Genomic DNA, 55,476 nt, shown 5'->3' on the forward strand with positions numbered 1-55,476 from the left:
CTCGACAACGCTCAATTTAAAAGCCAGGCTGTAATCTCGCTGACTGCGTCGAAACCCTTGTTCCATCGGACACTCCTTCTCTGTAACGAAAAAGTGTCAACTTATTCCAGGACGGGTCAGCGCGCACAAAAAAGCCCGCACGATCGCTCGTGCGGGCTTTAGCGCAAGGATTCCTGGCGCCCGGTTGATCTAGATCAACCGACTACGCCTGCGCATGTAGCTGCGGCTTAACGCACCTTCCAGTTCCTGCTCCGTTTTATGCTGGTTCACCGTGTACAGGGCCCACAGGGCCGCCGGCGCCCAGCCGATCACAGTGCACTGCATGATCAAGGCGGCGGCACCGGCCAGCGGGCGCCCCAGCATGAAAAACGTGAGACACGGAAGTAGCAAGGCTATCAGCAATCGCATCACGACATACTCTCCTTCAAAATAGAGCAGCGGACAAGGGCCGGTATCCGGTCCGTCCCCCGCCCGCTGCGTACTGCTCCTTAATAAAGTCTGGCAAAATCGTCGCGAGCGAATGCGAGTTGCGGCCGAGAAGCGCAGCTGTGCGAATGCACAGTGAGCATCACAGGCCACAAATCGCGGCGCGCAGCAGATTTGGCCAGACCTTTATAGATGCACGGCAATTTGGGGCATTAAGTCGTCAAACGTGCGACCGTTGCCGTTTTCTCCGATGGCGTGCATCTTCCATTCGCCGTTATGGCGGTACAGCTTGGCCATGATCTGTGCCGTGTGGCTACCTTGCACAGACAGGTTGAAACGCGCGACTTCCTGGTTATTGCTGGCATTCAAGATGCGGCAATAGGCGTTTTCCACCTGCGAGAAGTTCTGGCCAGTAAAGCTGTTGACGGTGAAGACCAGGCTTTTCACGTGCGCCGGCACTGTCGACAGATCGACATTGATCTGTTCGTCGTCGCCATCGCCCGCGCCCGTACGGTTGTCGCCCGTGTGAACGATGCTGCCGTCCTTGCTTTTCAGCTGGCGGAACCAGACGATGTCGGACGTGCTCTTGTTTTCATCGAACATGACGCACGAGGCGTCCAGGTCGACGGCTTCCGTCTTCGAACCGAAACCGAGGAAACCCTTGGTCTTGGCCGCATCCCAGCCCAGGCCCATGGTGATACGGGTCAGGGTGGTACCAGCTTCTTTGTCCAGAGAAATCTTCTGGCCTTTGCTCAAATTGACAGACATACGCATAGCTCCTGTTAGGTTGGTTACTGCTTGATTACGCCGGCTTGCTTTGGGTCCAGGCGAGGAAGGCCGCGCGGTTGCGCGAGCACACGAGGATTTTTCCCGTGCCTGAAAATTTCAGTACTACGCCCTCGCCGCTGGTCTGGCTATTGATCAGGTTACCCAGAAAGCCGCCGCTGCTGCCGGTCGTCATGGAAATTTCGTATTGCAGGCGGTTATCCCAGCACACGACGTGCGAGTTATCGATCACCACGTCCTTGCCAGGCGTCACTTCCAGTATCGACATCGCGCCAAAACCGGACACCGCCAACTGGCCGCTGCCTGCCGTCTCGGTGATGAAAAAACCACCGCTCTGGGCAAACAGCGCATTGCCAAGGCTTTGCGTGCGCACCTTCAATTCCACACCAGCACTGGCCGCCACGAAGGCGCCGTCGCTGATCATGTATTGCTGGGCGCCAACCTCGAGCACCCGCATCGCGCCGGGCAAGGTGGGTGACAGCAGACAATCGCCGTCGCCCCGCATGGCCTCGATATGCTGCTGAAAGAACGATTCCCCGTTGGCAAAGGTGCGCATCAGCGCGGCGCCTATGCCGCCAGTCATCTTGCCTTTCAGCTCAAGATTGGTTTCCATCATCACCATCGCGTTGGATTCGCAATAAATCTTCTCGCCCTTGGCAAGCGACACATGCAGGAACGGATCGACATCCCCGGTAATAGTAAACACTGGCATTCAACTGTTCCTTCCTTGACGATGATGGTGATGTCGGGCTAAACCGCCCTTACTACAGAATAACGGTGCCGCACAAAACCGTAGCGAGCGGATGTGATTTGTGACCGAGAAGCGCAACCGTACTTTAGTACGGTGAGCATCGCCGGCCGCAAAGCGCACCGCGCAGTAGGTTTGGTGTGGCTACCTTAGACGCCGACGCCGAACGATGCGGCGAGGGGACCTAAACCGCCCTTGTAGCCCTGGCCGATGGCCTTGAATTTCCAATCGGCGCCATTGCGGTAGATTTCACCGAAGACCATGGCCGTTTCCGCCGAACCGTCTTCCGACAGGTCGAAGCGGGCGATTTCCGTGTTGCCGTTGGCGTTGACGCAACGCACGTACGCCTTCGACACCATACCAAAGTTTTGCTTGCGCGCTTCGGCATCGTGAATCGTGACGCAGACGGCGATCTTGTCGATCTCGGCTGGCACCGTGGCCAGATCGACGATGACGGTTTCATCATCGCCATCGCCAGCGCCGGTGGTGTTGTCGCCCGAGTGGGTGACGGAACCGTCGCTCGACTTCAGATTGTTGTAAAAAATCATGTCGACGTCGGCGCGAACCTTGCCGTCGGCCTTCAGCAGGAAGATCGAACCGTCGATGTCGAATGCGGCGCCGTCGGTGGCGCGGGCATCCCAGCCCAGGCCGATGATCATCTTCGAAATGCCGGGGGCTTCTTTGCTCAGGTTGACGTTGCCGCCTTTTTGCAGACTGATTGCCATGATGTATTTCTCCTATGTGGGTTGTGTATGACCAAACACCTGGCGCCCTCCACCGGTCTGACTCCCCAGGCCGGCGGCGGCGCTTGCTACAACTTGCCGACAAACGGGTGTAGTCGTTTGCCGCGCATTCTTTACACTGCCTTGACCGCTTCCAGCGCTTGCGTCTGGCCTTCTTCGAGGGCCATCCTGCGCTTGTAGCGGATCGACGACCACAGCGAGGCGAGAATGAAGGCCACCCCAATCAGACCCGTGAAGATCTCGGGAATGTGGAACTTCATGCTGACCAACATGATCACGGCCAGGATACCGATCGCATAGTGCGCGCCGTGCTCCAGATAAACGAACTCGTCGAGCGTGCCCTTGCGCACCAGGAACACCGTCATCGAACGCACGAACATCGCGCCGATCGCCAGGCCCAGCATGATGATCACGACATCCTTGGTGATGGCAAACGCGCCGATCACGCCGTCAAAGCTGAACGAAGCGTCGAGCACTTCCAGGTACAGGAAGCCGCCGATACCGCCGCGCTTGATGATGTCGCCCATGTTGCCGTCGCCGTTATCGCCTTCCAGCAAGCCGCTGATCACATCGACGCCCACGTAGGTCAAGATGCCCCACAGGCCGGCCGTCAGGACCACCAGTTTCTGGCCTTCTTCGATCATCGACAGGCTGGCCATCAGGGTGCCCAGCGCGATCATCACGGAAATCGACGAGATCTTGCCCAGCGCGCCCAGTTTTTCTTCAATACGGCCCAGCCAGTGCGTTTCTTTCTCCGAGTCCAGCAGGAAGTTCAGGAACACCAGCAGCAGAAAAATGCCGCCGAAAGCCGCCACTTCCGCGTGGTGATTCGTCAGGTGCATCGAATACTGTTCCGGATTGCTCAGGGCCAGATTCCATACTTCCAGCAAGCCCAGGTCCGCCGCTTGCGCCACGATGACCAGCGGGAACAGCAGACGCATGCCGAAGACGGCGATGATGATGCCCACGCCCAGGAACAGGTTCTGCCAGAACTTGTCCCAGTTCTTCAGCACCGAGGCGTTGACCACCGCGTTGTCAAACGACAGCGAGACTTCCATCACGCCCAGGATCACCGCAATGCCCAATGCCGACAGCATGGTCGACACGCCACCATGCGTGTAACCCCACCAGGCGGAAATGCCCAGGCAGATAAATGTCACTAGAAATGACACTCTGAAATGTTTCATCGATAGTTCCCCTTTATCCAAATTCAATGGAACGTAGTATAAGGACATGTGACACATTTAAAAATGGAAGATAATGGAAGCATTACTTCGCAAAAACAGAAGATAGGCCCACACGATGAAAACCACCGGTTTCAATTACCGCCATTTGTACTTCTTTTGGGTGGTCGCCAAGGAAGGCGGCGTGACGCGCGCGGCAGAGCGCCTGGGACTGGCCGTGCAAACCATCAGCACCCAGCTGGCCCTGCTGGAAAAGGAACTGGGCAGATCCCTGCTGCAGCCGCAGGGGCGGCGTTTGGTGCCGACGGAAGCGGGCCGGCTGGCGCTCGGCTATGCCGACCAGATTTTTTTGCTGGGCGAACAGATGCAGGAAGCGCTGGCCGACACGGATGCGGAAAAGATGCGCCTGACGGTGGGCATTTCCGATTCCTTGCCAAAACTGATGGCGTACCGCATGCTCGACGCCACGCGCAGCCTGGACAAGCCCGTCAAGCTCGTGTGCCTGGAAGATGAATTCGAGTCCTTGCTGGCCGACCTGGCCCTGCACAAGCTGGACCTGGTGTTGACGGACCGCGCCGTGCCGGCCGGCGCCAGCCTGCGCGTCTCCAGCCACCTGTGGGGAGAGAGCGCCATGAAGCTGTTCGCCATCCCCGCGCTGGCCGAGCAATACCGCAACAATTTCCCGCACAGCCTGCACGGCGCGCCCTTTTTACTACCCGCGCGCAATAACGCCCTGCGCGGGCGCATCGACGAATGGATGGTGCAGCAGGGCGTGCGCCCCGACGTGGTCGGCGAATTCGAAGACAACGCCATGCTCAACGCATTCGGCCGCAAGGGCCTGGGCCTGTTCTTCGCCCCGGCCAGCCTGGCCGGCGAAATCGAGGAGCAATTCGGCGCCGTGCTGGTGGGCGACGCCTCATCCCTGCGCGAACAGTTCTATGTGATTTCGAACGAGCGCAAGATCATGCACCCGGCGCTGGACGTGATCCTGGCCGCCATCCAGAGTCACCCGAAGATTCACAAGGAAACCTGATAAATCCATTCGAAAATAACGTTTGAATAATCAATCAAAAGCGATTGTAATGAAGCCTGAGACAAACACGCGCCCCTCCCTCGCCGGAAGGGCGCGACCACCATAAAAAAACAGGAGCGGCACCATGTCCACGGCAGGCAAGACGATCGATATTCCCGATCTCATCAATAACAACAAGATCGGCTCCTTCCAGATCGGCATGCTGATCCTGTGCGGGCTGTGCGTCATCATGGATGGCTTCGATGTACAGGCGATGGGCTATGTGGCGCCCGCCATCATTGCCGACTGGCATGTCAGCAAGGCCAACCTGGGCCCCGTGTTTGGCGCGGGCTTGCTGGGCATGCTGGTCGGCTCGCTCGTCTTCAGCATCACGGCCGACAAGTTCGGCCGCCGCCCCGTGCTGATCGGCTCGACCATCTTCTTTTCGCTGTGCATGCTGGTCACGCCGCTGGCGACGAACATCGAGCAATTGCAGCTGATCCGCTTCATCACGGGCCTGGGCCTGGGCGCCGTGATGCCGAACGCCATGGCGCTGGCCGGCGAATACAGCCCGCTGCGCAAGAAAGTCACCCTGATGATGCTGGTCTCGTGCGGCTTTACCCTGGGCGCCGTGCTGGGCGGATTATTGTCCGCCGCGCTGATTCCCGCCTTCGGCTGGCAATCCGTGTTTTACGTGGGCGGCGTGGTGCCGCTGGTGATCGGCGTGCTGATGTTCTTCCTGCTGCCGGAATCGATGCAATTCCTGGTGCTCAAGCAACGCAAGCTGGACAAGGTGGCGCAGTGGTTGAAACGCATCGATCCCACCGTCAACATCACGGCCGACACGCAATACGTCGTGCATGAGAAGGCCCACAAGGGTGCGCCCGTGCTGCAATTGTTTACGGGCGGCCGCGCGAAGATGACGATTTTGCTGTGGGTCATCAACTTCATGAACTTGCTGAACTTGTATTTCCTGTCGAACTGGCTGCCGACCATTGCCAAGGAAGCGGGCCTGTCCACGGCCAACGCCGTGCTGGCAGGCACAGCCCTGCAAGTGGGCGGCACCATCGGCACCCTCGTCATGGGCCAGCTGATCGACCGCTCCAGCTTCCGCCGCATCCTGCTGCCGTGCTTCCTCGTTGCCGCCGTGGCCATTGCCCTGATCGGCCGTCCCGACGTGTCACTGGCCTTCCTCTTCATCACGATCTTCATCGCGGGCTTTTGCGTGGTGGGCGGCCAACCGGCCGTCAATGCCCTGGCGGCCAGCTACTACCCGACCACCTTGCGCTCGACGGGCATCGGCTGGAGCCTGGGCATCGGACGCATCGGCTCCATCATCGGCCCCGTGCTCGGTGGCGAGCTGATCCGCCTGAACTGGCCCAACAGCACGATTTTCCTCGTCGTTGCCATTCCCGCCATCGTTTCGGCCGTCATGGTGTTTGCCATGCGCGGCGGACCGCAAACGGCGGCCAAGGGCTGAAAATAGCTGAAAAAACGTGAAAAACCTGCCGCGCGCGCCCGCCTGCACGGGCGGCGTGCGCGGCTAAATTAGGCTATGGCGCCCTTCGTCGTTTAAGATGACGTTTTACCAGCCCATCTTTTGCGCCCCCATGCACAATGTCTTGCTAGTCCTGCTCGCCCTCTTCCTGGTCGCGCTGAACGGTTTTTTTGTTGCCGCCGAATTTGGCATCGTCACATTAAGGCGCACGCGCATCCGCGCCATCGCCAGGACACAGGGACTACGGGGCCGCATCCTGGCCAAGGTGCATGGCCAGCTGGACGCTTACCTGTCCGCCTGCCAGCTGGGCATCACGCTGGCGTCGCTGGGCCTGGGCTGGGTCGGCGAACCGGCGTTTGCCGGCTTGCTCGAACCCGTGTTCGGCGCCATCGGCGTCACCTCGCAAGAACTGATCCACGGCGTCTCGTTCGTCGTTGCCTTCAGCGTCATTTCCTTCCTGCACATTGTGGTGGGCGAACTGGCCCCAAAATCGATGGCCATCCGCAACCCGGAAGCCGTCGGCCTGTGGAGCGCCATTCCCCTGTATGGTTTCTATTGGGCCATGTACCCGGCCATCTACCTGCTCAACGCCAGCGCCAACTGGGTGCTGCGCATGGCGGGCCTGTCCGGCAAGGGTGGCCACGATGCCCATTACTCGTCCGAAGAATTGAAACTGATCTTGCGCACCAGCCAGCCCGGCGAAAAATTTACGCGCGACGAGCGCAACATCCTGGCCCAGTCGCTCGATTTCGAACAAATGACGGTGTCGGATCTGATGCGCCCGATCAATGAAGTGATCGCCCTGTACGCGTCAAACACCCTGGAAGAAAACCTCGACACGGTGCTGCGCAACCGCTTCAGCCGCTACCCGTATTTCGACATGAATGAAGACGACGTGCTGGGCGTGGTGCACTTGAAAGACCTGTTCTTTGCCCAGCAGGCGGGCAAGCCGATCACCTCGCTCACGCCGTTTTTGCGTCCGGTGGACATCATTTCCGCGCGCACGCCGGCGCTGGAACTGTTCCGCCGCTTCCGCGACGGCGCGCCCCACTTCGCCCTGATCGGCGAGAAGGGCAAGCGCCCGCTGGGTTTCATCACCTTGGATAACTTGCTCGGCGCCATGGTCGGCGAAATCCGCGACGAATTCCGCCGCAATGAAAACGACTGGCTCAAGCAAAGCGACGGCACCCTGATCGGCAAAGCCAGCCTGCCCATCTTTTCGCTCGAACGCATCCTCGGCATCGATATCGAAAACGAGGAACTGGGGCTCGATGACGTGGAATCGGTGGGCGGCTTGATCATGGTCAAGCTGGGGGATATTCCGAAGCAGGGCCAGCGCATCACCTTTGTCGACTTCGACATCGTCGTCAAGAAGATGAACGGGCCCCGCATCGTGCTGATTAAAGTGATCCCGAAGCAGGAACGCGACCTCGACGCGGACTTGCGCGATTAATCTTTTTTCAAGGTAATCGTATCTTTACCCTGCGGCACGGTGGTCTCGCCCACCGTCCACGTCTGGAGCAGGCTGTATAGCACAGCCAGCAGGGTCGGGCCAATAAAAATGCCGACGAAGCCGAAGGCCAGCACGCCACCCAGCACGCCCAGCAGCACCAGCAAAAACGGCAAGCTGCTGCCGCGGCTGATCAGCATGGGCTTGACCACGTTATCCACGCCGCTGATCAACAGCGCGCCCCACACCAGCATGAAAATGCCCCAGCCCGTCCGCCCTTCCGTAAACAGCCAGATGGCGGCGCCGCCCCAGATCAGGGGCGGCCCGACGGGGATCAGCGAAAAGATGAAAGTGGCCACGCCCAGCAGCGCCACGGCGGGCACGCCAGCGATCAGAAAGCCGATCACCGCCACCAGCGCCTGCGCCAGCGCTGTGCCCAGCAAGCCATACATGACGCCGCGCACGGTGCGGCTGATGGTCAGGCCCACGCCCGGCGCGCTGTCGCCGATGATGCGGCCGGCGCCCGTCATCAGGGCACGGCTCAGTTGCTGGCCGTCGCGGTAGAGGAAGAAGCTGACGAACACGGCCAGGCTGGTCTGCGCCAGGCCCGTGCCCAGCAAGATGCCGCCGGAGGCGAGAAAATGGCGCGCCGGCTCCAGCATGGTCTTACCCAAATTCAATAATTCCTCGCGGTCTTCCAGCAACCGGCGCACATAGCCATCGATGGTTTCGCCCACCACGGGGATGCTGGCCAGCCAGGCGGGAGGATGCAGGCCGCCCGATTCCAGCGCGACACGGATCTGCTCGTACACGCGCGAGACATTGTCGGCCAGGTTGTAGGTGACGAGGGCCAGCGGCAGCACGATAACGAGAATGAGCGACACGGTCATGATAGACGCCGCCCAGTTGCGCCGGCCTTTCAGGCGCTCGAGCAGCAGCAGATACAGGGGCCAGCTGGAAATGCCCACGCAGGCGGCAAACAGCATGGCGGCCAGGAAGGGCCGCAAGACGAAAAAGCAGCCGATCAGCAAGAAGATGATGGCTGCCAGGCGGGCGTGGGGCTCGAAACGTTTGTCCATGTACTGCAAATCCTGAAGATGGCGCCCGGGGGCGCGACCGGGTCAGGATAGCAGAAGTTTAAGATCGTGCGCGATGGCGGCAGGTTTTTCGCCGTGGCGCACGAACAGGCGGATCTTGCCTTCGCGGTCGAACACATAGGTGCCGGCCGTGTGGTCGACCGTATAGCTGCTATCCGTTTCGCCCTCGACCTTGGCGTAATACACCTTGAATTCCTTGGCTACCCTGGCCGTCGCGGCCGCATCGCCATACAGGCCGACGAAGCGCTTGTCGAAGGCGGGCACGTACTGCGCCAGCAAGGCTTGCGTGTCGCGCTCGGGGTCGACGGTGACGAACAGCACTTGCACCTGCTCCGCTTGCGGGCCCATTGCCTGCATCACCTGCGCCATGTCGGCCATGGTCGTGGGACAGACGTCCGGGCATTGCGTGTAGCCGAAGAACATCAGCACCAGCTTGCCCTTGTAATCGGCCAGGGTGCGCGGGTGGCCCGTGTGGTCCGTCAGCGCGAACTCGCGCGCGTAGCCGAGGCCCGTCACGTCCGTATTCTTGAATTCCATCTTGGTCGCGGCAGGCTTGCCGCAGCCGGCGAGGACGGCGACCAGGGCGGCCGCCAACAACAGGGTCAGATATTTTTTCATATGCCGAGGGGAATATAGTGGTCGACCAGCAGGGCCGCGAACAGCAATGCCAGGTAAATGATGGAATACGTAAACGCTTTGCGCGCGATCAAGTCCGTGTAGTGGCGGTACATCTTCCACGCGTAATACAGGAAGCCGGCGTTCAGCAGCACGGCCGAGGCCAGGTAGATCAGGCCGCTCATGCGCACGGCAAACGGCAGCAAGGTGGTGGCGGCCAGCGCGATCGAGTACAGCCAGACGTGAAATTGCGTGAATTGCATGCCGTGCGTGACGGGCAGCATGGGCAAGCCCGAGCGCGCGTAGTCGTCGCGGCGATACATGGCCAGCGCCCAGAAGTGCGGCGGCGTCCAGACAAAAATAATCAGAACCAGCAGCCACGCCTGCATTGGCACGTCGTTGGCCACGGCGGCCCAGCCCAGTGCGGGCGGCATGGCACCGGACAGGCCGCCGATGACGATGTTTTGCGGCGTGGCGGGTTTGAGCACCATGGTGTAGATCAAGGCATAGCCGACAAAGGTGACAAAGGTCAGCCACATGGTCAGCGGATTGACGAGGTTGTACAAGATCGCCATGCCCAGGCCGCCGATCACCAGCGCGAACACCACCGTCTGTTTCACCGTGATGTCGCCCATGGCCATGGGGCGGCGTGCCGTGCGGGCCATGCGCGCATCGATTTCGCGCTCGGCCAGGCAGTTGACGGCAAACGCGGCGCCAGCCAGCAGCCAGATGCCGATGGTGCCGAACACCACCGCGCGCCAGTCGGGCAACTCCTCGCTGGCCAGGAACATGCCGATGACGGCGCAAAATACGGCCAGTTGCGTCACGCGCGGCTTGGTCAGCGCCCAGTACTGGGCGATGCGGGGGGAAGGTTTACGGCTGATGGTCTGAGTAGTCATTTATGCGGTACGGGAAGGACTGGCTGGTGCCGAGGGCACTGGCGCGGAGGCGCAAGCGCGCTGAACAGTGCGCGCAACATCGAGTTGGAATTTAGCCTTGTAGTTTAACATGGTCAGCAACAACACGAGCAGCGCCGCGCCGCCGTTATGCAGGACGGCAATCGACAATGGCCAGCTCAGGTAAATCGTCGCCAGGCCCGTGGCAGCCTGCAGGGCCAGCACCAGCGCGACCCAGCGGGCCGTGCCGCGCAGGGATGGCAGTTTCCATGCGCGAAACACGGTGTAGCCGATGCCAGCTGCCACGATGAAGGCGAAATTGCGGTGCACCCAGTGGATGGCCGTCAGCGCGGAAAATGGCAAATAGTGGCCGGCGGCCGTCTTGCCCAGCTCGCGCCACAAATGGAAACCGTGTTCAAAATCCATCTCCGGAATGACTTTGCCGCCGCACAGGGGAAAATCCGTGCAGGCCAGGGTGGCGTAGTTGGTGCTCACCCAGCCGCCCAGCGCGATCTGCACGGTGAGCAGCATCAGCGACATGACGGCCAGCGCGCGTACGGGGCGCAGCACGGCAGCGTCCGCATCGGCGCGCAGCAAGGGTTGGACGGCATGGTCCTGGCGCCCGCCCAGCCACGTCAGCATGGCCAGCAAGCCCATGCCCAGCAGCAAGTGGATGGTGACGATCACCGGCTGCAGTTTCAGGGTCACCGTCCAGGCACCGAACGCGCCCTGCAGGCAGACGAACAAAAACAGCGCCGTCGGCAGCGCCGGGGCGAATTCCTCGCGTTTGCTTTTGCGCCACTGGCGCCACGCCTGCACCATCATCGCCACGATCAGCACGCCAATGGCCATGGCCAGGTAGCGGTGCGTCATCTCGATCCACGCTTTTACTACCGTGACGGGACCCGTCGGCATCAGGGTTTCCGCCGCCACGATGTGCTCGTGCGCGAGGAATGGATTGGCCGAGCCATAACAGCCTGGCCAGTCAGGACAACCGAGGCCGGAATCGGACAGCCGCGTAAAACCGCCAAACATGATCAGGTCGACCGTTAAAAAGACGGCGATCCACACCAGCTTGCGGTATTTATTGGCGTCCGCGGACACCCACACCATGGTCAACGGCAGCAGCGCCACCAGCAGACCCGTCAAGCCCAGCTGGGCCAGCGCGGAGAGATGCATCGTCGGCATGCAGACTCCTCAACCGATCGCCGAAGCTTTGAGCAGCTTGGCGATGTCTTTCTTGATCTTGTTCGGGTCCGCGTCTTTCGGGAAGCGCATCATCAAATTGCCCAGCGGATCGATCAAATACAGGTGGTCGCTGGTCTTGCCCCCCGCCTCCACGGGCAGCCACGCTGTCAAGGCGTCGTTATTCACGCGCAGCATGCTGGTGCCGTCGAATTCGCGCATCACGAGCGTGTCGAGCGGCTGAGCGTCCGTCACCAGCCAGACCCGTTCCAGGCGCTCGCGTTCCTTGCCTTGCATGAGGCGCAGTTGTTGCATGTCAAACAATTGCTTCTTGCACGCTTCCTGGCAATCGGACGGCCCCGTTTGCAGCAGCACCCACTTGCCCTTGAATTGCGCCAATGGCGCCGCCTTGCCGTCCAGTTCCGTCACCTGCAACTGGGCTTCGGGTATCGGGTGCAAACGGGGGTCGATCAGGGCGCCGTAATTGTTGCGGCCCGTGGGCTTGATGATGTAATACGTGAAATACGAAGCGATGATGGGAAAGGCGCACACGGCCACCACGGCCAGCAGTTTCCAGCGTCCGCTGTTCTGCATCTGTTTCTCGGGGCTGTCTTGCGTTGCTTCAGGGCTGTTTGTTTGCACGTCGAAATCCTGTAAAGACAAAAAATAGAAAAGCCATCAGTGCCAGTGCGACCCACTGGAATGCATAGCCGCGGTGCTTGTCGGCGCCCAAGTCGGGCGCTGGCCAGTCGCGCACGGGAAGCGCGCTGGCCGCTGGCGCCGCTGCCGATGTCGGGTCGGCTGTTTGTTCGAGAAGGAAGGGCTGCAAGGCCAGGCCGCTGGCCCGGGCCAGCTGGCCGATATCGGCATTTTGCACGATGGCGTGCGGCGCCAGGGCCGGCGCCGTGCCCAGTTCCATCACGTGACCCGCGTTCAGGCGCGCGATGCCGGCAATCGTCACCGTGCCCGTGGGCGTGGCGTAGTCGGGAATGCGCGTACGCTCGGCATTGTTGCGCGGCAACCAGCCCTGCGCCACCAGCACGTGCATGGCGGAACCGTCAATCTGGAATGGCGTGAGTACATGGAAGCCGGCCTGGCCCTTGTAAGGGCGGTTGTCCAGGTACACCGTCCAGGCGGGCACGAAGCGGCCCGTGACGGTGACACGGCGGTATTCGATCGCTTGCGCATCGGCCGGCAGCAGGGGCGCGGCCGTCAATGCCAGCGGCGCGGCCTGGTTGCCCGCTTCGAGTTTGGCGGCGCGGGCGAGCTTCTCGTCGCCACGGCGCTGCTGCCATTGCGCCAGAGAGACCCCCAGGGCCACCAGTAGCAGCATTACAACAAATGGAATCCATCTAAAATGGAAGCGGATACGCATTACAATGAAACCTCCTCAAGCCGGGCGCTACCATCCATGAAAATCCTCGTTGCCATTGCCTTCATCCTGATCCTGGGCAGCCTGGGCTCGGCCCTGTTCTTCCTCATGCGCGACAAGGGCAAGAGCAACCGCACCGTGCAGGCACTGGCCCTGCGCGTGGGGCTGTCGATCACTCTGTTTTTGCTGATCCTGCTGGCGCACAAGCTCGGCTATATCCAGCCGACGGGAATACATTAAATGCTGGGGTCAGACCCGCGGGGGAATGCGCCTCAATGGGGCGGATTCCGATCCCGCAGGGACTGACCCCGGTGCTAACGACGTTGCTTGGTTAGCAAAATTCTTAAACTAAGAAAAAAGCCGTACCCAGGATCTCCCGGTACGGCTTTTTTTTATGGTGCAGGCGCACCCTTCAACGGCGCGCGCCCTGCCCCGCCATTATAACCAATACACGACCACGTACAGGCCCAGCCAGACGACATCGACAAAGTGCCAGTACCAGGCGGCGCCTTCGAAGCCGAAGTGGTGGTCGGGCGTGAAGTGGCCTTTCAGCACGCGGTACAGGATGACGGACAACATGATGGCGCCCAAAGTCACGTGGAAGCCGTGGAAGCCCGTCAGCATGAAGAAGGTGGCGCCGTAGATGCCCGACGTCAATTTCAAATTCAGTTCGCTGTAGGCGTGCATGTATTCGTAGACCTGGAAGCCCATGAAGATGGCGCCCAGCACGATGGTAGCGAACAGGAACAGGGCCGTCATGGCGCGGTGGCCGGCGCGCAGCGCGTGGTGCGAAATGGTCAGGGTGACGCCGGACGTCAGCAGCAAAGCCGTATTGATGGTCGGAATCCAGAACGGCGTCATGGTGGTAAATTCCTGCACCGTGCCGGCCGGGCCCGTATTGCCCCAGTGGGCGGCGAAGTCGGGCCAGATCACCTTGTGGTCGAGGTCAGCCAGCCACGGCATGGAAATGCTGCGCGCATAGAACAGGGCGCCGAAGAAGGCGGCGAAGAACATGACTTCCGAAAAGATGAACCAGCTCATGCTCCAGCGGAAGGAGTGGTCGATGCGCTCGCTGTACAGGCCCTGCTCCGATTCGCTGATGGCGTCGCCGAACCAGAAGTACAGCACCAGCAGGATACCGGCGATGCCCAGGTAATTCACGTACGGCCCCCAGGAGACGTCGTTGACCCAGGCCGAGGCGCCGATCATGGTCAGCAGCAGGCTGGCGCCGCCCAGCATGGGCCAGCGCGACGGGCCGGGCACGAAATAATAAGGTACGGCGGCGTGGTTGGAACTCATCATCATCTCCTCAAAAACTTATAGGGTGGTTTTTTTATAATTTATAAAACGACGAATTTAACAATCGAAATCAGGATGCCGATCAGGCAAGCCACTACCAGGAAGCCGGCGATGACGATGTGCACGGGATTGAGCTTGGCCGAATCCGTGTCGAAATCGCTCTTGCGGCGCAGTCCCGTGAACGACCACACGACGGCGCGCAACGAATACAGGAACGACGCTTTTTCAGGTTGCTTGGATTCGCCCATGGCACTCTCCTATTGGACGGCCGGCGTCTGAGCCTGGCTCAGACCGGCAATCTCGAAAAACGTGTACGACAGGGTGATGGTCTTCACCTCTTTCGGCAGGGCCGGGTCGAGGAAGAACACCACCGGCATCTGCCGCGCTTCGTGCGGTTTCAAGGTCTGCTGCTTGAAGCAGAAGCACTCGACCTTCTTGAAATGCGGCGTGGCGCTCTGCGGCGCGTAGCTGGGAATGGCTTGCGCGTTGACGACGCGGTTTTGCGTGTTGACCACTTCATACATGACGGTCACCAGTTCGCCCGGATGCACTTGCATGCTCGACACGGTCGGGCGGAAGCGCCATGGCCCCTGCGCATTGCCGTCGAACTCGACGGTGATGCTGCGCGTCGTGTCGACCTGCGTATTGTTGTCGTAGGCCACGGTGCCATCTTTTTGCGTCAGCACGTTGATGCCCATCACTTCGCAAATCTGCTTGTAGACGGGAATCAGGGCATAGCCAAAGCCAAACATCAGCACGGCAATGACGATCAGCTTGCCCAGCATCTTGCGGTTCAGGCCGCGTGTTTCCTGTTGGTGGGGTGTCGTCACGTCAGAGCCACATGCGCTTGACGAATACGGACAGGAAGAAGAAGGCCGCCAGGGCGGCCAGGATCAGCCCGGTACGCAGGTTGTTCGGTTTTTTACGCTCAGTTTTCACTTCGGTCATGACAGGCACTTTATTCAAGACGGGCCGCGCAACACGCCGGCCCGGGATACCTCACTTCACTGTCGGCGGCGTTTCAAACGTGTGGAAAGGCGCCGGGCTCGGCACGGTCCATTCCAGGCCTTCCGCGCCTTCCCATGGTTTCGCTGGCGCAGCCTTGCCGCCGCGGATGGTCGGCAAGACCACGAAGAACAGGAAGTACACCTGCATCAGGCCAAAGCCGAAGCCGCCGATCGAGGCGATCATATTAAAGTCCGTGAACTGCGCCGGATAGTCGGCGTAGCGGCGCGGCATGCCGGCCAGGCCCAGGAAGTGCATCGGGAAGAAGGTCACGTTGAACGTGATCAGCGACAGCCAGAAGTGGATCTTGCCGCGCGTCTCGTTGTACATATGGCCCGTCCATTTCGGCGACCAGTAGTAGAAGCCGGCGAACAGGGCAAACAGCGAACCGGCCACCAGCACGTAGTGGAAATGCGCCACCACATAATAGGTATCCTGCAGCTGGATGTCGATCGGCGTCACCGCCAGGATCAGGCCCGTGAAGCCGCCCATGGTGAAGACGAAGATGAAGCCGACCGAGAACAGCATCGGCGTCTCGAACGTCATGGACCCCTTCCACATGGTGGCGATCCAGTTGAACACTTTCACGCCTGTGGGCACGGCGATCAGCATGGTCGCGTACATGAAGAACAGCTGGCTGGTCACCGGCATGCCGGTGGTAAACATATGGTGCGCCCAGACGATGAAGGACAGAATCGCGATGGAAGCGGTAGCGTAGACCATCGAGGCATAGCCGAACAATGGCTTGCGGGCAAACGCGGGCAGGATCTGCGAGACGATGCCGAAGGCCGGCAAGATCATGATGTAGACCTCGGGATGGCCGAAGAACCAGAAGATGTGCTGGTACATGACGGGGTCGCCGCCGCCAGCCGCATTAAAGAAGGACGTGCCGAAATGGCGGTCCGTCAGGGTCATGGTGATGGCGCCGGCCAGCACGGGCATGACGGCGATCAACAGATACGCGGTAATCAGCCAGGTCCAGCAGAACATCGGCATTTTCATCAGGGTCATGCCAGGGGCGCGCATGTTCAGGATGGTGACGATGATGTTGATCGAGCCCATGATGGACGAGGCGCCCATCAGGTGCATGGCAAAAATCGCCATGTCCATGCCAGGGCCCATCTGCGTCGACAGCGGTGCATACAGGGTCCAGCCGGCGGCGGTGGCGCCGCCCGGCACGAGGAAGGACGTGGCCAGCAGCAGCGCGGCCGGCGGCAGCAGCCAGAACGAGAAGTTGTTCATGCGGGCAAAGGCCATGTCGGATGCGCCCACTTGCAGCGGGATCATCCAGTTGGCGTAGCCGACGAAGGCCGGCATGATGGCGCCGAACACCATCACCAGGCCATGCATGGTGGTCAGTTGATTGAAGAATTCAGGGTGGAAAAATTGCAAGCCTGGATGAAACAGTTCCGTGCGTATCATCAGGGCCAGCACGCCGCCCGACAGCAGCATGATGAACGAGAACCACAGGTACAGGGTACCGATATCCTTGTGGTTGGTGGCAAACAGCCAGCGGCGGTAGCCGGTCGGGTGGTCGTGGGCATGGTCGTGATCGTGACCGGCGTGATCCAAGGTGCTAGTGCTCGTGCTAGTACTCATATACGGCTCCTAATTACTTGCGTGCAGCCACGACTTCGGCTGGTTGAACGATGTTCTCTGCGGCCTTGTTCGACCAGGAATTGCGCGTGTAAGTGATCACTGCGGCAATTTCCGTGTCGGACAGCTGTTTCCAGGCTGGCATCTCGGCGGGATACTTGCCGCTCTTTTGCCCGTTCAGCAAGACATGGATCTGATCCGCTTTCGGACCGTTCACGACGGCCGAGCCGTCCAGCGGCGCAAATGCCCCTGGCACGCCCTTGCCGGTTGCCTGGTGGCAGACCACGCAGTTGGCCGTATACACTTTCTCGCCCTTGACCTTCAACTCGTCGATGGTCCACACCTTGCTCGGATCATCCGCCAGTGCCGCCATTTCCTTTTGTTTTACATCAACCCAGGCCTTGTAGTCATCTGCCGAGACGACCTTGACGACGATGGGCATGAAGGCGTGCTCCTTGCCGCACAGCTCGGCGCAATTGCCGCGGAAGGTGCCGATATGGTCGGCCTTGAACCAGGTGTCGCGCACGAAACCGGGAATCGCATCTTGCTTGACGCCGAAGGCGGGCACGGACCAGGCGTGGATGACGTCGTTGGCCGTCAGTACCACGCGGATCTTCTTGTTGACCGGCACGACGACTTCGTTATCGACTTCGATCAGGTAGTTTTCGCCCCGTTTTTCCGTCGGCGGCACGCCAGGTGCGCCCACTTGCGAGCGCGGCGTGGCCAGGTTGGAGAGGAAGGAAATGCCTTCGCCCTCGCCTTTCAGGTAGTCATAGCCCCATTTCCATTGCATGCCGGTGGCCTTGATGGTGATGTCGGCGTTCGAGGTGTCCTTCATGCCCACCACGGTGCGCGTGGCAGGCAGGGCCATGCCGATGACGATCAGGAAAGGCACGACGGTCCAGGCGATCTCGACGGTGGTGCTTTCGTGGAAAGTGGCCGGCTTGTGGCCCAGGGACTTGCGGTGCTTGAAGATGGAATAGAACATGACGCCGAACACGGCCACGAAAATCACCAGGCAGATGATCATCATCAGGGTGTGCAAATCGTAGATTTCATGGGCGATCTGTGTCGCCGGCGGTTGCAGATTCATTTCGAACGGCACGGGACCGCCGGTGCCGGGATAGGTGCTGGCAGCCGGTGCCGCCGTGGCCCATCGCCCGATGCCAAACGCTGTCAAAGACAGCCCGAGCAGCAACGATTGAAGTCGCTTTGCATGTGTCATGTTTTCCCCAACCACCCAAAAATAATGATATTTTAAACGGCTGCGGATTTCTCCGTACTGGACCGCTGCCGCTCCTCCATGAAAGCAACACGGCCGGAATACGGCCATGTGCGTCAAGCACCAGCGAATTCCATGCTGGCTGCGGCAGCCAAAACGCTGACGGACAACCATGCTGGAACCCTGTTTTTCTTCCCCACCTTGAAATGGCCTCGTGTGGAAGATGGTTACTATACTAATGCAGTAACTTCGAATAAGTCTTGCTTTGTTTTTTTTATTTTGTATGCAGCCCTTGTTTTTTCTACTTAGCAAGCTGACAAACAGTCAACGATTATAGTCAAGTAAACTTGAATCCATCAAGCAATAATCGGCTTTGTGCGTGCCCTTCTCCCAGCCGCCGCGCGCTTTGCAACGGTTGCTGCAACATCCATGCGCGGATGGCGACCAAGTGTCGGTTTCTTTGTCCTTTTATTTGGGTTTTCTCGGTAAATCAAAACGGATGATCGCCTCGCCATTGCGCGTCACGCGCGGCGCGGGACGGAAGGCGTGGCCATAGATGACCTCGAAACTCAGGCCCAGCTTGCCGTCGGGACGGCGCATCTTTTCCAGCGCGGCCAGCATGCGCTGCCAGGCCGCCTTGCCCATCAGGCCGCGCCGGCGCGTGGTGAGCGGGTTGCCGCCGAAGGCGCGCACGTCCGCCAGCAGTTTTTCCGCCGTATCGTAGGTCACCGTAATGATTTCCATGTCCAGCACGGGCGTGGAAAAACCCGTCTCGACCAGCATGTCGCCAAAGTCGTGCATATCGACAAAAGGCAAGGCGTGCGGATATAAATCCGCCTCGGCAAACGCGTCGCGCACTTCGCGGAAGGTGTCGGGACCGAAACAGGAAAACATCAGCAAGCCATCGAGGCGCAGCGCGCGCCGCCATTCGGCAAACACACGGTCGGGCTGGGCATGCCAGTGCAGCGCCAGGTTGGACCACACGAGGTCGATACTGCCCTGCGCCAGCGGCAAGTCGCCGAGGTCGCCGCACAGCAAATCCACGCCCGCTTTGGCCGGCAAGAGTTTGCTGAGAAACTGGTTCAGGCTGGCCAGTTTCGACGCGGGCGCGCGCGCCGCCTGCATCATCGCTTGCGCTGCATCGAGACCGATAATCTGCGCGGCGGGATAATCCTTGTGCAACTGCGCCAGGTCCGCGCCCGGGCCGCAGCCGGCGTCGAGCACGCGCAAGGGCGTGATTTTCACCAGCTCCAGGCGCTCGTGCATGCGTGCCGACACTTCGCGGCGCAGGAAATCCGACGGCGCGACGCGCGCGGGACGGGAAAAGAAATCGCGTACTTGCACCGCATCGATGGGCGCACTCATTTTGGGTGGATTGGCGGGAACTGGCATGTTGAAACCGGTGAGGTGAGATAATGTCGGCAGTGTACATGGAACGACGCCATCGCGATGCGGACCGCCACCCAGCCCCGCCTTGATGCCGCCTGGCAGGCGCTGCGCCAGTGGCTGGGTGCCACGGTGCTGCCAGCGCCATGCGCGCTGTGCGGCATCGGCTGCCCGCAAGTGCTGTGTTCGCCCTGCCGCGCGCAGTATCTGGGGCAAGGACGCGGGCAACTGCGCCACCGCTGCCGCCAGTGCGCCAATCCGCTCGTGGACATCGAGGTGGCGCTGCTGTGCGGACGCTGCCTGCACCAAAGGCCCGCGTATGACGCTACCGTCACGGCGTTTGATTATGCGGCACCCGTCGACCAGTTGCTGCTGCAGCTGAAATTCGGCGCGCGCCTGGCGCTGGCGCCCCTGTTGGCGGAATTGCTGCATGTTGCCATTCAGCAACAACAAGCATGGGAAGCGCCGCAACTGCTGTGCCCAGTCCCGCTGGGCCCGGCCCGGCTGGCCCAGCGGGGCTTTAACCAGGCACTGGAAATCGCGCGCCCGCTGGCGCGCCTGCTGGACGTCCCTTTGCAGTCCCGCCTGGCGCTGCGCGTGCGCGAGACGCGGGCGCAAAGCGGCGTGGCACCGCAGGAACGACGAGCCAACCTGGCGCACGCGTTCGCCATCGCGCCCGAACATGGGGCGTTGTTGCAAGGATGCCATGTGGGCATCGTCGACGACGTGATGAGCAGCGGCCATACCGTCAACCCGCTGGCGGCCGCCTGCAAGCGCGCAGGAGCGGTGAAGGTCAGCATATTGGTGGTGGCGCGCACGCCGCCGCATTAATTTAGCTATATATTAGATACAGATAGACCCAAGGAGAGCATTTTGTTTCACGTTGTTTTGGTAGAACCTGAAATCCCGCCCAACACGGGCAACGTCATCCGCCTGTGCGCCAACACGGGCGCGCAACTGCACCTGGTCGAACCTCTGGGCTTTCCGCTCGACGATGCCAAGATGAAGCGCGCCGGCCTCGATTACCACGATTACGCCAAGATGAAGGTGCACAAGAATTGGGCAGCGTTCCTGGCCGACACCCAGCCTGATCCGGCCCGCATGTTCGCCATGACCACGCGCGGCTCGCGCCCGTTCGGCGACGTGGCCTTCTTGCCGGGCGACGTGTTCGTGTTCGGCTCGGAAACGAAAGGCCTCGATCCCGCCCTGCGCGACGGCTTTCCGGAAGAGCAACGCATCCGCCTGCCGATGCGCCCGGATAACCGCAGTTTGAATTTATCGAATACGGTGGCCGTCGTCGTCTACGAGGCCTGGCGCCAGCACGGGTACCAGGGCGGCGCTTAACTAACGTAACGCCAGCTGCGCCGCGCCGCTATGCTCGTCCAGCATCACCAGCTGCGTATGCAGGTCGCGCGTGGCGGCCAGTTTGCCGTTGACATATAAATTCGTCTTGACGCCATACACACCCTGCGACACGCCGGCCGGCAAGGTCAGTTCGAACGAGTTTTCAAAGCGCCCGCCCGACTTGTTGCTGCTGGCCAAAGCCTTCGAGCCGGACTTGAATGGCTGGCCTTGCGGATCGAGCACCACCAGTTCTTCGCGCACGTCGTTGACGCTTTGCGCGCTACCATTGACCAGCTCCACCACCGAATGAACCTTGAACGGCTGGCCGCGCTTGACGGTCGACGCGCTCAACTGCGGCGTGTACGACACCACTTGCGGCTCGCGCGGCAGCGCGCCGCGTGCGCGGATGTAGTCGCGGTCCGCCTGCGCCGCCGTCTTGGTCTGGCGCGAATTGACATTGATGGCCAGGCAGCCGGCCGCCGCCAGGCCGCCGCCGATGGCCGCGCCCTTCAGCGCGCCATTCTTGCCACCCGCCAGCGCGCCCAGCAGCGCCCCCACGGCCGCGCCGGCCGCCGCCGACGTGCCCACGCTGCACGGATCTTCATCGGTGGCCGCCTGGGTACCGCCTTGCGGATAGGAATTGTCCTGGCGCACGCCGTTCGGATTCATCGGTGCCGTGGCGCAGCCGGCCAGCATGGCGGCGATGGTCAGTGCGGCGGTGGCGCGCAAGGTGGTGTGATTCAGCATGGTGCCCCCGATGACTAATTGATCGTTGTTTCCGTCTGCAGCACTTGCCGCTCGCGTTCGCGGATGCGGCGCGACAGGTTGTCGATGCGCGCATTGCCCGGATCGACGCGGCGCGCGCTTTCCAGATACGTCTTGGCCGCATCGAACTTGCCTTCCAACAAAGAGCGCTCGGCGTCGCGCAGGAACGATTGCGCCATCTCGCTGCGCATGGCCGCGCCGCTATCGACGGGCGGCGTTTCCAGCGGACGGCGTTCGGCCACCGCTGAACGTTCGACCGCGCGCACCGGCGCCGGTTCCGTTGACACGCTGCGGGCCGGTGCCGTTTCCAGCGGTGCCGCTGCAGAAACGGGCGCCGGCGCCGGGGCCGCCGACAACACTTGCACATCGGCCTTCAACTGCGGCAATTCCACCGCTTCGCGGTCGATCGCTTCCAGCCGGGCGATGCCATTCCTTGCCGCCGCCGCATCCTTGCCATCGAGCGCCTGGCGTACTCCCACCAGCACCGACGCGGCTGCCGCCTGCTGGCGCGCCAGCTGCTTGCGCAAGGAATCCACGCTGGCAGCGCCCGCGCAATCGACGTCGAGCGCGGCGATGCCGCTGGCCGCGCTTTGCAATTGATGTCCATCAATAGCGCGCTCGATGGCGCGCACGCCGCGCTGGCAACTGCCCGATGCGGCGCCCGCCTTGCCGATCGCCGCCTGCAAATCGTCGGCCTTGGCGCTGGACTTGCCGGTGCAGACATTTTTCGCCGTCGCCAGCTTCTGGCGGGCGCCATCCAGACTGCCATTTGCCACCAATTTCAAGCCGCTGTCGATGGCGTCATTGCAGGCCGCATCGTTCTTGCCGCCCGGCTTGCCATTCATGTAGACGATGACGGCCGCCAGCACGGCAAGGCCGCCCACCCAGCGCAGCCACTTGCGCGGCGGTGACGGCGGCACCGGTGCGGCCGGCGCTGGCGCCGGGGCAGGTACAGGCTTCGGCGCAGCTTGCGGCTGCGGCTGCGCCGGTTTCGGCGCCGGTTTCGGCGCAGGCGCCGGTGTCACCGGCACGGGCGGCGGCTTGGGCGCCACGGGCGGCGCTACTGGCATAGGCGCGGGCACGGGCGGCAGCGGTGGCGGCACGGCCGCCGCTGGCTTGGCAGCGCCAGCCACGGCGTGACCGCAGTAGGGGCAATGGCTGACAGCACTGAACAGGCCGCCCTTGCATTTGATGCAGATATCCAAAACTAATCCTTCATTCCAACGTCATTCCAGCGTTCACAGGGGAGGCGGCATCAACGGTGGCGGCGCGCTGAGGAACAAGGGCGCCAGTTCGGCGAACTGGGCCAGGTCGACCCAGGCCGGCAAGCCGGCGCGCCACACCTTGGTGGTGGCGGGCACGACTTGCCCCGCCTGCACGTACTGCACGATCTGCTGGGCCGTGAACGGTCCCTGCTGCTGGCCGTTTATGCCCAGGAAATACTGGTATTCCACCAAGGGCGGCGGCATGCCGCCCAGCGGTGGCGGCGCCATGCCGAACACCGGCGCCACGGGAGCGGCCGCCACACTGGCCGGGCGCAACAATTGCTCCAGGCGCCCAGCTTCCAGCATTTCCCCCTTGATCGCGTATTTCAACCGGGGCTGGCCATCCGCTTCCGGCTCGCGCACTTCCCAGTCGTAGGCATCGCTGTCGGAGTCGCCGATGACGTTCGCCCATTCCTTCAGGCGGCCCAGCAAGGCTTGCACCGTGCGGTCGAGCTCCTCACCAGTCATGCCCTTGCGGCGCGCCGATTCGCGCAAGCGCGCGCCCACCTCGGCGGAAATGGCGCTGCCAAAGCCGATATACGGCAGCTGCGAACCATCGGCCTGGGCCACCAGCTTCGGCGCATACACGCCCCGTTCATAGTATTTTGCCAGCGCCGCCAGGGCCGCCGTCTGCACGGCGTCAAGCGCAGTCAATTTTTCCTCGATGCGCAAGGCGATATTTTTCTCGTACGAGGCGGGCATGCCATTCTGGCGGATGGCCCGTTCATTGCCGATGCGGCGCAAGTCGCCCGGTTCGACGGCAAACTGGTACTGGCCCGGCGGCACGACTCTGCCCGTGTGGCGCGTCAGTATGCCCAGCATGATCGCTTGCAGGAATTCGCCGAAGTCTTCCGCCAGGCGTTTCATCTCGTCCGTGTTCGGCGCGATCGGGTGCGTAAATTGCGTCGGATCGATATGCGTGTGGGTCGGCGCCTTGTCGTTGTCGCCTTCCTTGCGGTAACTGGTACGCCAGCCTTCCAGGCCGCGCAGCACCGTCATCGGCACGCCGGCCAGTTCGCAATAGCAGACGGCGCGCCCGCGGATGCCCGTTTCGACGATTTCCAGCTGGCTCACCGTGATGCCCACCTGGGTCGGCACGCACGATTCGAGCTCGGCGCCAAACTTCGCCTTGAAGGCGGCCGCATTGGCCACGCCGATCACGCACTTGAACTGATCCGACACGACCGTGAAGTCGCCCGCCATGTTGGCGTCGATCCACGGCATGGAGCAGGCCAGCAGCTTGCGGAAACGGTCCAGGCGTTCGGACACGTCCATCTGTTCCAGCGCTTCGAACAGGGGGTCGGGCGTACTCGTCGCCCCTTCCACCAGGCCCGCCGTGGCGATCATGTTTTCGGCCATGCGCGTGACCTTGGCCAGGATCAAGCCCCGTTGCGCCGGTTCGCCCAGCATGGGGAACAGCGCTTTCGATCCGCCCATGTCCTTGAACGCTTCATCGGCCCACTGGCGTAAGGTGGCCGCCGACGGCAGCGCAATGTCTTTTTCCGTGACGGGAATGACGATCAGCGTCGCGTGTTCCTTGTCCAGGTCCTTTTGCAGGATGGTATTAGCCGTTTTGAGTTCCGCCAGCATGGCCAGCACGCCTTCGCGGCCCGTTTGCAGCTCGCCCACCAGGCCATTCCACTGCGCGCGGCCTTGCGCATCGACGCCGACCCGGTTGCCCAGCCAGCGCGACAGCTCGCCCAGCAGGATGACGGACTCGTCCGCCGCCTTGGCGCGCAGATGGAATTTCAGCGCATTCGCCATTTCCGTGCGCAAATGGTCCATCACCACGCCCGCCTGCTTTTCGCCATTGCTGAGGAAGCCGAAGGTGCTGCGCGTCTGTTCCAGGTTATTCAACAGGCGCTCGTATTCGCGCGAACGCACGGCTTCCTTGATTTCGCGGTAGCGCTCGGCATTGTTGCCGATCTGCGCCGTCAAGCCGCTGCCCGGCGCCTCGATGCGGTCCTTGATCTGTTCCACCAGCGACAGCACGTATTCCAGGCCGCCGAATTCTTTATTATCAAGATAGCCATATAGCTGGTCGCGCACGACTTTCTTGACGTCTTCCAGCACTTCGCGGCGGCGCTTGCTGATGCGGTCTTCCGTCGTGTCGGCCGTGGAATCCTGGTCGCGCACGGCGTCGCGTTCCAGGTGTTTCATGGCGTCGCGCACCTGCGCCGGCCATTCGCTGCGCTCGAAACCCGTGCGGATATCGTTGATGCGCGTGTTGACGCGGTTTTCCACGCCAGCCAGCAAGTGGCCGTGGCGGTCTTCCAGCAATTCGTCGACGATGCGGAAATCGATGAAGTCGCCGCTGGAGCGCTTCAGTTCGATGCTCTTGTCGGAAAACTCGGGGAAATCGCTGAACGGCGCGCCCTTCAGGAACATATTGGCGGCGAGGAAATTATCGCGCTGCGTATCAGTGGCGCGGTTGGCGCCCGCATCCGTGCCGCCCACGCCAAAGAACGCTTGCAGCATGGCGCCAGCCCAGCGGTGGGCCCGCTCGTCGCGCGCCGCTTCCTGGCGCGTATCGAGCACGGCCATGCCGAACGAGGAAAAACGCTTCGAGAAATACAGGCGCATGTCGCCGAAGCGGTCTTGCGGCACGGGCGCGTTGTACAGCGAGTTCTTGTGCTGCGCCTGGTTGACGGCGATCGAACGCTTGGCGCGCGCGAAGTCGGCCGAGGCGAAATCCTCGAACAGCGAGTCGGCCACCATGTGGTAGACGTCGCTGACATCCTTGGTGTGCTGCTGCGCAAGATTACCCGAATCGATCAGGTACACCTCGCTGTAGGGCTCGCGCGTCAGTTCCGGACGGTCATAGGCATCCCAGCGGCCAACATAGCCCTTGTTGCCCATCATCGCCGATTCCAGCTCCATCAGCGCCGCGTAACCATTGGCCTCGACCCGGTCCTTGTTGGCCTTGGTGTAGCCAGTCGGCAAGAACAGCATCAGCTCGACGTCGGCCGCGCCCACTTCGCTGCGCGCCAGCCAGCGCGCCAGCAAGCCCATGTCGAGGAAGGAACCGGAACCCGTACCACCGGCGACGGAGCCGACGATGACGATGCGGAAACGGTTCGTTTCCATGCGCAAACCCAGTTCGGCCAGCTGGCGCTCATGCGACAGGCCCGCCTTCAGGGCTTTCAGTTTCAAGCGGATCTTGTCGCGGATCTTCGCGTACTTGTCGAAGAAATACAGGCGCGACACGGCGCGGATCTGGCCGGCGCCGCTGCTCATGTCGAAACGCAATTCGCGGATGCGCTGCGGCGTCAGCGGCAACCATTCCTTGATGTGCGGATATTTCTCCAGAGAATCTTCATCGCGGCTGTACTTGTCCATGTCGAACGATTCGACCACCTTGTCATCGTCCGTGAACTTCACCTGGTCGAACTGCAAGTCTTTCGCCTGCGACTCGCCGCTTTCGATCACGGCGCCGTTGTCCAGGTCGAAATGGATGAATTGCGCGATGGGAAAGTCGGCCAAGCCCTCGATGCGCGTGCGCTTGCCCGCGCCGCCCCACAAGGTGTTGAGGATGCGCCGGCGCACGCGCATCAACACCTGCATGCCCGTGCCGCCGATGCCGATGAACAGGGTCGGGCGCAATTCGATGATCTTGTCCTGCTTGCGCTCGCTGGCGCCGCCGGTGATGGTTTGATTCAGGTTCTCTGCCATGGTGATTCCTTCGATGATGCGTACGACGGCGTGCGGCTTAGCGGCGGCTCGATGTAAAGGTCAACAGTAAGGCGACCAGGCCCACCAGCACCAGCGGTCCCATGAACAGTGGCGCGAGGAATTTATGCGCGTTCACGGCCGCCAGCACGACGCCCGTCGCCAGGCTGGCCAGGAAGATGAACAGCCACCAGCCCGCGGCATTGGCCTTGTTCGGCGGCACGCGCTTGGCCACCAGGCCATTCGCATAGGCATTCTTGGCAAAGAAAAAGGCGATGAACAGCAGCAATAGCACCACGCCGCCGACCAGGGTGTCGCGCGACGAGGTATCGGTCGTGCCGGCAGGGTCCAACCCGGGCGCAGGCTCGGTGGTAGCAGTGGTGGCGCTGGCCGCAGCGGATGCATCGGCTGCCGGCGGCGCGGATGCGGGGGCCGGCAGGGTAAAACCGCTGTTGTCTTTTGGAGTCTCTTGCGCCATGGTATGCCTCTGTCGAATGGAAGGAATTTTGAAGGAATCGTTGTTCAGGCCAGGCTCAGGGTATGGCCTTCGGCCACGCGCACGACGGCCGGTTTGCCCAGGCCGCGTTTGAGTTCGCCGATGTCGCGGCCGTCGTCATCGCGGATCTGCACGCTTTTAAATGGTTTTAATAACACTTGGCGCTGCACGCCGTCGGCCATCACCTTGTAGCGCGTGGCGCGCGTGCCCAGCAAACCCAGCGCCAGCAGACCCAGCACGAGTGCCAGCACGCCACCGAGGATCACCAGCACGGGCAGCAGCGGGTACTGGATGCGCACCAGCAGCGGGATCGTCGCCTGCGAGGCGCGCACGCTGTCGGGCGGCGTGAACATGCCAGAGATCGGGTCGCCGGGGAACAGTTCCTGCAAATCCTTGCCAAAACTGGACGCCAGCGCCAGCCGCTGTTCCGACAGGCCCACCTGCGCCTGCATGGGCAGCATCACTTGCTTGCCCATGGCGGCGATCGCCTGCGCCGACCACGGCGAGGGAATCTGCGCCATCGGCAAGGCAAACTGTACCTGCACGGCCTGGCTGGCGCCCGGCTGCAGCTGGCGAATTTGATCTGGCGCAACGTGCAGGGGCGCATTCTGGCCCGCCAGGCTGGCGTGCACTTTGGCGCTGTCGATCACGTACGGGAAAAACATGTTTTGCAAGGACGCCTGCAGCACCACTTGCGGCACCAGGTTCGCCGCATCGACATCGAGCACGATGGTGCGCCCGTCGCGGCCCAGGCTGGCGTGCACATTGCGACTGTTCTTGACGGACTGGGGCACGATGCGCACGGCATCCTGGTCCACCGGTTTTAATCGCGCGGGCGGGCGCGTCAGCACTTGCGACAGCCGCCCTTCGGCCAGGATGCGGGTCAACGCCTCGGACGCCGGCTGGCCATACGCGAGCGCATACACCATCAAACCCTTGGCGCTGTACAGCTTGCCCTGTACAGGCATGCGCAACGGAAACACCAAGGTCTTGGTGATCGACGGTTCCAGATGCAGCAAGCGATAAAAGTCGCGGTTGCGCTCGGCCGTCTGGCTGTCGTTGTTCGGGCTGTTCTTGTTATTCGTAAAAATCCACACGATGCCGGACGCGGACTGGAACGGCCCTGTGATGGTTTTGGTCACGGCTTCCTGGAAATCCGTGTCGGCCAGCGTGCCGCCGGCGCTCTTGCGCGCCAGGCCCAGACTGGCCAGCTGGCCCGCCACGCCGGCGCCGCCCTGTCCCTGCCCGATCAGTGCGGGCGAGACATTGCTGCCGCTGCTCTGGCTGAAGGCCAGGGTATAGACTTTATCGGACGGGCTCGTGGCGGCCTGCGCCACGGCGCCCACCAGGGCTTTCAGTTGCGAGTGTTCATCCGTGTAGAACGGCTCCATCCAGCCCGAATTTTGCACCAGAAACGCTTGCTGGATGCCGGCCGCCTGCGCGGTGGCAGCACTGAACAACGCGGCGCAGGCCACCGTCAGTAAGCGCGCCTTCATGCCTGCAAGGCCCAGCCATCGATGCGCGACAGCAGCGGATGATATGCCCACAGCGTGCCTTCATGGACAAACAGGCGCACGCGCCACGGCTCGCTGACGGCAAAGGTATGAAACACGGTTTCGCGCAATTCATCGTCCTGCACCAGCTGGGCCGCCAGGCGCTCGTTCGAGCGCAGCACGCTGGACAGGCCGGCGCTGGTGGCAAACTTCACGCCAAAGACGCTATTGCCAGCACTCGATTCCAGCAGCGGCATGACAGCCTGGTTCTTGCCGCCATCGTCGCCGTGTTCCGGCTCTTCCCACGGCGCCGTTTTCAGCTTGGTGGCGAAGCGGTAATTGAAGCTGCCCGAACACAGGCGCGGCGCCAGCGCGTCGGCCTTCTCGACCTGGCCGCCCAGTTTCACATAGACATAGGTGCAGCGGCGGCTTTCAAAGCACAGTTGCCACAGGCCACCGTCGCGCGACAGGTAAGGGCTGCCAAATTCGAAATGCGGCACCAGCCCTTCGGGCCAGGGCGTAAACGACGCGGCCACGTTGCCATCCGGCTGCAACTGCAGCCGCAGCTGGCCGTTGGCGCACGGCCACACGGCCATACGGTTGTAGGCCACGGGCGCGCCGACGGCACCCAGATCCATCATGCCGTCGAGCAGCACGTCGCTGCCCGGCTTTTGCCCTGCGTCAAGATTGACGAAGCGGATGCGGCCATCGTCGTCGCGCAAGGGCGCCCACAGGCGGTTCTGGAACCATACGGGGCCCGCCACGCACGGCGCGCCGCCCACATGCTCGACCACGTAAGTGAGCGAAGGCACGTCGGGACGGATGCAAGCGAGGCCATGGCTGGTCGGCAAGACCAGCACGCTGTTGAACTCCGGCACCAGCTCGGCGCGCCAGGCGCCGTGGGCCAGGTCCGATTCGGCCAGCAAGCCGCCATGGTCGGGGTCCAGCGCCAGCCAGCGTTTCGAGGCGGGCAACCAGGCATGCAAGACGGCCTTGCGCGGGTCCAGCGCCAGCAGCGCGGGCGCGCTGGTGCCGAACTGGGCGGAGAAGAATTCGTACTCGCCCGGCGGCGGCATGGGTAGCGAGGCGTCGGCCTGCGCATGCTCTTCGCGCGCGCGCTGGTCCGCCAGCTTCAGGGGCACGCTGGCCTGGCGCAAACCGGCCGCGCCAGCCGGCGGCACGTCGCTGACGGGCTGCGCGCCGAAAGGAGGAGCCCAGGGCGGTGTAACCGCCGTGCCAGGCGGCACCTGCAAGGCCACTCCCGAGGCGGGATCGAACGAGAACTCAGGCGGAAACAGCCGCACCGGCGCACCGGCGGCACCGGGCAGGCGCCGCGCATGCATCAGCTTGCCGATATCGGCCTGGCTCAGCAGGGGCGAGACGTTCTGGCCGTCCGCGCTGCGCTGCATGCTCCACGCGCCATCGTCGTCGACGTACCAGACGCCGGAGGGCACGGCCCAATCCCCAGAAGTTTTAAGATCCATGTATTTTCTATGACTAGCAATGCATATCAGGCGGTGTAACGGTTGCTGGGGCTGACGCAACGAGGTCGCAACCCTGGCAGTTCTCATAGTAACGTCTTTTTATCAGTATGAAAACATTGACGGCGTTCCTCAGCCCTGCTGCGTCCGCACTTTCGTCAGCAGCTTGGTGGTCGAGCGGTCGTGCGCGAAATCGATGGCCACGGCCTGGCCGCCATACGCCAGCACGGCCTTGCCTTCAGGGATGGCCACCATGTCGTAGTCGCCGCCCTTGGCATAGATTTCCGGTTCAATTTCCTGCACCACTTCCAGGGCGCTGTCTTCCGAGAACGGCACCACCAGGCTCACCGCTTCCAGCGCGGCCAGCACGGCCATGCGGTCTTCGCAACTGTTCAAGGGACGGTCGTCACCCTTGCCCAGGCGTTTCACCGAGGCATCGGTATTCACGGCCACCACCAGCGAGGCGCCCAGCGCGCGCGCCTGCGCCAGATAGGTCACGTGGCCGCGGTGCAGAATGTCGAACACGCCATTCGTCACCACCACCGGTTTCGGCAGCGCTGCGGCGCGAGCGCGCAGTTCGTCACGGCCGCACAGTTTGTTTTCAAAATCAGGCATGGATATCTCTTGTTGGGTTAAAGTTGGTCACGCTCAGGCGTGGCTATCGCCTTGCATGCCGCCGCCAGCGCCGGCAGCCCTCTGCCTTCGCTGCCCGGTCCCGCATTATAGGGGGCGATCCGCTACAATACGCCATCGGCGCCACAGTTTCAGGTGCGCGCCACCTTTCATTCATTGCAAGTAAGCACTTCCTGTGTTTCAATCAAACTATGACACTGACTGAACTGAAATATATCGTTGCAGTCGCGCGCGCGAAGCACTTCGGCCACGCCGCCGAAGCTTGCTTCGTTGCCCAGCCCACCCTGTCAGTGGCCATCAAGAAACTCGAAGACGAACTGGGCGTGGTCCTGTTCGAACGGGGCGGCGCGGAAATCTCCGTCACGCCCCTGGGCGCGCAGATCATCGCGCAAGCCGAACGCGTGCTGGAACAGACGGCCGCCATCAAGGAACTCGCCAAACAAAACAAGGACCCGCTGGCCGGCCCCCTGCGCCTGGGCGTGATCTACACGATCGGCCCCTACCTGCTGCCACCCCTGGTCAAGGCCATGATAGACCAGGTGCCGCAGATGCCTTTGATTTTGCAGGAAAACTTCACGGTTCGCCTGCTCGAATTGCTGCGCCAGGGCGAACTGGACGTGGCCATCATGGCCCTGCCCCTGCCCGACCACGGCATGGCCATGCAGGAACTGTATGACGAACCGTTCGTCGTGGCCATGCCGCGCCAGCATCCGTGGACGGCGCGTGAAAAAATCGCCGCGCAAGACTTGAAATCGGAAACCATGCTGCTGCTGGGCAATGGCCACTGCTTCCGCGACCAGGTGCTGGAAGTGTGCCCCGAAATGGCGCGCTTTTCCTCGCCCGGCAACGGCATGCAGCGCACGTTTGAAGGTTCCTCCCTGGAAACCATCCGCCACATGGTGGCCAGCGGCATCGGCTTGACGGTGCTGCCGCGCGCCTCCGTGTCCAATATGCACGCCACCGACGGCATGCTCGCATACCGGCCCTTTGCCGCCCCCGTGCCATCGCGCAGGGTGGTGATGCTGTGGCGCAAGAGTTTTACGCGCAAGGCTGCCATCGATGCCCTGTGCGCAGCCATCGCCAGCTGCGACTTGCCCGGCATTACCCCCTTGTGCGAAGACGCAGCCTAGCGGCCAGGCGTCAAAATAGTACATTTGCATACTATTTGCGATAATCGACCTTTCTCTTCAACAAGATCGAGTCTTCCATGAACAAGCTGGCGCTGTATTTCCGCCTGATACGGCTGGACAAGCCTATCGGTACCGTATTGCTGCTGTGGCCTACCCTGTGCGCGCTGTGGCTGGCGCAGCAGGGTGTGCCGGACTGGCGGCTGCTGCTCATTTTTACGCTTGGCACTTTCCTGATGCGCTCGGCTGGCTGCGCCATCAACGACTACGCCGACCAGGATATCGACAAATTCGTCAAGCGCACGGTGGACCGCCCCATCACCAGCGGGCGCATCAGCGGCAAGGAAGCGCTGGCCGTGGCCGGCGTGCTGACCGTGCTGGCCTTCTGCCTGATCCTGCCCTTGAATGCGCTCACCAAGCAATTGTCGGTGGCCGCCGTCATCATCGCCGGCACCTATCCCTACTTCAAGCGTTTCTTTGCGATTCCGCAAGCGTACCTGGGCATCGCCTTCGGCTTCGGCATCCCCATGGGCTTTGCCGCCATCACGGATTCCGTGCCCGTCGTCGCCTGGCTGCTGCTGCTGGGTAATGTCTTCTGGGCCGTGGCCTACGATACGGAATACGCGATGGTCGACCGCGACGACGACTTAAAGATCGGCATCAAGACCTCGGCCATCACCTTTGGTCGCTACGACGTGGCCATCATCATGCTGTGCTATGCCGCTTTCCTGCTGTTGTGGCTGGTCTGCGGCTGGCACCTGGGCTTGCGCTACTGGTATGTGGCGGGCTTGCTGGTGGCGGCCGGCTGCGCCGTTTACCACTACACCCTGATCCGCGCACGCGAGCGCATGCCGTGTTTTGCGGCGTTCCGGCATAATAACTGGCTAGGAGCAGCGGTGTTTGCGGGCGTGGTGCTGGACTTTGCTTTCCGTTAAGCAATCATCCTTGCGCTGCGGCAGCCCTTGAGGCGGCGCAAGACCAGCCTGTCCGCTGTTGCCTACACTGGTATTTCACTGTGCAGTTTCACTTCCATGAGGTAATACATGAGCTCGATACATACCGGAAAATCCAGCAGCGACAGCATCCTCGCCGACGCCGACAAGGCGCGCGACAAACTGGTCGGCGACCTGAAAACCGTCATCAATGAAGCGGAAGGCTGGCTCGATGGCGCCAAGGATCAGACGGGCGAGAATGTCAAAGCCGTCAAGGACAAGTTCATCGCCACCCTGGAAACGGCCAAGAAAGACTTGATCAAGCTGGAAGAAGACTTGCTCGAACGCACCAAGAAGGCGGCCAAGGCCACCGATGAATACGTGCAGGACAATCCATGGAAAGCCGTGGGCGCGGGTGCCGTCGTCGGCGTGCTGTTCGGCCTGCTGCTTTCCTCGTCACGCCGCTAAGTAGTACCGACAGAGTACCGACGGCGCAGGCCGTCTCCTGACGCGAAAGGCAGCATATGGCTATCGTGCACCATGTCGCCCAAGTCGCAGCGACTCTCGCCGCCATCGTCCAGACCCGTCTGGCCCTGGCGGCCGTGGAAATGGAAGAAGAGTCGCTGCGCTTCCTGTCCTATCTGGCGCTGGCCATGCTGGCACTGCTATGCCTGTTTGTCGGCCTGGTGCTGCTGGTCTTCCTCGTCATCGTGCTGTTCTGGGACACGCACCGCATCGCCGCCATCGCCGTCACGGCCGCCGTCTTCATCGCTGCCGCCCTCGCCACCCTGCTGGGCGTGCGCGCCAGTTTCCGCAGCAAGCCGAAACTGCTGTCCTTCACACTTTCCGAACTGAACAAAGACCTGGACGAGCTGCAATTGCTGGCGCGCCGGGAATCGGAGCGGCCATGACCACGCATCCCACCAAGTTATCGCATGTCCACACGGCCGCCAGCCTGGCGCAGCGACGCGACGCGCTGCTGGCCGAATGCGCGCTGCAGCGCCTGGCCCTGGGCGTGCAGACGCGCCAGTTGCTGGAACCGTTGACGGGCGGCAATCTGCGCCACACCCTGGCCACGCGCTTCAAGATTCCCCTGATGATTGGAGGCGCCGCGCTGGGCCTGCTGCTGGTGCGCCCGCAGCGTTTCCTGCCCCTGCTGCGGGCCAGCGGCGCGCTGCTCAAGCACGCCACCACCGCCCTGCCCGTCGTGCTGGCGCTGGCGCAGCGTTTCAGCAAGAAACAGCCCCCCCTTGAAAAATAGCGGTGTCTGGCGGCATCCAGTCACACGCTGCCGGGTAGTACCAGCATAGGTCGTTACTTGCCCACTTATTTACCTACTCATTTACCTAACTCTTCCCCCATCTCGCGCCCGCGCTGCGCTGCCGCCTTGATGCCCTTGACGATGGCCGCCTTCACGCCGCTCTCTTCCATGCTGGTGAGTGCCGCATACGTCGTGCCGCCCTTCGAGGTGACGCGTTCGCGCAGCAGCGACACGGGTTCGCTGGAGTTCGCCGCCAGCTGCGCCGCGCCCGTAAACGTGGCAATGGCCAGTTGCGTGCCCTGCTCCGGCGTCAAGCCCAGTTCGGCGGCCGCCTGCTGCATCGCTTCGATAAAGTAGAACACGTAGGCGGGGCCGCTGCCCGACACAGCCGTGACGGGGTCGATCTTGGCCTCGTCGGCTAGCCAGACGGTCTGGCCGACGGCGCGCAGGATGGCATCCGCCGTCTTTTTCTGTTCCTCGCTGACGCCGCCGCTGGCCACCATGCCCGTGATGCCCATGCCGATCAGGGCCGGCGTGTTCGGCATGCAGCGCACGATGGCGCGGTAATCACCGAGCCAGCGCGACAGGTCTTGCGCGCGGATGCCGGCCGCGATCGACAGGATCAATGGCGCCCGTTCCCCGTCGAGGAAGGGCAGCAATTGCGCCGCCACTTCGCGCATGCTTTGCGGTTTCACGGCCAGCACGATCACGTCCACGGCGCGCAGCGCCTCACTGGCGGCAGTCGCCGTGGTGACGCCGAATTGCGCCTGCAATTTTTCCAGCGCGGGCGCATGCGGGTCGATCACGTGGATGTTGCCGCCCAGGGTCAGCTTGCCCGCCAGGCCGGCGATCAGGGCGGCCGCCATATTGCCGCCGCCTACAAAGGCGATGTTCAATTCTGTCGTCATGGTGATTCTTTCATTCTATCAGTGAGAGTAATTACGGGAACCGAAGATGGCACTGCCCACGCGTACGATGGTGGCGCCTTCCAGCACGGCGGCGCGCAAGTCGGCCGACATGCCCATCGACAGAGTGTCGAGCGCCAGCCCATCGGCCTTCAATTGTTGGTACAGCACGCGCAATTGCGCAAAGGCAGCGCGCTGAAGGGCGACATCCGTTTCCGGCTCGGGAATCGCCATCAGGCCGCGCAAACGCAAGCGGGGCAGCTGCGCCACGGCGCGCGCCAGCGCCGGCAGTTCAGCCGGCGTCACGCCGCTCTTGCTCGCTTCGCCGCTGATATTGACTTGCAGGCAGATATTTAAGTCCGGCAAGCCCGCCGGGCGCTGCTCGGACAGGCGGACAGCGATCTTTTCCCGTTCCACCGTGTGCACCCAATCAAAATGTTCGGCGATGGGGCGCGTCTTGTTGCTCTGGATGGGGCCGATGAAGTGCCATGCCGGGACGTGCTGCGGTGCGGCCTCCTTCACAAAGGCGATCTTGTCGAGCGCTTCCTGCAGATAATTTTCGCCAAACGCCGCCTGGCCCGCGCGCATGGCTGCCAGCACGGCGTCCGCGCCGAAGGTTTTTGACACGGCCAGCAGGGTCACCTCGGCCGGCGCGCGCTGCGCGTCAGCGGCGGCCTGCGCAATACTGTCGCGCACGGCTTGCAAGTTCTGTTCGATTGTGGACATAATCATTTTCTAGTGTATAGGGGCGGCGGCACAGTGCGCCAGCCCATCAATGCAGGCACAGGGATTATAAATGGACATCTCCGAACTACTCGCTTTCTCCGTCAACAACAAGGCTTCCGACCTGCACCTGTCTTCCGGCCTGCCGCCGATGATACGCGTCCATGGCGACGTGCGCCGCCTGAACGTGGCGCCGCTCGAGCACAAGGAAGTGCACAGCATGATCTACGACATCATGAACGACAGCCAGCGCAAGGTCTATGAAGAAGCGCTGGAATGCGATTTCTCGTTCGAGATTCCCGGCCTGGCCCGCTTCCGCGTCAACGCCTACAACCAGGAACGGGGCGCTTCGGCCGTGCTGCGCACGATTCCCTCGAAGGTGCTGAGCCTGGACGAACTCAACGCCCCGCGCATCTTCGGCGAGCTGGCCATGCGTCCGCGCGGCCTGGTGCTCGTCACGGGTCCGACGGGTTCCGGCAAGTCGACCACCTTGGCGGCGATGGTGAACCACGTCAACGAGCGCCTGAACCACCACATTCTGACGATCGAAGACCCGATCGAATTCGTGCATGAGCCGAAAAAATGCCTGATCAACCAGCGTGAAGTGGGGTCGCACACGCATTCGTTCAGCAATGCGCTGCGCTCGGCCCTGCGCGAGGACCCGGACGTGATACTGGTGGGCGAATTGCGCGACCTGGAAACCATCCGCCTGGCGCTGACGGCGGCCGAAACGGGCCACCTGGTGTTCGGCACCCTGCACACCTCGTCGGCGGCGAAGTCGATCGACCGCATCATCGACGTCTTCCCCGCCGAGGAAAAGGAAATGGTGCGCGCCATGCTGTCCGAATCCTTGCAAGCCGTCATTTCGCAGAACTTGCTCAAGACCAAGGACGGCGCGGGCCGTGTCGCCGCGCATGAAATCATGCTGGCCACGCCGGCCGTGCGCAACCTGATCCGCGAAGCGAAAGTGGCACAGATGTATTCGGCCATCCAGACGGGCAGCAATGTCGGCATGCAGACCCTGGACCAGTGCCTGTCCGACCTGGTGCGGCGCGGCACGATTACGGCGGAGACGGCCCGCGCGGCCGCCAAGGTTCCCGAAAACTTCCCCGGATAAATCATGCAAACGACGCAAGAACACTATGGCGCCATGCACGCGCTGCTGGCGCAAATGCGCGCACGGGGCGGCTCGGACCTGTTCATCACGGCCGGCTTTCCGCCCGCCATCAAGCTCGACGGCAAGCTGACACCGCTGGCGGGCACCGCGCTCGATACGCAGCAGGCGGCCGGCTACGTGCGCGCCGTCATGAACGAACGCCAGGCGGCCGAATTCGCGTCCAGCCGCGAAGCCAATTTCGCCATCAGCCCGGACGGCCTGGGGCGTTTCCGCGTATCCGCCTTCGTGCAGATGGGTCAGGCAGGCATGGTCTTGCGCTTGATCAATACCGCCATTCCCACGCTCGATGGATTGGGCCTGCCCTCCATCCTGCAAGACATCGTGATGAGCAAGCGGGGCCTCGTCATCATGGTGGGCGCCACGGGCTGCGGCAAGTCGACCACCTTGGCGGCCATGGTGGGCCACCGCAACGCGCACAGCCACGGCCACATCATCACCATCGAAGACCCCGTGGAATTCATCCATCCGCATGGCAACTGCATCGTCACCCAGCGCGAGGTGGGCGTCGATACGGACGACTGGGCCACGGCCCTGAAAAACACCCTGCGCCAGGCGCCGGACGTGATCCAGATCGGCGAAATCCGCGACCGCGAGACCATGGACCACGCCATCGCATTCGCCGAGACGGGCCATCTGTGCCTGGCGACCCTGCACGCGAACAACGCCAACCAGGCGCTCGACCGCATCATCAATTTCTTCCCCGAAGAGCGGCGCCAGCAGTTGCTGATGGATCTGTCGCTCAATTTGAAGGGCATGATTTCGCAGCGTCTGATCCCCAACAAGGAAGGCGGCGGGCGCAAGGCCGCGCTGGAAATCCTGCTCAATTCGCCGCTGATGAGCGACCTGATCTTCAAGGGCCAGGTGCACGAGATCAAGGAGCTGATGAAAAAATCGCGCGAGCTTGGCATGCAGACGTTCGACCAGGCCCTGTTCGACCTGCACGAAGGGGGCGACATCAGCTATGAAGACGCGCTGCGCAATGCGGATTCCGTCAACGACCTGCGCCTGGCGATCAAGCTCAAGGGCGCAACGGCGCCGGAACCGGCCCCGCAAACGGGCACCACCAAACTGGGGCTCCTCTGACATGCGCAGCATCCACGATTTCCAGGCCGAGGCGCTGGACGGCACGCCGGTCGACCTGGCGCGCTACAAGGGCAAGGTGCTGCTGATCGTCAATACGGCCAGCGCCTGCGGTTTCACGCCGCAATACCAGGGGCTCGAAGCGCTGTACCGCGAATTCCAGGACCAGGGCCTGGTCGTGCTGGGCTTTCCCTGTAATCAATTCCGCCAGCAGGAAGCGGGCTCGAATGCGGACATCGGCGCTTTTTGCGAGAAAAACTTCGGCGTCACCTTTCCCCTGTTTGCCAAGATCGACGTGAATGGCCCGCATACCCATCCCCTGTTTGCGCAATTAAAACAGGCGGCGCCCGGCATATTCGGCACGCAGTCGATCAAATGGAATTTCACCAAGTTTTTGGTGCGCAAGGATGGCAGCGTATTTCGCCGCTACGCGACGGCCAGCAAACCAGCCAGCCTGGCGGCCGACATTCGGCAATTACTACAGGAATAGCACGCGACGCTTTGATTTAAAACAACAAACGATGAAATCAAGCTATCCGTATTTATTTCAAGCTTGATATCAATATTGTGTTTCCAATAGCAAATTTCGGTGATAATGTTGACATAATTATTCGCAGATATCGATCAAAAAAACGATGCCAGTCTTTGGGAAATTCATATCTTCATGGATGCGGATGGGCATTTATTCCCGCCTATGCATTCCTATTTTCTTCCTGATATTCTCCGTTTCCGCTATCCGTTATCACGCCCTGCTCGGTACGGAAACAGCGCTGGCCAAGGCGCGCTACCAGAGCGATGCCCGGCAACTCGACCTGTTCCTGGCCAATAGCGTGCTGCCGCTGGCCGTGCGTACGGACAGTCACACGATGCACGACAGCGTGCGCCAGGTGCTGCGCGGCGCCCTGCCGCTGAACCGCAGCCTCGCCTCCGTGCACTGGGATACGGCTGACGCGCATGTCGAAGTGCTGGCCGACAAACCGCTGGCTGACAGCGTGGAGGCCACGGTGCCGGCGTGGTTCGCGCGCCTGGCCGGCATCACGGCCATCCGCAGCCGCCTGACGGTGGCGCTGCCGGACGGCGGCGACGGCATCCTCGACCTGCACTACACGCCAGGCCTGCCCCTGGCGCAGGTATGGCAGCGGGTGCGCGAGCAGGCCGTCCTCAGCACCATCAATATCGCGCTGGTCTTCCTGCTGCTGGGCTTGATCCTCGCCACGCACCGCCGCTTGCTGGCGCGGCTGGTGCAAGCGACCGACCGCTTCCGCGAAGGCAACTTCGCCGTGCGCCTGGCGGCTGGCGCCACGCCCGAAGCGCAAGCCGTATCGCACTCGTTCAACAGCATGGCCGGCGATGTCGAAGAACTGTTTTCCTCGCTGAAGACCAGCCAGCGCCAGCTGGGCGAGCAGCTGAACGAAACCGTGCACATGCAGCAGGCGCTGCAAAAACTATCATGGCAAAACTACAATGATGTGCTGACGGGTTTGCCCAACCGTGCCGCGCTGGCCGCCCGCTTCGAACAAGAACTGTTCCTGGCGCGCGAACGCCAGCGCCTGCTGGCCGTCTGTCTGTTCGACCTCGACCACTTCCAGGTCATCAACGACCGCTACGGCGCCGAAGCGGGCGATGAAATCCTCAAGCAGGTGGCCGGCCGCCTGCACGGTTTTACGGGCCAGGTCCACTACGCGGCGCGCCTGGGCGGCGATGAATTCGTCATGCTGCTGTGCGGCCAGGCCAATATCGCCAGCATCGAACAGAACGTCACGCAATTGATGCAGGAACTGAGCCGCCCCTACCAGTGCGACCAGCAGGCGCTGCACATGACGGCCAGCGTCGGCATCGCCGTCTATGCGGGCAAGGACTTGAATACGGAAAGCCTGCTGCGCCACGCCGACCACGCCGTCTACCAGGCGAAATTGACGGGGCGCAACCAGTATCACTTCTTCGACACCAACCTCGATGAAGAAGTACGCACGCACCACAACCAGCGCACGGAAGTGCGCCAGGCCCTGATCAACGGCGAACTGCGGCTGTACTACCAACCCAAGGTGAACATGCGCGCCGGCACGGTGGTGGGCATGGAAGCGCTGCTGCGCTGGCAGCATGCGCGCCGCGGCGTGCTGGCACCGGCGCAATTCCTGCCGCTGGTGGAGCAGACGGACCTGATCATCGACATCGGCGAATGGGTGCTGCGCCAGGCCCTGTGGCAGATGCAGCGCTGGGTGGCTTGCGGCAAGCACTGGGTGGTCAGTGTGAATATCGCGGCGCGCCACTTCCAGCGACCCGACTTCGTCTCGCGCCTGGAAACCATCCTCGGCGAATTTCCCGGCGTGTGCGCCAGCATGCTGGAACTGGAAATCCTCGAATCGTCAGCCCTGCACGACATCGAGGACGTACGCCGCATCATCCGCGCCTGCCAGGCGCTGGGCATCACGTTCGCGCTCGACGATTTCGGCACCGGCTACTCGTCGATGTCGTATTTGAAGCGCCTGCCGGCGAACATCGTCAAGATCGACCAAAGCTTCGTGCGCAACATGCTCAACGACCGCGACGACCTGCACCTGGTGCGCGCCGTCATCGGCCTGGCCCGTTCATTCAGCTTGACGGTGATCGCCGAAGGCGTGGAAAGCGTCGAACATGGCGCGCGCCTGATCCAGCTGGGCTGCGACCTGGCGCAAGGCTACGGCATTGCCCGCCCCATGCCGGCCGACGCCGTGCTGGAGTGGGCGAACAATTTCATCCCGGCGCCGCAATGGAAAACTGCGCAATATAGCGAAGTGTCTATTTGACCTGGGACAAAGCGGAGTCGATCAGCTCGATCCAGTGCCGCACGGGCGTCTGCGTGCCCGACTGCAGGTGGCTCAGGCAGCCGATATTGGCCGACACAATTTCATCGGGCTCGCACGCTTCCAGGTTTGCCACCTTGTTGTCGCGCAGCTGCTGCGACAGGGCCGGCTGCAAGATCGAATACGTGCCCGCCGAACCGCAGCACAAATGGCTGTCGGCGCACAGGCGCACGTCGACGCCGACGGCGCGCAGCACCTGCTCCACCTTGCCGCGGATTTGCTGGCCGTGCTGCAGGGTGCATGGCGGGTGATACGCGACCTTTTTGCCGATGCGCCCTTTCAGCTGCGCCACCAGCTCGTTTTCAAACGCCGGCATGATCTCGGACAGATCGCGCGTCAGCGCGGCGATGCGCCGCGCCTTCTCCGCATACTGGGCGTCGTGCGCCAGCAAATGGCCGTATTCCTTCACCGTGGCGCCGCAGCCGGACGCCGTCATGACGATGGCTTCGGCGCTGTCCACGCCGTCTACGTAGGGCCACCAGGCGTCGATATTGCGGCGCATGTCGTCCAGCGCCGCTTCCTGGTCGTTCAGGTGATGGCGCAGCGCGCCGCAGCAACCGGCCTTCGGCGCGACGATCAATTGCACGCCCAGCGCATCGAGCACGCGCGCCGTGGCCGCGTTGATGTTCGGCGACATGGCCGGCTGCACGCAGCCATCGAGCAGCAGCATACTGCGCGCGTGCTGGCGCGCGGGCCATGTGCCGGCGGCGGCGCCCGGGCGCAATTTATCCTGCAAGCCTTTTGACAGCAAGGGCCGCAGCGCCTGCCCCGCCTTGTACACGGGCGTAAACAGCCAGCGGCGCGGCAAGGCTTCCTTCAGGGCGAAGCGCAAGGCGCGTTCGCGCAAGGGGCGCTGCACGCGCTGCTCGACGACGTTGCGGCCGATGTCGACCAGGCGCCCGTACTGCACCCCCGAGGGACAGGTCGACTCGCAGTTGCGGCAGGTCAGACAGCGGTCCAGGTGCGTCTGCGTCTTGGCCGTGACGGGCGCGCCTTCGAGCACTTGCTTGATCAGGTAGATGCGTCCGCGCGGGCCATCGAGCTCGTCGCCCAGCAGCTGGTAGGTGGGACAGGTGGCCGTGCAAAAGCCGCAATGCACGCAGGCGCGCAGGATGGCTTCGGCTTCGTCGCCTGCCGGCGTATTCTTGATGAAATCGGCGAGATTGGTTTGCATGCGCGCTCAATACATTCTGTGCGGGTTGAAGATGCCGGCAGGGTCGAAAGCCTGCCGCAGGCGCTGGTGGATGGTGGCGATGGCGGGCGCCAGCGGGTGGAACACGCCCACCGCCTTGTCGCCGCCGCGGAACAGGGTGGCGTGGCCGCCAAGAGCGGCCACGGCCTGGCGGATGTGCCGGGCGCTATCGGCGTCGGCATCGCCGTCGAGCTTCAGCCAGCGCTGCGCGCCGCCCCACTCGATCAGCTGGCGCCCTTTTAAAATCACGGCGCTGGCGTGCGGCGGCAGCGACAAGCGCCACAAGCTGCCCGCGCCCGCAAAGAAAGCATGCGTCTGCTCGCGCACGGCCAGCCAGAAGGCGGTCGCCTCATCGGCTGCCAGCAGCTCGCCACCCAGCGTGCGCAGCGCCGCCGACACGGCAGCTTCAGCGCCGGACAGGCGCACCGTCAGCACGCCGTCATGCCAGCAGCTGGCGGAGATCGGCAGTGGCTTGCCCGCCCATTCATTGAGCATGCGCAAGGCGGCGATTTCCGCGCACGCCACGCGCAACGTCGCTTCGCGCAGCGGCAAGGGCAGCACCTTCAGCGACACTTCCAGGATCAGGCCCAGCGTGCCCATGGACCCCGCCAGCAGGCGCGAGACATCGTAGCCGGCCACGTTTTTCATGACTTGCCCGCCGAAAGCCAGGCGTTCGCCATGGCCGTCCATCAGCACGGCGCCCAGCACGAAATCACGCAGCGCGCCCGCGCTGGCGCGGCGCGGGCCGGACAGCGCACTGGCGACGACGCCGCCCAGCGTGGCGCCAGCGCCGAAATGCGGCGGTTCGAACGCCAGCATCTGCTTGCGCGCGGCCAGCGCCGCCTCGATCTCGGCCAGCGGCGTGCCGCAGCGGGCCGTGATCACCAGTTCCGTCGGTTCATAGTCGATGATGCCGGCATACGCGCGCGTGTCGAGCACTTCGCCGTCGAATTGCTGGCCATACCAGTCTTTCGTGCCGCCGCCGCGCAGGCGCAAGGGCTTGCCCGCCGCGCTGGCCGCCAGGATGGCCTGCCTGAATTGTTCCACTATCGCTTGCAAAGGAGTCTCCGGTGGTTAAAAACGGGGCAGGTTGGCGAATGGCAGGCGCCCTGCCGTCACATGCATCTTGCCGAATTCGGCGCAGCGGTTCAAGGTGGGGATCGCCTTGTCCGGGTTCAGCAGGGTATGCGGGTCGAAGGCGCGCTTGACGGCAAAGAAGGCATCGAGCTCGGCGCGCGTAAACTGCACGCACATGGAATTGATCTTTTCCATGCCCACGCCATGCTCGCCCGTGATGGTGCCGCCGACGGCCACGCACAGGGCTAATATGTCCGCGCCAAACGCCTCGGCGCGCTCGAATTCACCGGGCTTGTTGGCATCGAACAGGATCAGCGGGTGCAGATTGCCGTCGCCCGCGTGGAACACATTCGCGCAGCGCAAGCCATGCGTCGTTTCCATGCCGGCGATGCCCGTCAGGACTTCCGCCAGTTTTTTTCGCGGGATGGTGCCGTCCATGCAGTAGTAATCGGGTGAGATGCGCCCGGCGGCGGGAAACGCGTTCTTGCGGCCGGACCAGAACTTCATGCGCTCCGCTTCCGACTGCGAGACGGCGATGGCGCTGGCACCCGCCCCTTCCAGCACGGCCGTCATGCGGGCGATTTCCTCTTCCACTTCCTCGTGCGTGCCGTCCGCTTCGCACAGCAAAATGGCGGCCGCGTCGATGTCATAGCCCGCCTTGACGAACGGTTCAACCATGCGCGAAGACGTCTGGTCCATCATTTCCAGCCCGGCCGGGATGATGCCGGCGGCAATCACGTTGGCCACGGCGTTGCCGCCCGTGACGACGTCGTCAAAGGACGCCATGATGACTCTGGCCGTGGCCGGTTTCGGGATCAGTTTCACGGTCACTTCCGTGACGATGCCCAGCATGCCTTCGGAGCCGATGAAGACGGCCAGCAGGTCGAGACCCGGGGAGTCGAGGCATTCGCCGCCCAGTTCCAGCACGTCGCCATCGATGGTGACGATGCGCACGCGCAGCACATTGTGCACGGTCAAGCCGTATTTCAGGCAATGCACGCCGCCCGAGTTTTCCGCCACGTTGCCGCCGATGCTGCAGGCGATCTGCGAGGAGGGATCGGGTGCGTAGTACAGCGCGTGGGGTGCCGCCGCTTCGGAAATGGCCAGGTTGCGCACGCCCGGCTGCACCACGGCCGTGCGCGCATAGGCATCCAGACGCACGATGCGGTTCAGGCGCGCCGTCGACAGCACCACGCCGTCGGCAATCGGCAAGGCGCCACCCGACAAGCCGGTGCCGGCGCCGCGCGGCACGATCGGCACCTTCAGTTCCCGGCAGACGCCGAGGATGGCGATGACCTGTTCCTCCGTATCCGGCAGGGTGACCACCATCGGCAGCTGGCGGTAGGCGGCCAGGCCGTCGCATTCATACGGGCGCGTATCTTCGGCGTCGGACAGCACGCAGCGGGCCGGCAGCACGGCCAGCAGGGCCGCGACGACGGCTTGCTGGCGCGCGGCGGTCAATCCAGGTTCAGGGGCGGCATTGAGCATAAGAAGGGGGGAATGGGCATGGGCGTGCAACGATTGTAAGCACAAAAGTGGCACGCAGCGCTTTTTTTGTCCATTTCGAAGCCAAATCCGCGGCCAGGCGGCACGCAGTGTCGTATGCTGCCCCCATTCTTCATTGACAGGATCAGCATCATGGGCAACCGACTCTCGAAAATCGCCACGCGCACGGGCGACAATGGCAGCACCGGCCTGGGCGACGGCAGCCGCACCAGCAAGGACAGCGCCCGCATCCACGCCATGGGCGACGTGGACGAACTCAATTCCCATATCGGCTTGCTGCTGTGCGAAGCCATGCCCGACGCCTTGCGCGAAGAGCTGGTGGCCATCCAGCACGATCTGTTCGACCTGGGCGGGGAAATCTGCATCCCCGGCTACCAGCTGATCAAGGAAGAGCATGTGCTGCGCCTCGATGATTTACTGGCGAAATACAATGCGGACTTGCCCGCCTTGAGTGAATTCATCCTGCCCGCCGGTTCGCGCGCCGCCTCGCTGGCGCATGTCTGCCGCACCGTGTGCCGCCGCGCCGAGCGCAGCATCGTCGCGCTGGCGAATGCGGAAACCATCCACGAGCATCCGCGCCAGTACGTGAACCGCCTGTCGGACCTGCTGTTCGTGCTGTCGCGCGTGCTGAACCGCTTTGCCGGCGGTAGCGACGTGCTGTGGCGGCACGACCGCACGCGGGGCTAACGTCACCAACGCCGGCCTGGCCAGCCGGCAAACTTTATTGAATGCTAAGTAATCCTCAGGAAATTATTGTGAAATTATGACGAACAGAACCGGATGCTATGCAAGGCGCCCGCTGCGACGCAGTGCGAGCACTGTAGCAGCGGGCAAGCCTCGTCGGCCACCTTGCAGAGCGCCGGTTATGGAAGTCAGAAATCACAATAATTTATTGGGGGTTACTTAGTCTTGAGCGCAGCGGTTATAGCACAGCTGATGAACCTTGGTGCAGGCGCCTGCCGACCCTGGACGGGCGATCACGCACTGATCCAGAGCGTCATCACACTGCGCATAGCATTCCGGCTCGCCGCCGGCGATCGCATACGAGGCGCTGACGCCCATGGCAAACAAAAAGAAACCCAGTTTTTTGAACATAAGCACTCCTGTTGAATTGACAGACGATCACTGACATCCATGGCGCGCCGTCTCTTACGCGCCATCCGGCAATCAGATTCTCTTCAGCGCCGCTTCCAGCGCGCCCGTATTGAAACCCTGGATTTTGCGGTTGCCGATCAACACCACGGGCACGCCGCCGCCGCCGAGTTCCTCATGCGCTTTTTTTGCTGCCGGGGACTTCTCGATATCGAGATCGACGAATTCGATCTTGTTTTCCTTGAAATACGCACGCGTCTTGGCGCAATAGCCGCACCAGTCCGTGCCGTACAACACCACCTTCGCCTGGGCATTCGGGAAATACGCGGCGTAATTGCCCTCGGTGTAATTTGACTTGAGCAAGCCGGGCAACAGGGACAAGCCATAACCGCTGCCCAGGCCGGCGGCCAGGATCAAGCCATACATGGCGATGGTTTTAATTTTTTTCTGCATCATAAGTATTGTCAGAGGCGTCAATGATCGAAGGCGGCCGGTGCAGCATGCGCTTGCCGGCCGCCTCGCAATGCAAAAAAAGATATCAGGTGCCGGCTTGGCAGACTCTCAGGCAGGCTTTGTAACTGCCGATGCAAAAGGGGGACCTGTCGCCATTCATCATCGTGCATTCCCGCAATTCCTCCTCGCAGCTAGAGCAGTCGATATCGGAAGCGATGGCATAGGAAGCGCTCAAACCCAGGGTAAAAATAAACGCGGCAATCTTTTTCATTTACTACTCTCCATGTTAGCGATTGCATCAGGCAAAGCCGGCAATCGCGTCAGATCAGTCGTAAAAATCCATACAGATTTCGTCTTTGCTTGCTACAAAAACGAATATAGACCGCACTTATTTTAGAGTCAATGTTTCCTTTCAATAAATTTCCACTTTGGAAAATATATCGGCAAGGCCCGTGAAATGTGGCATTTGGAGAGATTGCGGGGCGTCAAACGTCTATACAATATCGGCGCCGCAAGCAGGAAAGGCCGGTTGCGGGCGCAACCGGCCGAGCGGCTACAACGCTTCGAGAAAACTCTTCAGCGCGATGATTTCCCCGGACGTCAGCTGCAATGGCTGCAGCAGGGGCGACGTGACGGGGAACTTCGGATCGGCCGCTTGCTGCGCGTTTTGCGGCACGGGGCGCGACATGCCCGCGTTATACATGTTCAGCAAGCCCACCATCTGCGGAAACAGGCCGTTGTGCATCCACGGCCCCGATTGCGCCACGCCGCGCAAGCCCGGCGTGCGGAACTTGCCCACGTCCCCATCCTTGCCCGTCACCAGATAGCGCCCCAGGTCTTCATATTTCTTGCGTCCGTAATACGTCAGCCCCAGGTTATGGAATTGCTGATCCGTCAGCAAGGCACCGCTGTGGCACGTCATGCAGCGCGCCTTGGTGCGGAACAGATGCAGGCCCAGCAGCTCGCGGTCGTTCAGGGCCGTGCGTTCGCCTTCCAGGAAAGTATCGAAACGCGTGACGGGCGGCAGCAGGGTGCGCTGGTAATCGGCCAGCGCCGTCAGGATGCGCGGCAGGGTCACGCCGGCGCCCTGGCCGAAAGCCGCATCGAACTGCGCCGGGTAATCATCGAGCGCGGCCAGCTTGGCCGCCAGGGCCGGCACGTCCATGGCCATCTCGTCCGGATGCTGCAAGGGCCCCAGCGCCTGCTCTTCGAGAGAGCTGGCACGGCCATCCCAGAACAGCGGCTTGATCTGCGCCACGCCCAACAAGCCAGGCGTATTGCGCTGGCCCAGCCGCCCTTCGTGTCCGACGGAAACGCGCTTGCTGTCGGCAAAGCTGTGCGCGGGACTGTGGCAGCTGAGGCAAGCCACCGCATTCGAACGCGACAATCGGGGGTCGTTGAACAGACGCTGCCCCAGCGCCACGACGGCCGGCGCCAAGGACGGCACCGGCACGGGCATGGCCGAGACCGGGGCCATTTCCAGCGGCGTGACGCCATCGGCCACCTGCGGCCGGGGCCAGCTGGCGATCGGCCGCGCATACGTCTGGCGCAGACAGGCCAGATCCCAGCCGCTGGCGCCAGCGCAAGGTTCAACGGCTGCGGCAGCGCCCTCGCGCGCCTGGCCATCGAGGCTGAGTAACAGGGCGCCGCCCGCCAGCAAGGCGGCCAGGGCGACAGTGGTTTTTTTCAGGTGGGATGCGATGCTCATGCGCCTGCCGTCATGGTTATTGTCATTAGAAGCGGTAGCCGAGTTCCAGCGTAAACTGGCGGCCTTTTTCATACACGACTTCGGTCGTCAACTGGAGCAGGGGATTGCTGCGGTTGCTGACGTTCTCGATCCCCAGGTTCACAAAGCCCTCGCCCGGCCCGGTCTTCGGCAGCGCGTACTGCACGCGCAGGTCCCAGGTGATGGACTTGCCTACCGTAACGTCCCGGTAGACTTTCGCCACCTCGCCGTCAAACAGCTTGGCCTCGCCCGTCGCCGCCATGCCCGTTTCCGGCCCCCGTACGCGCAAGAAGTTATCCACTTTCAGGCGGTACGCGGGCACATCGGTCGACAGCAGCAGGCGCGCCGTCCAGGGCCGGTTGTAATTGTTCGCCGGGCGATCCACCCAGCGCATGAACTTGCCCTGGTAATAAATGTATTTACCCAGGTCGTCCGACAGTTCGTTCAGGGTGTTGTCGTAATCGGCATGCGAGCTGCTGGTACGCGTGTGGTCATAGCCGAAGTGCAGCTGCGTGGCGCTGCCGCCCCAGCGCAGCGGGCGCGCCGTTTCGGCGGCCAGGGTCCACACTTTGCTGTCGGTGCGGCCGATGTTGTCCCAGCGGTAATTCGCGGCCGATTCCAGGTGCTGCACCATCTCGTCGCGGCCTTCGCGCAGCACGCGCTTGGCGCTCCACTTCACGCCCCCCCATTGCTGGCTGATGCCCAGCATTTTTTCATCCGTGTACGGCACCTTCATCTCGCCCGTCTTGTACCAGGCCCAGTTGGTGGCCATCTCGGGCGCCGCCCAATCCTTCAGCAAGCCACCCGTCAAGGTACGATTTTGCGGAGCGGTCTGCAGTGCCAGGCGTTTCGAGAGCGCATAGAAATCGAAGAAATTGCGGCCATAGTAGCGGTTGGCGCCCACCTCGATCTGCGTCGTGCCCTTGCCGGCCACATCCCAGAAAGCCGACAGGCGGGGCGCGATACTGGACTTCGGCGACAGCTCGTCACTGTCGTAGCGCGCACCCAGGCGCAGGCGCACGTCGCCCAGCCTAACGTCGTCCTGCAGGAAGGCGCCGCGCATCTTGTTGCCCAGCTCATAGGCGCCCGCGTAGAAAATGATGCGCTGCCTCAGGTACTGGCCGCGCACGTTCGGCGCCGCGTTCCAGGGCGTGGCCAGGGAGCAAAATTGCGTATCCACCCCGCCGCCCGCCATATTGCAGGAATTGATATCGAACGACCCCGTGTATTGTTCATACTGGGTGTTGCGGCGGTAGCTCGAACGCTGCGTACCCAATTCCAGGCCCGCCTGGAAGCTGTGCGACATGCCCAGCCAGTCGACGGGTTCCCACTTCAGCTTGCCCTGATACTGGGCGTTTTCCTGCTCCTGATCCACATCGCCATAGCCGCCCTCGCCGCCATTCCACGCCGAGCCGGTCGTCTTCACGCCCCAGTTCTTGTCATTCGAGTAGCGCCATAATTTCCAGATGCTTTCATCGGCACGGCGCGAACTGTCCATCCTGCTCCAGCTCAAACGGTGTTCTGCGGTGGCGTTGCCCAGCAGCGCCAGCGGGTGCGTCAAGCCCAGGTTGACGCCATTGCCGCCGCTCTGCAGGTGGAAGTCGCTGTTTTTCGAGTTAGCAATAAAATAATCGCCGCTGGCCGGCGCATGCATGAGCGAGAAATCGGCCAGCACGCCGGGGCGGATGGTCCAGAAACCGCGCACGAAGGCATTGTCGCTGCCGCGCTTTTGTACCTTGCGATTGGCGTCGCCGGCGCTTTGCAAGCCGTTGACATAGGCGTTCAGGGGGATTTCCGAGGTCTTGCGGACCAAGCTGCCGATCAGGCTGAAATTCTCCGTCACCTTGCCCTGCAGCGCGGCGCGGTACGTCCATTTCTCGAATTCGGGCTGCAAGGCCGCCGTCGTCGAGGTGGCGGCGCTTTCCTTCTGGCTGTCGTTGAGCTTGTATTGCATCCACGACGAGCGCGTGCTTTCCACGGAAACCTGGCCGGACAGCTTGCGCGTGGGCGCGCAGGTATTGGCCTTCACCACGCCGCCCTTGAAACGGCCATATTCGGCGCCGATGTTCGAGTCGAGCACCGTCACGTCGCACAGCAGGGTGGTATCGACGGCAAAGCCCTGGCTGGCCGACGGTGGCGTGGTATTGTTGTTGGTGTTGCCGACGCCTTTGCCGGGATGGTTGGTGGGGCCGATATCGTTGTTGAGCGACATGCCGTCCATCTGGTACAGATTATCGTAGAACTTGGCGCCATTGATGCTGATGTCGGCCGGCGCCAGCTCACCCTGGGTGGCGGAGGCTTGCTGCTTGTTATCGAATTGCACGCTGGGGTTGATGCGCAACAAGCTCGTGACATTGCCGTCGATGCCCTTCATCGCTTCGATCTGGCGCCTGTCCAGGCGCTGTTCGCCCACGGAGACACGTTCGGCTTGCAAGCGCACTTCGGGCAGCACCTGCGGTGCCGGTTCATCGGCGTCCGCTTCGGCGGCAAGAACAAGGGGAGAGGCGGCGCTGGCGCCAAAGGCCAGGCCGATGGCCAGCACGGACTGGCGCAGGGTAAAAATGGAAGACATGAAGAACCTTCAACTGCGGATGGGAAAGGGGCAGTCTCATGATGCCGCCCTTCACTTGATCCTTCAGTGTCGTCTTCTCATGCTGCCAGTTGCAAATGATAACTATTACTATTCGCATTTACAAGACAGAAAAATCAAAACTTGGCTGTTTTTTTGACATGCGTAAAAATTTCGGGCAGCCTGTGGCATCTGCGCCACGCCGCTCGCTTATGCGGGAGCCGCCACCCTGGGCGGCTGCGCATGCACATGTTCGCGCAGCAAGCCGCGCAACAACTGCACCTGCGTCACGGCGTCGGCCTGCAAGGCAGTCAAACCCTCGGCCGCACAGGGCCCCGGCGCGGATGCAGGAGGGACACCGTGCAGCAATGCATCCATTTCGGCACTGACCTCGGCAATCCACTGCTGCAGCTCGGGCGGCGCCGGCTCGGCCTGGGGACTCAGACTGATGCGCGCCGTGCTGCCCGCCACGCGGCGTAGCAGCGGCAAGGTGCGCAGTGCCGCCAGGCCCACGCCGGCGCTGCGGTCGAGGCGGCGCTCGATGCGCAAACGCTGCAGCACTTGTTCCGCGTTATTGCTGGCCAGCCCCGCCTCGCGACGCAGGTGCGCGATGGCGCTATCCCATTTACCGCCGGCCGCCAGCACGGCCAGCAGGTATTTCAGGTTGGCCGACACGGCTTTCGCCAGGCGCTGGTCCAGGTCGTCCGCTTCGCGGTCGGGCCACAGGAAAAACGTGGCCAGCAGAGCCAGCACGCAACCGAGCACATTGTTGCCCAGACGGCTAGCCGCATACACCATCTCGCTGGCGGGCGCCGCATAGTCGGCCACCAGCACGAAGGCGGGCGTCATGAACAGCACGTGCAGGCTGTAGCTGACCCTGCGCAAAGCCATGGTGGCGACGATCAGGGGAAACACCACCAGCGAGATCGCCAGCGGGGTATGCACGGCCAGGCCGATCAGCACGGCCAGCACGGCGCCCAGCACGCTGCCAGCGACCCGCTCGATGCCGCGCGGCCAGGTGGTCGACACGGACGGCTGCAGTATCAATAAGGTCGCCATGGTGGCCCAGTAGCCGAAGGGAATGTGCAGCGCCTCGACCAGCAGGAAGCCGGCCGTCGTCGCCAGCGACACGCGCGCCGCATGGCGCCAGCTCAGCGACTGCGGCGTGGCGTTGACTTTCGCCATCTGCCACGCCTGCCCCAGCGCCAGGAAGGCCGCCTCGCGCCATGGCAGCTGCGCCGCGCGCGGCAAGCCCAGTTCCATGAAGTCCACGTTCAGGCGCAGCGGCAGCAAGGCGCCCAGCGCCGCTTCCAGGCGCCGTCCGCAGCCCGCCAGGCGGCGCTGCGATTCCAGGGGCGGCGTTTCCGGCTGGCGCTGCACGGCTTGCCCCAGGCGGCGCAGCAGCACGGCCATCACTTCCAGGCTGCGCCGCGCGCGCGGGTCCCGGCGCAGGCGCTGCTGCTCGCGCTCGCAGGTATGCGTGACGGCGATCAGATAGGCGAAAATGCGCTCGGCGTCGCTGAGCGCCAGCAGCAGGTTGTCGTACAGGGCGCTGCGGCCAGCGCGCGCGGGCGGCACGGCGGCCAGCGCCACGCGCGCCGCTTCCAGCGCGGCGCGCGCCTGCGAACGGTAGCTGGCGCCATGCGCGGCAACACCCGCCTGCGCGGCGTCATGTTCGAGGAAGCGCGCATTGTCGCGCGCGATACCGGCCAGGCGCGAATACGCGGCGCGGATGGCGCGCCTGGCAGGGCTGAATGGGTGGATGCGCCAGACGGTAAAACTGAGCACCGTGGCAAACAGGCAGCCGAACATGTACAGGCCCAGGAAGGGCGCCGTCTGCGTCATCGATTCCAATGGGTGCGTGACCATCACCACGCAGGCCGTGGCCGCCAGGATGGCCACTTGCGCCGTGGCCGCGCCCCAGATGCGCGCCAGCGCGCCGGCCCAGGAAAACAGCAGCACGGCGATGGCGGCCGTCGCCACGCCATGCCCGGCCGCCAGCGCCGTCAGGCCGCCGGCCACGGTCGACAGCAGGCCGAAGCCCAGCATCGACACAAAACGCATGCGCCGCGTGCCGGCCGCGTCCGCCAGGCAAGTCCAGAAGGCGCCGATGGCGGCCCAGGAAAAATCGGGCTGATCGAACAGCAGGCCCAGCAGCAGCATGGCGCTCGATGCGCAGGCGGCCCGCAAGCCCTCGGACAGATTCGTTTCATCGATGGCCAAGGTGACCATCCACAGGGGGCGGCGCTGCGACAGGGTGTCGGTATAGGCGTGCATGCCCGTCAGCCAGCGGCCGACCAGTGCACGCGAACGGCGGTGAAGTTTCCTGAAATGCAAGATCAGCTTTGAAAGGTATCAAAGCGTCATCGTATCACCGCCAGTCACAAAAATGTTGCAGTGCAGCGTAATGTGGCGATGCTGCTTAGGAGAATATGGCAGGGGATGGCAATGAAATTAACATCCGCACCAAATCTTGCTGGCGCTCCTCACCCGTTTTTTTCAGCAATGCCCGCAACTGGGTACGGGCCGTCGGCACCCCCACGTGATATTTATGCGCATAGTCATCGATCGACATTCCACTACCGAGTTCATGTGCCAGCCGCGCTTCCGCCGGCGTCAGCGGAAACCACTGCATCAACTGGCTGGGCGACGCCATCTTCTTGCTCTTTCCCAAGCTAAAGATCAGCACCACCGCCGTCCCCACCGTGCCTTGCAAGGCGTTGTAGCCGTGTTCGCCGGGATCGCAGGAAAACGGCAGCGCCGTCACATACAGCGGCGTGGTCGAGCGTATGCGCAGGCTATGCACGCGGCCATCCGCACGCACTTGCCGGAACAGCATGTCCAGTTCGCTGCCATCGACCAGTTTGCCATGCACCACATCGGGACGGGGCCGCCCGAGTATGCAGTTTTCCGCAAACTGATTGGCAAAGGTAACATTGCGCAAGGCATTGATGCCAATCACGCCATAATGCAGCGCATTCAAGGCAAATTCGCTGACGGCAAATGCCTGGGCGACCGGTGCAGCCTGGATCAGCGCTTCCACCGTGCGTTTCAGGTGCGTGCCGAGCGCGCTGAAATGCCGGTGTTCCTCATCCGTAAAATCAGCGCGTCCGGCGCCGTGATTGAATCCCACGTAAATACTCTGCTGCTCGCCACGGTATAAGCACGCGCCGATGAGATAACGCAAATCATGGGGAATCAGATAATCCTGATAAAACTCGCTGCGCGCGACGAAAGCCGGGCCGCAAATGGAACTGCAGCGATAAGTCTGTCCCGTCGGGACGCTGTCGACAAAATGGCGACGCGGATCAATTCTTCCATATTCCTGCGCATACTGTTCCACCGCCGCTACTCTATCCTTGTTAGTGACGATGGTGAATGATTCCTCGCCTGCCGAGGTAATACCGAACAAGTGGCAAAAATCGGAATCCATCATGGCGTTGATCCCCGTGAGCGCAGGCGTCAGCAATGCAGGCTGCAGCACCGTCTGATATAAGTCGCCCAACGATTTATCCCACTGCTCCATATCCAGTTTCATTTGGCGTCCCGGATCTTTTAAAAGAAGAAATACATCATGGATTTGTTTTGGCAGCCTGGCGCATTGTGCCAGCATGGGCGCCAACACAATATCATCAGTTTGAATGAAACCGCTGCCATGCTATTGCATCGACAATGTGCAAGCTTACCGATGTTTCCATTGTTAATGGAAACATATTCATCCACTCGATGCCCTGTCTTCCCATGAAAAGCCGCCCATGTCCTTGCACCCGACACTTTATATATTGCTTGCCACCTTGCTGCTCGGCGGCTGCGATCAGCAAACTGCCGCCGTCGCCAGCGCCCCGGCTCCCGTCAGCACCAGTAGCAACGCAGACGCCGGATCTGGCGCGAGCGTAGGGCAGGACGGCATTCCCCAATTACAGCGCGAGGCCTTGCTGCCGCTTGCGGCATACATCGCCGATCCTGCTTCCCCGCAAGAGCCGAATGCAGGAGAAACCCGGATTTCGGAGCATTTTCGCCAGATGTACTGGTCAGCAGCCAAGCGCGACGACACCTTGCTGGCCGTCGATTTCATTGCAGGTTTCCCGAAAGTACAAGACAGTTTTCAACGCATGGACTTGATCCGCTCGAATCGCGCCCTGCTCGACTCGGCCTTTGCGGACGCCCGTGCCAACAAGCACTTTTCCATCTACTATCGGAAGGCCGCGCCCTTGCAGCTGCAACACTATGACGACAAGGAAAAAGGCTTCTCGTTTCAGCTGGACTGGTCCGAGGACCGCGAGCTGTACTTCGCCAAACCGAACACGCCGGGCATACAGCGCGACAGGTGGCGATTGTTGGTGCTCGGCGGTAGCGTGCCTGCCTCGCAAGCGGCGCAGTCAGCCATATTCCGGCCGCCCAGTGAAGACGCTGCGCGCCACATTGAAAGCAGGCTGGCAAAGGTCGGCAATCCTGACGGCAAGGCGCTGTCATTACCGGTCATCCTGCTGGGCCATACGGTCGCCGCCCACGTCCACCAGTTTGAGTACCGCGTGGTTTTTGTCGTCGATGCCGTCGTCGCCCTCGATCCCACTGATCGCACGCCGTTGTTTACGCTCGATGCCACGCATCTGGGCCGCAGTTTCCCCATTCGGAACAAGGAAACCGCTGAACTGCTCGGTGCGCCATATCCCCAGACGACCCATGCACGTTTCATGTAATCACTGGAGAAAAAATGGACAACGAACGTGAAATGAGCGGTATCTTTGCCAATAACGATTTGGGGGTGGGCGCCACGCGCCAGGAACAGATCGACGCTGGCGTTTCTTATATGGATACTCCCTACGATGCGGCCAACAAGGTCACGCAATACAGGCTGCCGCCTACCCTGCCGATGACAGACGGTGGCCACGGCACGTCCGTGCTGCCCCTGTTTTTCGGCGTCGCCGTGCTGTTTGTGGGATTGATACTGGCTGTCGGCTATTTTTCCAAGTATGGCGTCATGGCCTTGCTCGGTCTGGCCATGTCGGGACTGATCACTGTCCCCGTCATGATCGCCATTGCCATCAAGCGCTGGCCTGTCGTCAGGCAGCATCTCAAGAAGATAGGCTTGGTCTTTTTGGCTGGCTATGTGCTGGGCATGATACTTGGCCCCTTCATCACGCTGG

Annotated in this window: 56 protein-coding genes (1 of these 56 only partly in view); 20 read left to right on the top strand and 36 right to left on the bottom strand. The window is 62.3% G+C overall.

What is annotated here, in order from left to right:
• Window positions 1-189 precede the first annotated feature (189 nt).
• From O0882_RS24315 to O0882_RS24335, 5 genes are all read right to left on the bottom strand, one after another.
• Window positions 190-408, bottom strand: a complete 219-nt coding sequence (locus tag O0882_RS24315; RefSeq protein WP_086139074.1) for a YqaE/Pmp3 family membrane protein — start codon at window positions 406-408, stop codon at window positions 190-192.
• Window positions 409-612: 204 nt separating this feature from the next.
• Window positions 613-1,194, bottom strand: coding sequence for a TerD family protein (locus O0882_RS24320; protein ID WP_100428966.1), 582 nt, complete (start codon window positions 1,192-1,194; stop codon window positions 613-615).
• Between the two features lie 34 nt (window positions 1,195-1,228).
• Window positions 1,229-1,924, bottom strand: a complete 696-nt coding sequence (locus tag O0882_RS24325; RefSeq protein ID WP_289952257.1) for a TIGR00266 family protein — start codon at window positions 1,922-1,924, stop codon at window positions 1,229-1,231.
• Window positions 1,925-2,109: 185 nt separating this feature from the next.
• Window positions 2,110-2,685 carry a TerD family protein gene (locus O0882_RS24330; protein WP_071079413.1) on the bottom strand — a complete coding sequence of 192 codons (576 nt, stop codon included), beginning with the start codon at window positions 2,683-2,685 and terminating at the stop codon, window positions 2,110-2,112.
• Between the two features lie 131 nt (window positions 2,686-2,816).
• Window positions 2,817-3,890: a DUF475 domain-containing protein gene (locus O0882_RS24335; protein ID WP_289952260.1), complete on the bottom strand. Its 1,074-nt coding sequence runs from the start codon at window positions 3,888-3,890 to the stop codon at window positions 2,817-2,819.
• A gap of 115 nt (window positions 3,891-4,005) precedes the next feature.
• Between O0882_RS24335 and nhaR the strand changes: the two genes are divergently transcribed.
• From nhaR to O0882_RS24350, 3 genes are all read left to right on the top strand, one after another.
• Window positions 4,006-4,920, top strand: a complete 915-nt coding sequence (gene nhaR / locus O0882_RS24340) for a transcriptional activator NhaR (protein ID WP_289952262.1) — start codon at window positions 4,006-4,008, stop codon at window positions 4,918-4,920.
• Window positions 4,921-5,044: 124 nt separating this feature from the next.
• Complete coding sequence (locus O0882_RS24345; protein WP_289952263.1) at window positions 5,045-6,379, top strand: MFS transporter; 1,335 nt, start codon at window positions 5,045-5,047, stop codon at window positions 6,377-6,379.
• Between the two features lie 130 nt (window positions 6,380-6,509).
• A complete protein-coding gene (locus O0882_RS24350) occupies window positions 6,510-7,850 on the top strand; it encodes a hemolysin family protein (RefSeq protein WP_289952265.1) in 1,341 nt (446 codons plus the stop codon).
• Here O0882_RS24350 and O0882_RS24355 read toward each other — a convergent pair.
• The 6 genes from O0882_RS24355 to O0882_RS24380 are packed head-to-tail and all read right to left on the bottom strand — an operon-like array spanning window position 7,847 to window position 13,015.
• Window positions 7,847-8,926 (bottom strand): AI-2E family transporter, encoded by a 1,080-nt coding sequence (locus O0882_RS24355; protein ID WP_289952267.1) that lies wholly within the window; start codon window positions 8,924-8,926, stop codon window positions 7,847-7,849. The genes O0882_RS24350 and O0882_RS24355 overlap by 4 nt on opposite strands.
• 42 nt (window positions 8,927-8,968) lie before the next feature.
• Window positions 8,969-9,562, bottom strand: coding sequence for an SCO family protein (locus O0882_RS24360; protein WP_289952268.1), 594 nt, complete (start codon window positions 9,560-9,562; stop codon window positions 8,969-8,971).
• Complete coding sequence (cyoE, locus tag O0882_RS24365) at window positions 9,559-10,458, bottom strand: heme o synthase (RefSeq protein ID WP_289952269.1); 900 nt, start codon at window positions 10,456-10,458, stop codon at window positions 9,559-9,561. The genes O0882_RS24360 and cyoE overlap by 4 nt, the downstream gene beginning before the upstream one ends.
• The gene (locus O0882_RS24370) at window positions 10,459-11,634 is read right to left on the bottom strand and encodes a COX15/CtaA family protein (RefSeq protein ID WP_289952434.1); all 1,176 of its coding nucleotides are present in this window, start codon (window positions 11,632-11,634) and stop codon (window positions 10,459-10,461) included.
• Window positions 11,635-11,652: 18 nt separating this feature from the next.
• On the bottom strand, window positions 11,653-12,234 hold the full coding sequence (locus O0882_RS24375) for a cytochrome C oxidase subunit I (RefSeq protein ID WP_289952436.1): 582 nt from the start codon (window positions 12,232-12,234) through the stop codon (window positions 11,653-11,655).
• Between the two features lie 28 nt (window positions 12,235-12,262).
• On the bottom strand, window positions 12,263-13,015 hold the full coding sequence (locus O0882_RS24380; protein ID WP_289952270.1) for an SURF1 family protein: 753 nt from the start codon (window positions 13,013-13,015) through the stop codon (window positions 12,263-12,265).
• Window positions 13,016-13,051: 36 nt separating this feature from the next.
• On the opposite strand from O0882_RS24380, the gene O0882_RS24385 reads away from it, so the two are divergent.
• Window positions 13,052-13,252, top strand: a complete 201-nt coding sequence (locus tag O0882_RS24385) for a twin transmembrane helix small protein (protein WP_034748996.1) — start codon at window positions 13,052-13,054, stop codon at window positions 13,250-13,252.
• Window positions 13,253-13,450: 198 nt separating this feature from the next.
• Here the strand turns inward: O0882_RS24385 and O0882_RS24390 are convergent, their stop codons facing one another.
• From O0882_RS24390 to coxB, 6 genes are read right to left on the bottom strand one after another with little or no spacing between them, the layout of a single operon-like run.
• Complete coding sequence (locus tag O0882_RS24390) at window positions 13,451-14,311, bottom strand: cytochrome c oxidase subunit 3 (protein WP_289952273.1); 861 nt, start codon at window positions 14,309-14,311, stop codon at window positions 13,451-13,453.
• A gap of 41 nt (window positions 14,312-14,352) precedes the next feature.
• Window positions 14,353-14,559, bottom strand: a complete 207-nt coding sequence (locus O0882_RS24395) for a DUF2970 domain-containing protein (RefSeq protein WP_034749002.1) — start codon at window positions 14,557-14,559, stop codon at window positions 14,353-14,355.
• A 9-nt stretch (window positions 14,560-14,568) separates the two neighbouring features.
• A complete protein-coding gene (locus O0882_RS24400) occupies window positions 14,569-15,141 on the bottom strand; it encodes a cytochrome c oxidase assembly protein (RefSeq protein ID WP_081344910.1) in 573 nt (190 codons plus the stop codon).
• A 1-nt stretch (window position 15,142) separates the two neighbouring features.
• Window positions 15,143-15,259: a cytochrome oxidase small assembly protein gene (locus O0882_RS24405; protein ID WP_217494223.1), complete on the bottom strand. Its 117-nt coding sequence runs from the start codon at window positions 15,257-15,259 to the stop codon at window positions 15,143-15,145.
• Window positions 15,260-15,310: 51 nt separating this feature from the next.
• Window positions 15,311-16,915, bottom strand: coding sequence for a cytochrome c oxidase subunit I (gene ctaD / locus O0882_RS24410; protein WP_219330106.1), 1,605 nt, complete (start codon window positions 16,913-16,915; stop codon window positions 15,311-15,313).
• Between the two features lie 13 nt (window positions 16,916-16,928).
• Window positions 16,929-18,137, bottom strand: a complete 1,209-nt coding sequence (gene coxB, locus O0882_RS24415; protein WP_289952276.1) for a cytochrome c oxidase subunit II — start codon at window positions 18,135-18,137, stop codon at window positions 16,929-16,931.
• 78 nt (window positions 18,138-18,215) lie between these two features.
• On the opposite strand from coxB, the gene O0882_RS24420 reads away from it, so the two are divergent.
• Entirely contained in the window at window positions 18,216-18,443 is a 228-nt protein-coding gene (locus O0882_RS24420; protein WP_289952277.1) for a hypothetical protein, read from the top strand.
• A 159-nt stretch (window positions 18,444-18,602) separates the two neighbouring features.
• Here the strand turns inward: O0882_RS24420 and O0882_RS24425 are convergent, their stop codons facing one another.
• The gene (locus tag O0882_RS24425; RefSeq protein ID WP_099760640.1) at window positions 18,603-19,499 is read right to left on the bottom strand and encodes a methyltransferase domain-containing protein; all 897 of its coding nucleotides are present in this window, start codon (window positions 19,497-19,499) and stop codon (window positions 18,603-18,605) included.
• Window positions 19,500-19,583: 84 nt separating this feature from the next.
• Here O0882_RS24425 and O0882_RS24430 point away from each other — a divergent pair, with 84 nt between their 5' ends.
• Both O0882_RS24430 and trmL read left to right on the top strand, forming a co-directional pair.
• Window positions 19,584-20,351 (top strand): ComF family protein, encoded by a 768-nt coding sequence (locus O0882_RS24430; protein WP_289952278.1) that lies wholly within the window; start codon window positions 19,584-19,586, stop codon window positions 20,349-20,351.
• A gap of 42 nt (window positions 20,352-20,393) precedes the next feature.
• A complete protein-coding gene (gene trmL, locus O0882_RS24435) occupies window positions 20,394-20,864 on the top strand; it encodes a tRNA (uridine(34)/cytosine(34)/5-carboxymethylaminomethyluridine(34)-2'-O)-methyltransferase TrmL (RefSeq protein WP_289952279.1) in 471 nt (156 codons plus the stop codon).
• Here the strand turns inward: trmL and O0882_RS24440 are convergent, their stop codons facing one another.
• The 7 genes from O0882_RS24440 to rfaE2 form a co-directional block, all read right to left on the bottom strand.
• Entirely contained in the window at window positions 20,865-21,611 is a 747-nt protein-coding gene (locus O0882_RS24440) for a hypothetical protein (RefSeq protein ID WP_289952280.1), read from the bottom strand.
• Window positions 21,612-21,625: 14 nt separating this feature from the next.
• Window positions 21,626-22,834 (bottom strand): hypothetical protein, encoded by a 1,209-nt coding sequence (locus O0882_RS24445; protein WP_289952281.1) that lies wholly within the window; start codon window positions 22,832-22,834, stop codon window positions 21,626-21,628.
• A gap of 33 nt (window positions 22,835-22,867) precedes the next feature.
• Complete coding sequence (locus O0882_RS24450) at window positions 22,868-26,566, bottom strand: tubulin-like doman-containing protein (RefSeq protein WP_289952282.1); 3,699 nt, start codon at window positions 26,564-26,566, stop codon at window positions 22,868-22,870.
• A gap of 37 nt (window positions 26,567-26,603) precedes the next feature.
• Window positions 26,604-27,041, bottom strand: a complete 438-nt coding sequence (locus O0882_RS24455; RefSeq protein WP_289952283.1) for a hypothetical protein — start codon at window positions 27,039-27,041, stop codon at window positions 26,604-26,606.
• 44 nt (window positions 27,042-27,085) lie between these two features.
• Window positions 27,086-28,555, bottom strand: a complete 1,470-nt coding sequence (locus tag O0882_RS24460; protein WP_289952284.1) for a hypothetical protein — start codon at window positions 28,553-28,555, stop codon at window positions 27,086-27,088.
• On the bottom strand, window positions 28,552-30,036 hold the full coding sequence (locus tag O0882_RS24465) for a hypothetical protein (RefSeq protein WP_289952285.1): 1,485 nt from the start codon (window positions 30,034-30,036) through the stop codon (window positions 28,552-28,554). The genes O0882_RS24460 and O0882_RS24465 overlap by 4 nt, the downstream gene beginning before the upstream one ends.
• A 129-nt stretch (window positions 30,037-30,165) precedes the next feature.
• Window positions 30,166-30,648, bottom strand: coding sequence for a D-glycero-beta-D-manno-heptose 1-phosphate adenylyltransferase (gene rfaE2, locus O0882_RS24470; protein ID WP_289952286.1), 483 nt, complete (start codon window positions 30,646-30,648; stop codon window positions 30,166-30,168).
• Window positions 30,649-30,857: 209 nt separating this feature from the next.
• On the opposite strand from rfaE2, the gene O0882_RS24475 reads away from it, so the two are divergent.
• From O0882_RS24475 to O0882_RS24495, 5 genes are all read left to right on the top strand, one after another.
• Window positions 30,858-31,796 (top strand): hydrogen peroxide-inducible genes activator, encoded by a 939-nt coding sequence (locus O0882_RS24475; protein ID WP_289952287.1) that lies wholly within the window; start codon window positions 30,858-30,860, stop codon window positions 31,794-31,796.
• 77 nt (window positions 31,797-31,873) lie between these two features.
• Complete coding sequence (gene ubiA, locus O0882_RS24480; protein ID WP_289952288.1) at window positions 31,874-32,728, top strand: 4-hydroxybenzoate octaprenyltransferase; 855 nt, start codon at window positions 31,874-31,876, stop codon at window positions 32,726-32,728.
• A gap of 108 nt (window positions 32,729-32,836) precedes the next feature.
• On the top strand, window positions 32,837-33,193 hold the full coding sequence (locus tag O0882_RS24485) for a DUF883 family protein (RefSeq protein WP_046683402.1): 357 nt from the start codon (window positions 32,837-32,839) through the stop codon (window positions 33,191-33,193).
• A gap of 56 nt (window positions 33,194-33,249) precedes the next feature.
• A complete protein-coding gene (locus O0882_RS24490) occupies window positions 33,250-33,636 on the top strand; it encodes a phage holin family protein (RefSeq protein WP_289952289.1) in 387 nt (128 codons plus the stop codon).
• Window positions 33,633-33,986 carry a hypothetical protein gene (locus O0882_RS24495; RefSeq protein WP_289952290.1) on the top strand — a complete coding sequence of 118 codons (354 nt, stop codon included), beginning with the start codon at window positions 33,633-33,635 and terminating at the stop codon, window positions 33,984-33,986. The genes O0882_RS24490 and O0882_RS24495 overlap by 4 nt, the downstream gene beginning before the upstream one ends.
• A 77-nt stretch (window positions 33,987-34,063) precedes the next feature.
• Here O0882_RS24495 and proC read toward each other — a convergent pair whose 3' ends face one another.
• Entirely contained in the window at window positions 34,064-34,894 is an 831-nt protein-coding gene (gene proC, locus O0882_RS24500) for a pyrroline-5-carboxylate reductase (RefSeq protein WP_289952291.1), read from the bottom strand.
• 18 nt (window positions 34,895-34,912) lie between these two features.
• On the bottom strand, window positions 34,913-35,617 hold the full coding sequence (locus O0882_RS24505; RefSeq protein ID WP_289952292.1) for a YggS family pyridoxal phosphate-dependent enzyme: 705 nt from the start codon (window positions 35,615-35,617) through the stop codon (window positions 34,913-34,915).
• A gap of 70 nt (window positions 35,618-35,687) precedes the next feature.
• Here O0882_RS24505 and O0882_RS24510 point away from each other — a divergent pair, with 70 nt between their 5' ends.
• The 4 genes from O0882_RS24510 (at window position 35,688) to O0882_RS24525 (ending at window position 40,657) form a co-directional block, all read left to right on the top strand.
• Window positions 35,688-36,731, top strand: coding sequence for a type IV pilus twitching motility protein PilT (locus tag O0882_RS24510; RefSeq protein ID WP_289952293.1), 1,044 nt, complete (start codon window positions 35,688-35,690; stop codon window positions 36,729-36,731).
• A 3-nt stretch (window positions 36,732-36,734) separates the two neighbouring features.
• Window positions 36,735-37,874: a PilT/PilU family type 4a pilus ATPase gene (locus O0882_RS24515; protein WP_289952294.1), complete on the top strand. Its 1,140-nt coding sequence runs from the start codon at window positions 36,735-36,737 to the stop codon at window positions 37,872-37,874.
• Between the two features lies 1 nt (window position 37,875).
• Entirely contained in the window at window positions 37,876-38,361 is a 486-nt protein-coding gene (locus O0882_RS24520; protein ID WP_289952295.1) for a glutathione peroxidase, read from the top strand.
• Window positions 38,362-38,545: 184 nt separating this feature from the next.
• Entirely contained in the window at window positions 38,546-40,657 is a 2,112-nt protein-coding gene (locus O0882_RS24525; protein WP_289952296.1) for an EAL domain-containing protein, read from the top strand.
• Here O0882_RS24525 and glcF read toward each other — a convergent pair.
• Genes glcF through O0882_RS24540 form a run of 3 tightly spaced genes read right to left on the bottom strand, consistent with a single transcriptional unit; the run spans window position 40,650 to window position 44,471 of the window.
• The gene (gene glcF / locus O0882_RS24530; RefSeq protein ID WP_289952297.1) at window positions 40,650-41,888 is read right to left on the bottom strand and encodes a glycolate oxidase subunit GlcF; all 1,239 of its coding nucleotides are present in this window, start codon (window positions 41,886-41,888) and stop codon (window positions 40,650-40,652) included. The two genes, O0882_RS24525 and glcF, sit on opposite strands and share 8 nt — an antisense overlap.
• Window positions 41,889-41,894: 6 nt before the next feature.
• Window positions 41,895-42,965: a glycolate oxidase subunit GlcE gene (gene glcE / locus O0882_RS24535; protein WP_289952298.1), complete on the bottom strand. Its 1,071-nt coding sequence runs from the start codon at window positions 42,963-42,965 to the stop codon at window positions 41,895-41,897.
• 15 nt (window positions 42,966-42,980) lie between these two features.
• Window positions 42,981-44,471: an FAD-linked oxidase C-terminal domain-containing protein gene (locus O0882_RS24540; protein ID WP_289952299.1), complete on the bottom strand. Its 1,491-nt coding sequence runs from the start codon at window positions 44,469-44,471 to the stop codon at window positions 42,981-42,983.
• A 150-nt stretch (window positions 44,472-44,621) separates the two neighbouring features.
• On the opposite strand from O0882_RS24540, the gene O0882_RS24545 reads away from it, so the two are divergent.
• Window positions 44,622-45,176, top strand: a complete 555-nt coding sequence (locus O0882_RS24545; RefSeq protein ID WP_289952300.1) for a cob(I)yrinic acid a,c-diamide adenosyltransferase — start codon at window positions 44,622-44,624, stop codon at window positions 45,174-45,176.
• Between the two features lie 216 nt (window positions 45,177-45,392).
• On the opposite strand, the gene O0882_RS24550 is transcribed toward O0882_RS24545, so the two are convergent.
• A complete protein-coding gene (locus O0882_RS24550) occupies window positions 45,393-45,584 on the bottom strand; it encodes a hypothetical protein (RefSeq protein ID WP_289952301.1) in 192 nt (63 codons plus the stop codon).
• Window positions 45,585-45,656: 72 nt separating this feature from the next.
• Window positions 45,657-46,037, bottom strand: coding sequence for a glutaredoxin family protein (locus O0882_RS24555; protein WP_289952302.1), 381 nt, complete (start codon window positions 46,035-46,037; stop codon window positions 45,657-45,659).
• On the opposite strand from O0882_RS24555, the gene O0882_RS24560 reads away from it, so the two are divergent.
• Complete coding sequence (locus O0882_RS24560) at window positions 46,006-46,431, top strand: hypothetical protein (protein WP_289952303.1); 426 nt, start codon at window positions 46,006-46,008, stop codon at window positions 46,429-46,431. The two genes, O0882_RS24555 and O0882_RS24560, sit on opposite strands and share 32 nt — an antisense overlap.
• 156 nt (window positions 46,432-46,587) lie before the next feature.
• Here O0882_RS24560 and O0882_RS24565 read toward each other — a convergent pair whose 3' ends face one another.
• The 4 genes from O0882_RS24565 to O0882_RS24580 all read right to left on the bottom strand — a co-directional run bounded on the left by O0882_RS24565 (window position 46,588) and on the right by O0882_RS24580 (window position 53,942).
• A complete protein-coding gene (locus O0882_RS24565; RefSeq protein WP_289952304.1) occupies window positions 46,588-47,742 on the bottom strand; it encodes a cytochrome c peroxidase in 1,155 nt (384 codons plus the stop codon).
• A 25-nt stretch (window positions 47,743-47,767) separates the two neighbouring features.
• Complete coding sequence (locus tag O0882_RS24570) at window positions 47,768-50,332, bottom strand: TonB-dependent receptor plug domain-containing protein (protein WP_289952305.1); 2,565 nt, start codon at window positions 50,330-50,332, stop codon at window positions 47,768-47,770.
• 207 nt (window positions 50,333-50,539) lie between these two features.
• Complete coding sequence (locus O0882_RS24575) at window positions 50,540-52,606, bottom strand: FUSC family protein (RefSeq protein ID WP_289952306.1); 2,067 nt, start codon at window positions 52,604-52,606, stop codon at window positions 50,540-50,542.
• Between the two features lie 145 nt (window positions 52,607-52,751).
• Window positions 52,752-53,942, bottom strand: a complete 1,191-nt coding sequence (locus O0882_RS24580) for a hypothetical protein (RefSeq protein ID WP_289952307.1) — start codon at window positions 53,940-53,942, stop codon at window positions 52,752-52,754.
• A gap of 142 nt (window positions 53,943-54,084) precedes the next feature.
• On the opposite strand from O0882_RS24580, the gene O0882_RS24585 reads away from it, so the two are divergent.
• Together O0882_RS24585 and O0882_RS24590 are read left to right on the top strand one after the other, a co-directional pair.
• Complete coding sequence (locus tag O0882_RS24585; RefSeq protein WP_289952308.1) at window positions 54,085-55,029, top strand: hypothetical protein; 945 nt, start codon at window positions 54,085-54,087, stop codon at window positions 55,027-55,029.
• A 14-nt stretch (window positions 55,030-55,043) separates the two neighbouring features.
• On the top strand, window positions 55,044-55,476 hold the 5' portion of the coding sequence (locus tag O0882_RS24590) for a hypothetical protein (RefSeq protein ID WP_289952309.1). 56 nt of this gene lie beyond the right edge of the window; the window shows 433 of its 489 coding nt (coding positions 1-433); its start codon is at window positions 55,044-55,046; its stop codon lies beyond the right edge, outside the window.

Origin of the sequence: Janthinobacterium sp. SUN073, from assembly GCF_030397665.1 — a bacterium.
Taxonomy (GTDB): Bacteria; Pseudomonadota; Gammaproteobacteria; order Burkholderiales; family Burkholderiaceae_D; genus Janthinobacterium.

What these genes read in the sequence shown, in the direction of transcription:
- O0882_RS24315 (WP_086139074.1), bottom strand. Translation starts at nt 408, where the DNA reads ATGCGATTGCTGATAGCCTTGCTACTTCCGTGTCTCACGTTTTTCATG.
- O0882_RS24320 (WP_100428966.1), bottom strand. Translation starts at nt 1,194, where the DNA reads ATGTCTGTCAATTTGAGCAAAGGCCAGAAGATTTCTCTGGACAAAGAA.
- O0882_RS24325 (WP_289952257.1), bottom strand. Translation starts at nt 1,924, where the DNA reads ATGCCAGTGTTTACTATTACCGGGGATGTCGATCCGTTCCTGCATGTG.
- O0882_RS24330 (WP_071079413.1), bottom strand. Translation starts at nt 2,685, where the DNA reads ATGGCAATCAGTCTGCAAAAAGGCGGCAACGTCAACCTGAGCAAAGAA.
- O0882_RS24335 (WP_289952260.1), bottom strand. Translation starts at nt 3,890, where the DNA reads ATGAAACATTTCAGAGTGTCATTTCTAGTGACATTTATCTGCCTGGGC.
- nhaR (WP_289952262.1), top strand. Translation starts at nt 4,006, where the DNA reads ATGAAAACCACCGGTTTCAATTACCGCCATTTGTACTTCTTTTGGGTG.
- O0882_RS24345 (WP_289952263.1), top strand. Translation starts at nt 5,045, where the DNA reads ATGTCCACGGCAGGCAAGACGATCGATATTCCCGATCTCATCAATAAC.
- O0882_RS24350 (WP_289952265.1), top strand. Translation starts at nt 6,510, where the DNA reads ATGCACAATGTCTTGCTAGTCCTGCTCGCCCTCTTCCTGGTCGCGCTG.
- O0882_RS24355 (WP_289952267.1), bottom strand. Translation starts at nt 8,926, where the DNA reads ATGGACAAACGTTTCGAGCCCCACGCCCGCCTGGCAGCCATCATCTTC.
- O0882_RS24360 (WP_289952268.1), bottom strand. Translation starts at nt 9,562, where the DNA reads ATGAAAAAATATCTGACCCTGTTGTTGGCGGCCGCCCTGGTCGCCGTC.
- cyoE (WP_289952269.1), bottom strand. Translation starts at nt 10,458, where the DNA reads ATGACTACTCAGACCATCAGCCGTAAACCTTCCCCCCGCATCGCCCAG.
- O0882_RS24370 (WP_289952434.1), bottom strand. Translation starts at nt 11,634, where the DNA reads ATGCATCTCTCCGCGCTGGCCCAGCTGGGCTTGACGGGTCTGCTGGTG.
- O0882_RS24375 (WP_289952436.1), bottom strand. Translation starts at nt 12,234, where the DNA reads ATGCAGAACAGCGGACGCTGGAAACTGCTGGCCGTGGTGGCCGTGTGC.
- O0882_RS24380 (WP_289952270.1), bottom strand. Translation starts at nt 13,015, where the DNA reads ATGCGTATCCGCTTCCATTTTAGATGGATTCCATTTGTTGTAATGCTG.
- O0882_RS24385 (WP_034748996.1), top strand. Translation starts at nt 13,052, where the DNA reads ATGAAAATCCTCGTTGCCATTGCCTTCATCCTGATCCTGGGCAGCCTG.
- O0882_RS24390 (WP_289952273.1), bottom strand. Translation starts at nt 14,311, where the DNA reads ATGAGTTCCAACCACGCCGCCGTACCTTATTATTTCGTGCCCGGCCCG.
- O0882_RS24395 (WP_034749002.1), bottom strand. Translation starts at nt 14,559, where the DNA reads ATGGGCGAATCCAAGCAACCTGAAAAAGCGTCGTTCCTGTATTCGTTG.
- O0882_RS24405 (WP_217494223.1), bottom strand. Translation starts at nt 15,259, where the DNA reads ATGACCGAAGTGAAAACTGAGCGTAAAAAACCGAACAACCTGCGTACC.
- ctaD (WP_219330106.1), bottom strand. Translation starts at nt 16,915, where the DNA reads ATGAGTACTAGCACGAGCACTAGCACCTTGGATCACGCCGGTCACGAT.
- coxB (WP_289952276.1), bottom strand. Translation starts at nt 18,137, where the DNA reads ATGACACATGCAAAGCGACTTCAATCGTTGCTGCTCGGGCTGTCTTTG.
- O0882_RS24420 (WP_289952277.1), top strand. Translation starts at nt 18,216, where the DNA reads ATGAAAGCAACACGGCCGGAATACGGCCATGTGCGTCAAGCACCAGCG.
- O0882_RS24425 (WP_099760640.1), bottom strand. Translation starts at nt 19,499, where the DNA reads ATGAGTGCGCCCATCGATGCGGTGCAAGTACGCGATTTCTTTTCCCGT.
- O0882_RS24430 (WP_289952278.1), top strand. Translation starts at nt 19,584, where the DNA reads ATGCGGACCGCCACCCAGCCCCGCCTTGATGCCGCCTGGCAGGCGCTG.
- O0882_RS24440 (WP_289952280.1), bottom strand. Translation starts at nt 21,611, where the DNA reads ATGCTGAATCACACCACCTTGCGCGCCACCGCCGCACTGACCATCGCC.
- O0882_RS24450 (WP_289952282.1), bottom strand. Translation starts at nt 26,566, where the DNA reads ATGGCAGAGAACCTGAATCAAACCATCACCGGCGGCGCCAGCGAGCGC.
- O0882_RS24455 (WP_289952283.1), bottom strand. Translation starts at nt 27,041, where the DNA reads ATGGCGCAAGAGACTCCAAAAGACAACAGCGGTTTTACCCTGCCGGCC.
- O0882_RS24460 (WP_289952284.1), bottom strand. Translation starts at nt 28,555, where the DNA reads ATGAAGGCGCGCTTACTGACGGTGGCCTGCGCCGCGTTGTTCAGTGCT.
- O0882_RS24465 (WP_289952285.1), bottom strand. Translation starts at nt 30,036, where the DNA reads ATGGATCTTAAAACTTCTGGGGATTGGGCCGTGCCCTCCGGCGTCTGG.
- rfaE2 (WP_289952286.1), bottom strand. Translation starts at nt 30,648, where the DNA reads ATGCCTGATTTTGAAAACAAACTGTGCGGCCGTGACGAACTGCGCGCT.
- O0882_RS24475 (WP_289952287.1), top strand. Translation starts at nt 30,858, where the DNA reads ATGACACTGACTGAACTGAAATATATCGTTGCAGTCGCGCGCGCGAAG.
- ubiA (WP_289952288.1), top strand. Translation starts at nt 31,874, where the DNA reads ATGAACAAGCTGGCGCTGTATTTCCGCCTGATACGGCTGGACAAGCCT.
- O0882_RS24485 (WP_046683402.1), top strand. Translation starts at nt 32,837, where the DNA reads ATGAGCTCGATACATACCGGAAAATCCAGCAGCGACAGCATCCTCGCC.
- O0882_RS24490 (WP_289952289.1), top strand. Translation starts at nt 33,250, where the DNA reads ATGGCTATCGTGCACCATGTCGCCCAAGTCGCAGCGACTCTCGCCGCC.
- O0882_RS24495 (WP_289952290.1), top strand. Translation starts at nt 33,633, where the DNA reads ATGACCACGCATCCCACCAAGTTATCGCATGTCCACACGGCCGCCAGC.
- proC (WP_289952291.1), bottom strand. Translation starts at nt 34,894, where the DNA reads ATGACGACAGAATTGAACATCGCCTTTGTAGGCGGCGGCAATATGGCG.
- O0882_RS24505 (WP_289952292.1), bottom strand. Translation starts at nt 35,617, where the DNA reads ATGTCCACAATCGAACAGAACTTGCAAGCCGTGCGCGACAGTATTGCG.
- O0882_RS24510 (WP_289952293.1), top strand. Translation starts at nt 35,688, where the DNA reads ATGGACATCTCCGAACTACTCGCTTTCTCCGTCAACAACAAGGCTTCC.
- O0882_RS24515 (WP_289952294.1), top strand. Translation starts at nt 36,735, where the DNA reads ATGCAAACGACGCAAGAACACTATGGCGCCATGCACGCGCTGCTGGCG.
- O0882_RS24520 (WP_289952295.1), top strand. Translation starts at nt 37,876, where the DNA reads ATGCGCAGCATCCACGATTTCCAGGCCGAGGCGCTGGACGGCACGCCG.
- O0882_RS24525 (WP_289952296.1), top strand. Translation starts at nt 38,546, where the DNA reads ATGGGCATTTATTCCCGCCTATGCATTCCTATTTTCTTCCTGATATTC.
- glcF (WP_289952297.1), bottom strand. Translation starts at nt 41,888, where the DNA reads ATGCAAACCAATCTCGCCGATTTCATCAAGAATACGCCGGCAGGCGAC.
- O0882_RS24540 (WP_289952299.1), bottom strand. Translation starts at nt 44,471, where the DNA reads ATGCTCAATGCCGCCCCTGAACCTGGATTGACCGCCGCGCGCCAGCAA.
- O0882_RS24545 (WP_289952300.1), top strand. Translation starts at nt 44,622, where the DNA reads ATGGGCAACCGACTCTCGAAAATCGCCACGCGCACGGGCGACAATGGC.
- O0882_RS24550 (WP_289952301.1), bottom strand. Translation starts at nt 45,584, where the DNA reads ATGTTCAAAAAACTGGGTTTCTTTTTGTTTGCCATGGGCGTCAGCGCC.
- O0882_RS24560 (WP_289952303.1), top strand. Translation starts at nt 46,006, where the DNA reads ATGGCGATGGTTTTAATTTTTTTCTGCATCATAAGTATTGTCAGAGGC.
- O0882_RS24555 (WP_289952302.1), bottom strand. Translation starts at nt 46,037, where the DNA reads ATGATGCAGAAAAAAATTAAAACCATCGCCATGTATGGCTTGATCCTG.
- O0882_RS24565 (WP_289952304.1), bottom strand. Translation starts at nt 47,742, where the DNA reads ATGAGCATCGCATCCCACCTGAAAAAAACCACTGTCGCCCTGGCCGCC.
- O0882_RS24570 (WP_289952305.1), bottom strand. Translation starts at nt 50,332, where the DNA reads ATGTCTTCCATTTTTACCCTGCGCCAGTCCGTGCTGGCCATCGGCCTG.
- O0882_RS24575 (WP_289952306.1), bottom strand. Translation starts at nt 52,606, where the DNA reads ATGCACGCCTATACCGACACCCTGTCGCAGCGCCGCCCCCTGTGGATG.
- O0882_RS24580 (WP_289952307.1), bottom strand. Translation starts at nt 53,942, where the DNA reads ATGCTGGCACAATGCGCCAGGCTGCCAAAACAAATCCATGATGTATTT.
- O0882_RS24585 (WP_289952308.1), top strand. Translation starts at nt 54,085, where the DNA reads ATGTCCTTGCACCCGACACTTTATATATTGCTTGCCACCTTGCTGCTC.